This window comes from Nocardia sp. 2TAF39, assembly GCF_052114905.1.
GTDB lineage: Bacteria > Actinomycetota > Actinomycetes > Mycobacteriales > Mycobacteriaceae > Nocardia.
Genome location: NZ_JBFRFQ010000016.1, coordinates 57672 through 114541 on the forward strand (window position 1 = coordinate 57672; position 56870 = coordinate 114541).

Genomic DNA, 56870 nt, shown 5'->3' on the forward strand with positions numbered 1-56870 from the left:
GAGACGACGCTTGCCGTAGGATTTTGCCCAGCGCACAAATCAACCGATCGGTCTGCTGAGGAGTTGAGGACATGCTTGCTGGACGACTGTATCCGCGTGCCGACCAGCGGCACCGGTTCCGCATGGACGACATTCCCGTCCCGACGCCCGGCCCGGGCCAGGTTCTGATCAAAGTCGCGGCCGCGGGTGTCTGCCTCTCGGATGTCCACCTCATCGAAGGGGTGCTCGCCCCGATGTATCTGGAGAACGAATCCGTCACCCTCGGGCACGAGGTCGCCGGGACCGTGCACGCGCTGGGGCCCGACGTCTCGGGAGCCGTGCTGGGTGACCGAGTGCTGCTGCAGGCAGGCGAGATTCGCGATGGAAAGACCTACACCCGCGGTGTGGACTACGACGGCGGCTGGGCGGAGTACGCGCTCGCGTCCGTGGACACCGTGGTGCCGATTCCCGACGATCTGCCGTTCGAGCAAGCCTGTTTCATCCCCGACGCAGTCTCCACGCCATGGGCCGCCATCACCCGCACCGGCCGAGTCGCGCCCGCCGAATCGGCCGGCGTCTGGGGTGTGGGCGGCCTCGGCGCACACGGTGTTCAGCTGCTCCGGCTGATCGGCGCCGCACCTGTCGTCGCCGTCGATCCGCTCCCCGCTGCGCGGCAGCGTGCACTGGACTTCGGCGCAGACATCGCACTCGATCCGTCCGACGGCGAGCTGCCGAAGAAGCTCTACGTGGCCACCGACGGAAAGGGGCTCGACGTCGCCTTCGACTTCGCGGGGGCCGCACCCGTCCGCGAACAGGCAGTCCAATGCCTGGCCGACGAAGGGCGACTGGTGCTGGTCGGGCTTACCGACAAGCCGATCACCATCGCGAACGGCACCATCTTCAGCTTCCGTCAACAACAGCTGCGCGGGCACTACGGCTCCGAACCGGACCATGTACTCGAACTCGTGAAGCTGCGTCGAAACCATCGCATCGATTTCGCCAGATCCGTCAGTGCCGTCGTCCCACTGTCCGACGCCGAAAAGGCTGTGCACGAATTGGAAAACAAGGAAGGCAATCCGATCCGGATCGTCCTCATGCCGTAAGACTCGCTGGTCGCACCCTTCGGCCCCGCCGGTGGCCCCAACTCGCATCGGGGCCGCCGTGGCCGAACCAGCCAGTGCCCGAGTCTATCCTCAGACCCCGACCTCGAAGAGAAATACTGCCACATCCGTCCAACCGCGTCGCATCGGCGAACTCTCTCATCCATCGGTACATGTGCTCGTCCGTGGAACCGCTACCACCGAATCGAGGTTGTTCGGCATCGCACCGAGAAGGGCACCGTGCGGTGCCATGCGGCAGACCACACCTCAGGCAATCCCCTCGCCCGAGCGCATCTGCGAAAGCAGGTCTTTGAGGAATTGCAGGCTCCCCGGCGGTGACAACGCTTCCACGCTGAGCCGGTTCATGACCGACATGTACAGCTCGACGTCGCGCCGTTTGTCCAGGTAGAGCGAGCTGGCAAGTTGCTCGGTGTAGACGATGTCGAGCAGTTCGGTCTCTGGAAAGCGCAGGATGCTGAACGGCCCGCCCGCGGCGGAATGCCCTCCGGCCGAATACGGCAGCACCTGGATTCTGATGTTGGGACGCTCGGCCATCTCGACCAGGTGCTCGATCTGCTCCCGGAGCACCTGTATCCCGCCTACCGGTCTGCGTAGCGCGTTCTCGTCGATGACCGCCCACAGGGTCGGGGCGACGACCCGAAAGAGAATGTGCTGACGACGCACGCGAATGGCGACCCGCCGCTCCGTTTCGTCGGTGTTGCCGAGCTGGATCACCGCACGCGCGTAGTCGGCCGTCTGCAGCAGGCCAGGAACGAATTGCGCCTCGTAGGTGCGGATCGTAGTCGCGGCTTGTTCGAGGCCGATGTAGGTCTCGAACCAGGCGGGGAGCAGGTCGCTGTAGTGCTGCCACCAGCCCGGGTTGTTGGCCCGGCGGGCCGATTCCAGGTATGTTTCGCGTTCAGCGGGGTCGACAACACCGTAGAGGGTCAGCAGATCCCTCAGGTCACGCTCCTTGAACCCGGTCCGCCCCAACTCCAGACGACTGATCTTGGCGTGCGATCCGCGGATGGAATCGCCCGCCGCCTCCCTGCTGATCCCGCACCCTTCGCGCAGCTGCCGCAGCCGACTCCCGAGCGCGATCCGCAGCACCGTCGGACCACGTTCTGCCGCAGGAGATTCCGCATCTCCACTGCTGTCTTCGTCATTCGTCATAGATGCCTCCGGCCGAGAGGGGGTAGACCGCGGGGCGCACTGCCTCCACCATTACAGATCATCTGATGTCGGCTGCCGATCCTACTCGGCTCGAACAAAGCCGGACAACGATGCGAGCACCGGTTGAATCCACGCGGTGCGGAGGCATGGATTCACGAGAGCGACAACGCAACAAGTTCAAGGCAATCCCTGGCAGCCGGGCTGCCAGGTACGTAGAGTCGCCCACGACGGTGCCTGACCTGTTCCACGACCACGGAGCCCGGCATGACATCGAACGATCCGCAGATCACCGGCCGAGACGTCCGGGCGAAGCCGACGGAGCCGAGCGTCAGCGACGCGCAGTCGTGAGCTTCCACCACGGTTTCACTCGGCGGTACCGTACAGTATCCGTCGCTCGGCTGTGGTCGAAACGATCGTTCTCGATGAGATGAAATCATCACTGGCCGAACGCATCCGATGTTTATTGCCGTGATAATCGGTGGACTCTAGGCTGGTGAACCAGACCGCGGCAATGCATTAGAGAGGTCTCCATGTCCGATCCCACTCCCAAGACCGGTGTCCGTGCGCCGGTCGGCGTGGACACGACACGGGCGAGCATCGCCCGCGTCTACGACGCCACCCTCGGTGGCAAAGACAATTACGAGGTCGACCGCTACGTCCGCGACAAGGTCGCCGAGGTCGCACCACGCCAGAGCGACGTGGCCCGAATGAACCGCCGCTGGCTGCACCGCGTGGTCAGGTATCTTGCCGGGACCGTGGGCATCGACCAATTCCTCGATATCGGGGCGGGTCTGCCCACTGTGGGCAACACACATGAGATCGCCCAGCAGCAGAACCCCGAAGCGCGCGTGGTGTACGTCGACAACGATCCGGTCTGCAATATCCACGGCCGAGTGTTGCTGGAACGCAACGAATTCACCCACTTCGTGCCTGCCGATCTGACCGAGCCGAAAACCCTGCTTGCGCACTCTGAGGTCACCCCGCATCTCGACCTCACCCGCCCGTTGGCGCTGATCCTGTGCGGAATCCTGCACCACGTCGACGACGCGCTGGATCCTGCCGGAATCATGCGCCAGTACATCGACGCGCTCCCCGCCGGTTCGTACGTGGGGATCACGCATTTCCACGACCCCGCCGACGGTTCCGAGGCCCACGACATGGCCATCGAGCTGCAACGGCGTTTCACCGAAATGGGTTTGGGCTCCGGCTGGTACCGGACTCGCGAGGAGATCGCCTCGTACTTCGGTGATCTGGAGTTGGTCGAGCCCGGCCTGGTCGAACTCGACGACTGGTGGCCGATGGGCCCGGCGGTGCGCCCGCGGCTGACCGAAGAGCGGCTGCTACTGGGCGGACTGGGTTACAAATCCGGATCACTGGACACCGTCGTGACCTCCCTGCATCGGAGGGCGGCAAGGAAAAACTATCGACTTGGTTCCGCCAATGGCGGCTCGGCGGAAAGGTAATGCGGCAATGACCTACGACGACCTGAACGGACCAGACCTCCGAGACGACCGGTGGCGCTTTCTGGAAGTTCCGCTGGGGGAAGGCCAGGCCTGGAGCTACGCCGACCCCTCGGCCCGGACCGACATCGAAGACGGCACCGTGTCGATCCATATCGACGCCTTCACCCGGTCGCACTCGGACGTCCAGATCCTCGACAACCCGAAGCATCTGCTGGTGTCGGTCCAGGAATTCGACCTCGACGGCGGACCTCGGACCTTCGCGGTGGAGATGGCCGCCGAGAACATCGGCGCCACCGGCGAGGACTACCGGGACGGGTTCGCCGCCTTCAATGTCCTCGACATGGGCAGCGCCCAAGTGTTCGATCTGATCGCGACCAGCAAGCACGCCTATGCGATTCACGAACGGCTGTTCGTGCCCGGTGTCGTACCCAAGGAACAAGCGTTCACGCATATCGTGCACGCTCCGCTGGCGGGCATCGACATCAAACCCGCCGAATTCCACCATTACGCGGTCACCATCGACCGAGGTGCCGGTACCGTCGGCTGGTCCGTCGACGCCGCCCCCGTTTACACCGCACACGTACCGAACCTGCCGGAGACGGTTCAGATCGGATTCGGCATCATCACCCTACATCCGATTCGTGACGGGCAAAGCACCTCGGTGCGCGGACAGGGTCTGCATGGTCTGTGGCGAAAATTCACCGTGGACTGAGCACACTCGCTGACAGGGTCCGGGACGCCTGGACCCCGACAGGACGTCAGCCGCAGATACCGGTGGATCATCCACAGGTTCTGCAGGCCGTTCAGGTAACCGCGAAAGAAGTCGTCGAGCACCACCTGCTCGCATGTCTTGCGCCAATTTCCAGCGGCACCATGGACAACTGACCAGCCGCGGCCTTGCCACGGGGTGCCCGGACTTGTGATGCTCTGGCCGATGAGCACGATGACCTCGGCGGAGTCGGCGCCCAGCCGAGTACGACTGGGCGCCATGATGTTCGGGCGGGCGTACGTCCAGCGCGGAATTGCGTTGTACGAGCCCACCGCCGTCGAGTGGTACCAACCCCGATCGTCGGCACCCGGAGCAGATGTTCGACGCCACCAAGCATCATGATCCGTGACGCCGAACTATCTTGCACCGTGCGGCGGCGCCGATGCCGCCACCGTTCAGACCGTTTCCTTCCGCGGCCACTCACGGCGGCGAGCTGGGGCGTAATCCCCTGCCATAGCGTCACTCTCGGCCAGATCCCGCTCGAACTCGTCCAAACTGTCGTCCCGGCGGCGCGGATCCCACACCATGGCCGCGGCCGAACCGACCAACAACGTAACGACAATGGCCGCTACGACTGCGTACAGCACGTCTTCCACCCTCCTGAGAATCCGAATCGATGGCGCGGACCATGGCGGATACTCAACGCGCACAGCCTTTTTCACGCCGACCGCATAGTAGACCGCGATCCTCCGAATGGCATGCGCAGGACCCTTCACGCCCCGGGCGGCGGGAGAGATTCGCATCGAAAGCGCGAGCGTACGGATTCGCGGAAACGCCACCGCGAACCATCAGCGTCGCCTACGCTCATCCCTGTCCCGGTGGCCCCGGGACGTGCAACGCGGAGCCGGTACGCCCAAGCCGACCGCGATCGCTGGTGGTAGCGGTGAGGTTCGACCGTTCGATGAACCTCACCGTCACACCTATTCCTCGGCAAATCCAGCGGACATTCGCTCGGAATAACGCACATCCGGCATCCCCCGGGCTACCGTCTTCGGTCATGGACGACATCGAACTGCAGCCTCCGACCGTCGCCTCCGCGAAGCAGACCGGACTGGTCTTGGACATCGCCGCCCTCGACATCCACAACCCCCTCGCCGTGGCCGGCGAAACCACCTACCCCTACATCCGCTGCACCGACCACCGAGTTCTGCGCCTACCCCGGCCACTGCACCGCTGGGCGACCGACACCATCGCGCTCAATTACGCCCAGCACGCCAGTGGTGCGGTGCCGCTGTTCCCCGGACAAGTCGAATTCGGCATCCTGGACGGCACCATGTACGCCGAACTCCTCTGACCAGCGTCCCGCACGGCGAGGGCCCGACCGATACGGCCGGACCCTCGCCGTCGCCATTTGCGAACCCGGTACCGCCCTGGAGGGTGCGTGGGCAAACCACCCTGCCGATACCACACGGCTTCCGCATCGCAGGCGGTCGGGTGGTGAACCGCAGGTCGTCCACCACATGGATGATCGCGGCGGCAGGTGGGCGCAGCTCAGGGCCACGCTTGGTGCTGCGGGCTATCGACCACGCCGAACCCGCCGACATCACCGGCGAATTCGATGCCATCCTCGATTCGCGGCGCCGCGCTCGGCCGCCACCGGTCGCTGCTGCGACCCGGCCGCCGGACCATGACGCCCGCCACTGCGGGCGCCGGCGACGCCATGCGCAGCGTCATCCCGCCGGGCGGGATGCCGCTCAGGCACTCTCGCCCTCCGTGGCCGGGGCCGACATCGGCCCGGGTCATCTGTTGGGGCGATGACACACAGGGGTCCGACGGACCGAGCAGCAGCTGGAGCGTGGGCGGCTTCGACCGGGCTCGGTAGCGAACATGCTGAAGGCACGACACACTAGAGGCCGTGAATCGCATGTCATTCGGACGGCGCGCCTGCGCACTGGACGGCCCACCGTGACCGATCTCGCCCGCGGCGAGAACCGCCCTGCTCCCGGCGATCGGCTGACGGTCACCGTTATGTGTTCGGCCCCCGTCGACGTTTCGGCGTTACTGCTGAGCCCCGAAGGGCGAGTACGGTCCGACGCCGACTTCGTGTTCTTCAACCAGCCGGTGGCCCCCGGCGTCATCTATCGGCACGGCCGCGGTACCGGTGACGTAGTGGAGATCCAGACCTCTGCGTTGCGCGCCGACATCGACCGGGTGGTCGTCACCGCCAGCCTGGACGGCAGCGGGCCCGCCACCTTCGCGAGCGTCGGCTCGCTGCGCGCGACCATCGCGGCCGATGCGGGCCAGCTGGCCTTCCCGATGACCGGACTCAGCACCGAGACCGCCGTGGTCTGCGTGGAGATCTACCGCCGCGGCGGCAGCTGGAAGGTCCGCGCGGTCGGTCAGGGCTACGACAACGGCCTGGCCGGGATCGCGACGGCGTTCGGCGTGAACATCGACGACGAGCCCGCGCCTCCGACTCCGCCACCCGCCCCGGCTCCCCCGCCCATATACTCACCGACCAATCCGGTGGCACAGCCGTATCAGCCCGCGCCACCGACTATTTCACCGCCACCGGCCTATCCCTCGCCACCCGCCCCGATGCCGCCACCACCGATGCCCTCACCTCAGCAAGGAGCGCTGCCGATGCAGAGCGAACTGTTCGCCCCGAGCCATGCCGAAGTCACCGGCGCCGGCATTCAGAAGCAGGGCGGCAAGATGATCAAGGTCGCCGTCAACGGCGAGGTCATGGCGCGCGCCGGGTCGATGGTCGCCTACCAGGGCGACCTACAGTTCCAGGCGCTCGGCTCGGGCGGCATCGGACGAGCGATCCAGCAGCGGCTCACCGGCGAGGGTGTTCCGCTGATGAAGGTTTCCGGGCGCGGCGATCTGTTCGTCGCCAACGGCGCCGCCGACGTGCACACCATCGATCTCGACGGCACCGACGGCCTCACCATCAACGGCGCCAACGTGCTCGCATTCGATTCCACACTGACATACAACGTCCGCATGGTGCAGGGCGCCGCCGGGTTCGCCAGCAACGCGGGGCTGTTCAACTGTGTCTTCACCGGCCGGGGCCGCATCGCGATCACCACACACGGCACGCCGGTCGTGCTCAACGTCGACCAGCCGACCTACGCCGACCCGCAGGCGGCAGTGGCTTGGTCGTCGAGCCTGCAGACCGGGATCAAACGCAACGATTCGTTCGGCCTCGGCAGGCTCATGGGTCGCAGCACCGGCGAGGGCATGACGCTGTCGTTCTCCGGCCGCGGTTTCGTCATCGTGCAGCCCTCGGAGCTGCCGCCTGGCGGCTTCATCGGCGGCACCGGCGGCGGCCAGGAAGCGGGCCAGAGCGGCGGAGTCCTCGGCGGGCTGTTCGGATAGCGCGAGCGTTCGCGGTCACGCCTGCCGTGACACGAGCTCCACGACGGTGATGTCCGACGGTGCGCCCACACGCACCGGCGGACCCCACGCCCCGGCACCCCGGGTGACGTACAACTGGGTGTCGCCGTACCTCTCCAATCCGGCGACCGTGGGATTCACCAGTCCCGCAAGGTAATTGCCCGGCCAGATCTGGCCCCCGTGGGTATGGCCGGACAGCTGCAGATCGACACCGTGCGCTACCGCGTCGTCGATGAGCACAGGCTGGTGTGCCAGCAGGACGGCGGTTCGGGAGCGGTCCCGGTCGCCGAGTGCCTTGCCGAAGTCGGGGCCGTGCCCGGTACGTTCGCCCTGCAGGTCGTTCACGCCCGCCAGATCGAATCCGGGCAACTCCGTGCGGGCGTTCGCGAGCAGGTGCATCCCGAGCTCCTGAACGTGGTCGATCCACTGTTCGGCGCCGGAGAAGTATTCGTGGTTGCCGGTAACGAAGAACGCGCCGTGCCGCGCGTGTAGGTCGGCCAGCGGCTCGACGGCGGACCGCAGGTGCTCGACACTGCCGTCCACCAGGTCACCGACGACGGCGATGAGGTCCGGCTGAGTGCCGTTGACGGTGCGGACCACCCGCTCGGCGAAACCGCGGCCCAGGATCGGGCCGAGATGGACATCGCTGACCACGGCGATGCGGAACCCGTCCGCTCGCCGCGGCAGTTTCGCCAGCGGCACGGCGACGTGCTTGACACTCGGTCCGTTGAGAACGCCGTAGGTCCCCGAGCCGACTGTCGTCGCCGCGGCCGCCACGGCCACACCGCCCACGACGCGGGAGACGAAGACCCGGCGCGGCACCCGATCGACCGGCGCCTCAGGCTGCGACTGAACAGCGGTGTCCAGCAATGCATTCGGATCGGATGCGGAGTACACGGATTCGACGGCGACCGGTTCGGTCACCGATTTCTCGCCGAACCGCCGCAGCACGAGCCGCACGGGCTCGCCGACGAGCAGCGCGAATAGCAGGTAGACGAACAGCGCGCCCCACAGGTAGCCGGGCCAGGCGATGATCCGGACGAACGGCAATGGCGCCGAGGCCAATTCGGCCACCGCCGCGCCGACCAGCAGCACTGGGCCCGCCACCACGACGGCGGTGCCGAGGGGCCGCGCGCGGGACCCGGCGGTGGTCGTATCCCGCACGAGACGCCGCCATACATACCAGTGCAGCGCGCCGAACAACGCCACGAAGACGATGACCAACGCCAGGACGACGATCCCGACGAGAACAATCACACCGACCACGGCTGCACTTCCTGTGAACAATCCGGTTCCGCGGCACCAACTTACGCCACCGCATCGACAGTGCGTGCCGCGTCCGGTTCACGTCCGGGTCATGTCGTCCGCTCGACGACGCCGCGCACGAAGGCGGCCTGACCCGCGTGCTGCAGATCGTCGGAGATCACGCTGACCAGCCGCACGCCGAGCGTCACCGGCGGATCCCACCGGATGTCCACGATCCGTTCGAGGTCACTGTCGCCCAGTTTCCGGACGAAGCGCAGCGTCTGCGCGTGCACGGCGTCGTAGTAGCCGGTGAGCAGCTCGGCCGGGGCGCGAATCACGGCGACGTCGACGGGACGGTCACCGTATCCGGTCGCCCTCGCCTCGATCGGCAGGCCGAATCGGTCGTACCAGCCCCGCGCCGTCCACACCTGCTCGACGTCGGCGACTTCGGAGACGTGGTCGTCCTGCACCCGGGTCAGATGCCAGACGAGCCACGCGATCGAGTTGGCGCCCTGGTCGATCCGGTGGGCCAGCTCGTCTTCGCCGAGCCCGTCCACCGCTTCGTGCACCACCTCCCGAATCCGTTCGAAAGCATCGGTCAGCACATCGGCACTTGTCATCGTTGTCGGCTCCTACATCGATGTCTGGTGCCGTCGACCGTACCCACCCACACGCCGGCGCACCGGAACATTCAGCCGATGCGGGACTCGATTCCATTCGCTCCGACTCGGTTCGACGGTCAGAGGGTTGAATTCCCGTACGACCGCGCCACATTGAACGTCCCGTTAATTAACGGTACGATATAAATCGGCGAGGTTGGTTCTCTTGCCTCCTGAGGGAATTGATGTCGACCAGATCAGCCAGTTGATCACCGACTGGACAATATGTACCGAAGTGAGGAAGTACCGATGATCCAAGACGTCGACGCCGGACGCGCCCGGCGAGTGGTCGCCCGGGTGGCGCTGGCTTCCGCGATCGCGCTGACACCCATCGCCGTCACGGCGGCACCCGCGCTGGCGCAGGAACCCGCGGTCGCGGTCGCGCAGACGAATCAGGGCGAGGAGATCCACGGCGGGTGGGGCCACGGCGGCTGGGGCCACGGCGGCTGGGGTCGCGGGGGCTGGGGCGGTTACGGGGGCTGGGGCGGTTATGGCGGCTGGGGCAACCCCTTCGGCTACTGGGGCAGCCCGTTCGGCATCTGGCCGGGCTTCGGGTTTTTCCTGCCCGGCACCGGAAGCGCGTTCTGATCACGACGCCGCCCACCACAGTCGGCAGGTGATTTCCGGCTCCACGCCCGGAAATCACCTGCCGCCCAACAGATCAGTTTTCGGCAGCGCCGACGGACTCGCGTGCGGGCCGCATCGGTGAATCCGGCAGCGGGACCGGTCGCAACACTCCGCGTAGCACGACTCTGATCGGATGCATGCCCGGCCCAGAACGATCCTCGTCAGGGTCCGGCTCACTCCGCCGACCGAGGAGCGCCACTCCCGCACCTACCAGCACCGCCGCATAGGCGACGACGTAACCGTTCAGCAGAATCGGTGCGATCGGCCACCACGGCGGATACAGGAACAGTCCGACACTCACGTAGGTCTGGCTCCACTGATAGGTCCACGCACCGATCGAGACGTAGAGAGCAGCCGCGCCGATCCACCACCCTGGACGAGTCAGCGCCTTATGTATGACGTGGACCAGCAACGGGACGAACCACACCCAGTGATGCCCCCAGGAGAACGGCGAGATCGCACACGCGGTGAGGCCGGCGAGCACGATCGCGAGCAGCCGTTCGCCGCATGCGTGCAGCCGCGCCGTCACTACCAGACTGGTAGCGGCCACGGCCCCCGCCAGCGGCAGCCACAGCCACATCGGTGCGGGATGACCGGTCAGATGCGCGATGGCGCCCCGGAGGGATTGGTTGGCGGGGTGGGTGTCCAACGCGATGCGATCGGACTGGAGGAACGTCGAACTCCAGTACTGCCATGAGTCGGCAGGCAGGACCGCCCACGCGAGGCCGACCGACGCCACGAAGGTCGCCGACGCCGTAAGCGCCGCACGCCACTGTCGCAACGCAATGAAATGCGCGACGAAATACAGCGGAACAAGCTTGATACCCGCGGCGACGCCGACACCGAGACCGCGGAGCCCGCCGCGATCACCGCGCGCGCAGTCCCACAGCACCAGCAGCATGAGGACCAGGTTGATCTGCCCGTAGTACAGCGTGGTGCGGACCGGCTCCATGAACGCACAGGTGATCGCCAGCAGCACGCAGGCGAAGGTCGATCGCGCGTCTAGCCGGTATCCGAGAATTCGCCAGCTCAGCCGGATACAGCCGAACAAGACGACCAGGTTCACCGCCAGCCAGGTGTTGGTGACCCACCCCCACGGCAGCAGATCTATGGGGATGAAGGCGAGGGTGGAGAACGGCGTATAGGTGTAGAGCAACCCGTGCACGCTGGGTTCGGTGTAGAGCGGATGCCCGTGCAGGACCCGCCACGCCCCGTCGCGGTAGACGTGCACGTCGAGACCGCCGGCCAGAATGCCCGCCCTGTCGAGCCACGGATCGACCGTGGTGAAGACCAGAACCAGCGCGACAAGAGCGCTGCCCACCAGGACGAAAAGCGCTGGGCCCGTGCGCGGAACCTCCAGCGACCGCGAATTGCGCACCCAAGCCTCATCGTTGATCGAGCTGTGTCTTCGATATCACATCTGTTGCCGTGCAGCGGTTTTGCCGACGCTCAACCTACCCAACCACGTCAGGGCAAGCATGCCCCGAAGATTTGGGTCGTTTCGTCGGGTTTCGCCCGCTCCTCCCGTGGTTATTCCCGGCCGCTCGGATATCGAAACCCAGTGCGATCACGATGCACCGGGTGCCGACCGCCACGACAGGGCACATGACCGGTACCAGCATGTGCGACTAGCGCGTCATGGTCCGAATGCTGACGGCATGTCGTCCCGGATGGGGCCGAACGTCGGCCGGGAATCAGCAACGCGCTGGCGTTCTCGAATTGCGATGCCGCACAAGGAAAGGACACCGGGCAAATAGAACGTCGCGGCGCCAGGTCATCAGGACGGCGCACCGCAATACGGCCTTCCAGCTTCGACACAGCACCTTGCCGTCGAACTTTCCCTCGGTACACCGTCGATCCCATTTTCCAGTAGTTTCATTGGGATACGCACCGAATAGGTTGAGAAGCTGGACAAATCAGCACACCATCCGCTACCCCGTGAACTCATCGGATGAGTCCGCAGAAGTCCACATGGAATTCGCACATGGTCGGTGACCACGTTCGCTTCCATCGACGACGCACTGGAAATCGACGCGAAAATAATTCCATGTGGGAATAGCTGTGGTGCGGTGTCCAGGGTGGGGGCCAGATCTATCGCAGGTCCGCTGCTGGGCGGCGCTGGCCCTTCGCAGGCGGCATCGGACTGTTCGGACCGGTGGAGCGCCGCACGGACAACCCGATCCTTCCGCTGTGCGTGTTCACCCGCCGCGAGGAGTCTGGTTGCCGTGCTTGTCGGCGCCGTCCCGCTCGGATCGACCTTTTACGTCTGGATGTTCACGCAGGGCGTGCTCGGCACCGGTGCGCTGGTCGCGCCGGACCCACAGTGGCCGCGCTGACCCTCGGCCGGCTGCTGGACGCCTCCCAAGCCGGTGACACGGGCTCCGGACGATAGCGGGTTTACAGAAGCGGCGGGACCCGAGTACGACGCATGCTGAGCTCTTGACCGAATCGCGACTTGGAGGAAAACAGTGGCTCTGGCCGTTTGCGCGATCATCGGGGTGTTCTTTCTGGGGATGGGCAGCTATGCGCTGGCCGCGCCTGCCGCGCTGATCCGGCCGTTCGGCATCATGCTCACCGAACCGCGCGCACGCTACGAAGTACGCGCAGTCTATGGGGGCTTCGGCCTGGCGATGGCAGCCGTGCTCAGCGTGGCGGCGCTGGGCCCCGGATCGCTGCGCGCCGGGATCATGGTCGCTGTCGGCGCGGCGCTGGCAGGAATGGCACTGGGGCGGATACTGGCCGCGGCGCTCGATGAACGAACGGCCTTCTACCCCAATTGGTTCTACTGCGTTGTGGAGGCGATCGCGTCCACCGCGCTGTTTCTCACCGCGTAGCAGCGCGGGCGCCGAGCGCCCCGGCCGTAGGCTGGCGCAGTGGCTCGTCTGCTGGCGCCGAGAGAAGGCCGCCCACTTGAACCCTCTGGCTAGCTTTTCACGGAATCGGTTGCCGCGCTGGACTTTCCGAGCTTGTTCAGGGCCAAGTAACCGGCGGACACCAGCACCGCCCACACCACGCCGACCACGATCGCCGTGCGCCCGCTGTCGGTGAAGAACAGCAGCACGACCACCAGACCGAGGAAGGCCAACGCCAGCACGGTGGTGTAGGGCGCGGCGGGCAGCCGGTAGTCGCTCGCGGGGAGCTCACCGCGCGCGACCTTGACCCGATAGAGCAGGTGGCAGACCAGGATGACGCCCCAGACGAAGATGATGCCGATCGTCGACACCGAGGTGATGTAGGCGAACGCCTTGTCCGGGGAGATGATGTTGACGATCACGCCGATCACCATCGCAGCCGCCGACGCGGTGATCCCGGCGTAAGGCACCGCGTTCACGCTCAGCTTGTTCAGCAGGGCAGGCGCCTCGCCGTGCAGCGACAGGGTCCGCAGCATGCGGCCGGTCGAGTAGATCCCCGAGTTGCAGGACGACAACGCCGCGGTGAGCAGCACGAAGTTGATGATGCCCGCCGCGCCGGGAATGCCGATCTGCTCGAACACCTCCACGAAGGGACTCTTGCCCGCGTGGAAATTGCGCCAGCCGGACACCGACATGATCACCACGAGCGCGCCGATGTAGAACAGGCCGATGCGCATCGGCAGCGTATTGATCGCCTTGCGCAAGGTCTTACGTGGTTCCCGGGCCTCCCCGGCCGTGACGCCGACCAACTCGACACCGACATAGGCGAACAGCACGATCTGCAGCACCAGCAGCGACTGCCCGATGCCGTTGGGGAACACGCCGCCGTCGGCCCACAGGTTCGTGACGGTCGGGTCGGCGGCATGGCCGAAACCGAACAGCAGCACGCCGATGCCGAGCAGGATCATGCCGACGATCGCGGTGACCTTGATGGTGGAGAACCAGAACTCGCCCTCGCCGAACAGCCGCACCGAGATCAGGTTCGCCCCGAACATCACCGCGAGCACGACCAGCGCGGTGATCCATGGTTCGATGTCGAACCAGTACTGCACATATTTGCCCGCAACGGTGATCTCGGCCATGCAGGTGGCGACCCATACGGCCCAATACGACCAGCCGGTCACAAAGCCGGCGAAGCGGCCGAGGAATTCGTGCGCGTACTCGGCAAAGCTGCCCGAGACGGGGCGGTAGGTCAGCAGCTCTCCTAGCGCCCGCATGATCACGAAAATGGCGACGCCCGCGGCCAGATAGGCCAGGATCAGGCCGGGTCCGGCCTGCTCGATCGCGCCGCCCGCACCGTAGAACAGGCCGGTGCCGATCGCGCCACCGATGGCGATCATCTGGATGGTGCGCGGACTCAGCCCCCGCGCGTAGCCTTCCGAGTCACCGGCATCCGTTGGGCTCAGCGACCCCGTGTCCTCGAGTTGACGGTCGGAGGCTGTCATCGTGCGGTCCTTCCCCTCTTACAGCAGAGACGCCGGGATCGTCGTTCGGTGTGGTGACCACATGGCGTCGGATCAACGCCTGTTCGACATCGATCAGATCGCCACGCTACCGGCCCGCGCCGCCGAGTGCCCGCCGCACTGCCCGATGCTCCCGCCCGGACACCGGCCTCCGAAACCTTCCGGGCCAAGCGTCCACCATGCCATCATCGGTGTCGTCACTGATGGCGTCGGCGAGGATGGGCTACGGCGAATGATCGACAGACCGGCGCGAGCCATGCGAGTCGAGCTCCGCCCGTGACGGAACAGTCCACCCAGCGACCGCGACGACGCCACTACGCACTTCGCACGGCGATCGCCCTCGCTGCGGTTGTCGCCGTCTTGATCGGCGCGGCATTCGCGGCGACAACGGTGCTGCACATCCCGTCGCCGCCGACGCTGCTGCGGCTCATGGCGACTCCGCCTTCCACCCAGGGCGAACTGTTCACGAGCCGGACCGTGGCCGCCTCCCCTACCCCGCGCCCGCTGCCCGTCGGGACCGAGCAGCTGCCGGACACGGTTCCGTGGCGCGGTTCGCGGATTTCAGTCGCACAATTCCTCGACACCACGCACACCAACTCGTTCCTGGTTCTGCGCGGCGGCGCGCTGACCCACGAGTGGTACCGCGACGGCGTGGAGGCGACGACGCGCCAGCCCTCATGGTCGGTGGCGAAGTCGGTCGTGTCGCTGCTGACCGGCCGGGCCATCGACGCGGGGAAGCTGCACGAGGACGACCGGCTGGTGAATATCCTGCCCGAGCTGGCCACCGGGGGCGAATACGACACCGTCACCATCCGAGACCTGCTGGACATGACCTCGGGCGTCGACGTCTCGGAGAACTACAACAAGTACATGCCGCTCACCGGGACCGCCCGGATGTATCTCACCGAGGATCTGGCCGGCTTCGTCCACGCGCACCGCGGCCTGCGGTTCATCCCCGGGAGCGCGGGCGAGTATCGCAGCGTCGACACCCAGCTGCTCGGCATGGCGCTGGCGAAGGTCGAGGGGATACCGCTGGCCGAACTGTTGCAGCGCGACATCTGGGGTCCGATCGGCGCGCAGGACGACGCGCTGTGGAACCTCGACCGCGCGGGCGGACAGGAGAAGGCGTTCTGCTGCCTCAACGCCACCGCCCGCGACTTCGCCAAGATCGGCAGGCTGGTGCTGGACGGTGGACGGGCCGGCGACGCGCAGATCGTGCCGACGGCATGGCTCGAGCGCATCCGCATTCCGGCGCCGCATCAGGTCGGCAACTGGCGCTATGGGGCGCAGTGGTGGCACCCCACCGGCGGAAACGGCAAGGACATCTCGGCAGTCGGGGTGTATGGGCAGTACATCTACGTCGACCCGCCCAGCGGCACGGTCATCGTGAAACTCAGCGATCACGGGACCACCCAGGACGAGAAGGAGACCATCGACGTGTTCCGTGCGATCGCACGGCGCTGAGGCGTCGCGCGAAATACGCCGGGCTCGCCGAGCGTTGGGATTGGCGATCACACCTTGGAGGAGACCCATGACCGACGTCCCGCTGTCCGTACTGGATCTCGCGCCGGTGCAATCCGGCCGCACCGTCGGCGAGGGGCTCGACGTGACCACCGAGCTGGCGCGGCGTACCGAGGCGTTGGGGTATCACCGCTTCTGGGTTGCCGAACACCACAACATGCCGGGCATCGCCAGCTCGGCGCCGAGCGTGCTGCTCGCCCACCTGGCGGCCGCCACCTCGACCATCCGGGTGGGTTCCGGCGGAGTAATGCTGCCCAACCACGCGCCGCTGGTGGTCGCCGAACAGTTCGGCACCCTGCACGCGCTGCATCCCGGACGGGTCGACCTGGGCATCGGCCGGGCGCCCGGCACCGACCAGGCGACCGCCCGCGCCCTGCGCCGGACCGAGGACGGACTGTCGGCGGAGTCGTTCCCCCAGGAACTGGCGGCGTTACTCGGCTACTTCCGCGGCTCCGATTCCGGTGGCATCACCGCGACGCCGGGCCGCGGCGAGGAGCCGGAGGTCTGGCTGCTCGGCTCCAGCGGCTACAGCGCCCAGGTCGCCGCGGTGCTCGGCCTGCCGTTCGCCTTCGCCCACCACATCAGCCCGGCCAACACCGAGTCGGCGCTGGCGCTCTACCGCGCCTATTTCCGGCCGTCGGCACAGCTGGAGCGCCCGCACGCGATGGTCGCGGTGGCAGCGATCTGCGCCGACACCGACGAGCGCGCCGAAACCCTCGCCGTGCCCCGCGACCTCGCCTTCCTGAACCTGGTGACCGGCAGGCCGCAGGCGCTGGCGAGCCCCGAGCAGGCGGCCGCGTTCCAGCCTTCCGAGCACGAGCGCGCGTTCATCGAGCAGCGCAGAGCCGGACAATTGCTCGGCTCGCCGGAGACCGTGCGAGCTCAGCTCGATGACCTGCTGCGGCGCACCGAGGCCGACGAGCTGATGATCAACACGCTGGTCTACGACATCGACGACCGCGTCCGGTCGTTCGAATTGATCAAGGAGAAGGTCGCGGCCTGACCCGCCTCAGCGCAGTCGGAAGCCGTGGTTGGTCAGCGACTCGCGCAGCCGGTACCTCCCGTTCACGTTGGCCGCCGAGGCAAGCCTGGTCAGCGCGCGCTCGGTCCAGGAATGCGAGGAGGTCGGCGCGGACTGCGTCCCGGAGATCAGCAGCCGGAGCGTGGCGTCGGGCACCGGTTCGGCCAGATAGCGGAGCACCGAGCGATGCTCGTGCAGCACCTGCAAGACCGGGTTCCACTGGGCGGGTTCGACCGGTTCGGGGTCGCGGTAGCGCTGCTGCACGGCGCGCGTCGGGGTCGGCACGGTCTGCGTCATGGTCGTCATCCTCACCGCCGCCCGGCTCGCCGTCACCAGTTGTCGGCAACCTGAGTCGAAACGCAGGTAGCCTGAGTAAGGCAATCCTAATAATAAGAACTGTCGGAGGTTCCCTATGGCACGACCCCGCACCACCCTCACGGTGCAACGCACCGAATGGCTGACTCCGCACCTGATCCGCGTCCACCTCGGCGGCCCCGGTTTCGCAACGTTCCAGCCCGGCGAGTTCACAGACTCCTATGTGAAGTTCATCTTCCCGCATGACGGGGGCGAGGTGGTGCGCACCTACACCGTCCGCTCGGTGGACCAGGCCGCCGGAGAGATCGCCGCGGATTTCGTCTTCCACGGCGCGGAGGGGATCGCGGGACCGTGGGCGGCCTCGGTACAGCCGGGCGAAACGATCGACCTCTATGGCCCCGGTGGGGCCTACTCCCCACGCTCGGACGCCGACTGGCATCTGTTAGCCGGTGACGAGGCGGCGCTGCCCGCCCTCGCGACCGCGCTGGAGACGATGGACGCCGACGCGACCGGGCTCGCGTTCGTCGAGGTCGCGGGCCCTGACGACGAGCTGCCGCTGACGAAGCCGGACGGCGTCGAACTCACCTGGCTGCACCGTGGCAGCCGCCCGCCGGGCGAACTGCTCGCGGAGACCGTCCGCCAGGCGCCGTGGGCGCCGGGGCAGGTCCAGGTCTTCATCCACGGCGAGGCGCAGACCGTCATGCACGATCTGCGCCGCTACGTGCGCAGGGAACGCGGTGTGCCCGCCGAATGGGCCGCATCGATTTCCGGCTACTGGCGCGTCGGTCGCACCGAGGAGGGCTTCCGGCAGTGGAAGGCCGAACTCAACACGACGGAGTCCGCGGCGGCCGCCTCGGCCAACACCTGAGCCACGCGACGCGGGACAGCCGTGAAGGCCGTACACACACCGAAGGCGTTGCCGCCCAGCGTTATTCACCGGTCAATCGCGCCATCCGCTCGACGCCAAGATGGCGTCCCAGGTGAGCGAGGGCAGCTCGGGGTGGCGTTGGCGCAGGATCTCACCGGCCAGGCTCCCGGGTGGCGCCTTGCGCCGATCGGCCAGCGCCTGAGCTTCGATGACGTCGGCTAGGGCACGGCTGCCACCGAGTCGCGGATAGGCGGCGTGCACCAGATCGGCGTATCCGGGCGGCAGGTCGGTCGGTGTGCCTCCGACATCGATGCCGATACCGTCCACGGCGATCCAGGTTTCCGGCGGTCGGCGCCTGCGGTATACCGGAGAGTCGGTGGCACCCGACGTGTGGGCGGCGATCGCGTCCCAGATCGTGTCTACTCTCTCGTCTGTGACACCGTTGTCCTCGAGGAACCGTGCGGCGAAGTCAGCGCCGTCGAACTCGAATCTCTGGCCGCCGCCCGCGATATCGGCCAGGCCGATGTCGTGCAGTGCGCAGATGAGATACATGGTCTCCTCGTCGTAGTCGGCGCCGGGCCGCATGCCGTGTTGTTCGGCGACGGCTCGTCCGAAGAGGAAGCCGCGCACGCTGTGATGTCGCAGATGCGATGGGAGGTTCGCTTCGATCAACGCGGTTGCCTTGCCCGTCAATCCGGTAAGCGGAAGTGCGAGCGATAGCTGCCGCGCGGGTTTTTCCGACGCAGCACGGCGTGACAGCGACATAGTCGACTCCTGTGTTGTGGTTCATGCGACGTCAGCGCGCTGGCGTGCGGAATCGCCGGCGATAGTCGCTCGGCGTCGTGCCAAGCAATTCGACGAATGTGCGGCGCATCGTCTCCTCGGAGCCGAACCCGCTGTGGCGGGCGACGGCCGCCATCGGCTCGTCGCCGGATTCGAGCAGCGCCTGCGCGGCCGAGCCGCACCTGTTTGACGTACTGGCCCGGCGTCATGCCGATCTCCTGCCGAAACAGCCTGCTCAGGTGGCGCTCGCTGAGCGCGGCGCGGGCGGCCATCGCGGCAAGGCTGTGATCCGCGGACAGGTTCGCGACCACCGCGTCGACCACGCAGCGCAGCCCGTCGGTGCGCGGTGTCGCGATGCTCGTGCGCACGCTGAACTGCGACTGCCCGCCGGGCCGGTGCAGGAACACGACAAGGTGCTTGGCCAGCGTGCGGGCGAGCTCGGCGCCGTGCTCCTCCTGCACGAGCGCCAGCGCCATGTCGATGCCCGCGGTGACGCCCGCGGAGGTGATGATCGGCCCATCCCGCAGGTAGATGGCATCGGCGTCGACTCGAACGCGCGGAAACCGCTGTGCCAGTTCGGCACATGCCAGCCAGTGTGTGGTGGCACGCCGTCCGTCGAGCAGACCCGCTTCGGCAAGCACGAACGCGCCGGTGCACACCGACGCCACCCGGCGGGCCGCGCCGCCGACCGTCCGCACCGCGTCCACGAGCGCGGCCGAAACGCGGTCCTGTGGCGAATATCCCGGCACCACCAATGTTCCGACCGATCCACCCAGGCCGCCGAGCGTGCCGTCGACGCCGAGCGGCACCCCCACGTCGGTGCGCACCGGTGCACCGTCCGGCGAGGCGAATCGGATCCGGTGCCCGGCCCAGTGCAGCACCTGGACGGGTCCGGCGACGTCGAGCATCAGCACACCGTCCGATACCGCCACCACGACGTCATCGCTTGTCTCCATGAACCCAGTCTCGAGCCCACGTGGGATGTCGGCAAGGACGCATAACCCACAGATCCGGACAGGTCGAATGCCGGCTCGACCCTCGGGCGGCGGATCAGGGTGGGCATATCGGGCAGCGCGGAGTCGGCAAGCGTTCGACGGCGCGCCGATCGCGCCGCGGCCCGGGTACCGGCTCCGACCGCGGCGAGCCGCCTGAGGGCCGCAGTGGCCCTCAGCCGGCTCGCCGGATAGGGATAGCCGAGACGACGAGGCTACTGCTGCGGCGCGCGCAACGCGTCCTCCACGAACTTCATGGTGTAGGTCTCGGACAGGTCGATGCGATCGCGCACGGGTCGCACATTCTTCGAGTATTTCCCGAGAATGTCCAGAACATTTTGCGCGCCTTCGGGTTTCATCAACCCATCGCCGTTGAACATCCCGATCGAGTCCCGGATCGACTGGACGTAGAGGTCCTTGCCCGCGCTGGCGTACTGCGACGGCATCTTCGCCGCGATCTCCTCCGGCGTGTGCGCCTTGATCCACTGCAATGTCTGCACGAACGCCGCGGCGAGCTTGCGCACGATGTCCGGATGGGCATCGATCGTCGCGCAGCTCATGTACAGCGAGGACGCCGGATACAGCCCGCCGAGCGCCGCCCTGGTGCCCTCTTCGGTGCGCATGTCGACCAGGATTCGCGCCTCGCCGGAGTTCACCATCTGCGCGACGGTCGGGTCGGTGGTCATGCCCGCGTCGATGCCGTCGTGGTTCATGCCCGCGATGAAGGTCTGTCCCGCACCGACTTTCACGCGCGTGTAGTCGGCGGTGGACATGCCCTCCTGGCCGGTGAGCGCCTGGGTGAGGAAGTCGGTCGACGAACCGAGCGAGGTCACACCCAGCTTCCTGCCGCGCAGATCGGCCGGCGAGGTGATGGACGCCGCGTCCGCCGCCGACACCAATTCGACCTCGCCTGGTACGTCGGACAGCTGCACCACCGAGCGGATGCACTGGTCCTTGGCCTGCAGATCGATGGTGTGGTCGTAGAACCCGACCACACCCTGCACGTCGCCGGTGAGCAGCGCGGTTTCGGCGGTGGCGCCGGACTGCTCGCCGAGCAGCTTCACGTCGACGTCGTTGCGTTCGAAGAAGCCGAGCTGCTGGGTGAGCATGGCGGGCAGGTAGATCACCTTCTCCAACCCGCCGACCATGATGGTGATCTGCGGTCGGCCGTCGGACATCGGAATGCTGCGGGAGTCCCGGCATCCCGTGGTCAGCAGCAGTGCCGCGACCGCCACGACGACGAACGCCAGATGCTTGCGGTAGCTCATGGTCAGATCCCGTGGTTCGAGGTCGCCTGCGACGGACGCCACTTCAGCAGCCGGTTCTCCGCGATGCCGATCGCCCACTCGGCGATCAGCGCGATCACCGTGATGATGATCATGCCCGCATAGATCCCCGCCGAGTCGAAGGTGCCCTGGGCGTTGCTGATCAGCAGGCCGAGCCCTTTGCTGGCACCCGCGTATTCGCCAACGACCGCGCCGATCAGGGCGAAGCCGAAGGCGGTGTGCAGGCTGGACAGAATCCAAGTGGTAGCACTCGGCAACACAATGGACATCAACACCTGCCTGCGGCTCGCGCCGAGAATGCGGGCGTTGTTTATGACATTGCCGTCCACCTCGCGCGCCCCGGTGAACGCGTTGAAGAACACCGCGAAGAACACCAGAACCACGACGGTCGCGACCTTCGAGCTCAACCCGAGACCGAACCAGATGATGAACAGCGACGCGAGCACGATGCGCGGAACGGCATTGAGCGCCTTGATGAACGGTGCAAGCACGTCGGCCCAGTACCTGCTGCGGCCGAGCAGCACACCGAGCACGACGCCCGCCACCGTGCCGATCGCGAAGCCGAGCACCGCCTCCTGCACGGTGGTGTAGATCTGCAGCCAGATCGAGCCGAACTGGGTTCCCTCGGTGAACCATTCGACCAGACGTGCCCAGATCAGCGAGGGCTTGGAGTAGAAGAAGGGATCGATCCACACCGACGCGGTGAGCTCCCACGCCCCGAGCCACAGCGCCACGAGCACGGCGCGCAGGCCCCAGGTCCGAACGCGGGCACGCCGGGCACTGGTCCGCACCCTGGCGAGGATCTGCTCCTCGGTCTCGTTCTCCACCACTGGCGTGGCGGCGTTCTTATCCAGCACGTCATGCGACACGGGAGGCTCCCTTCGCTCGAGCCGCCTCGACCTGATCGCGCAGCGTTTCCCAGATTTCCTTGTAGATATCGCGGAACTCGGTGGTCATCCGCACGTCCTCGACGCTGCGCGGCCGCTCCAGCCCCACGGCGAAGTCGCCGCAGACGGTGGCCGGGCTCGCGGTCATGACAACCACCCGGTCGGCGAGCACGATCGCCTCCTCCAAGTCGTGGGTGACGAAGATGACGGCAGCACCGGTGCCCGCCCAGACCCGCAGGAGCTCGTCCTGCATGAGCTGGCGGGTCTGCACGTCCAGCGCGCTGAACGGCTCGTCCATCAGCAGGATTTCCGGCCCGTTGACCAGCGTCTGCGCCAACGCGACGCGCTTGCGCATGCCGCCGGACAGCTGGTGCGGGTAGTAGCCCTCGAACCCGGCCAAGCCCACCTTGCGCACCCACGCCGACGCCTTCGCCCGCGCCTCGGATTTCGATGCGCCACGCAGACGCGGGCCGAGCGCGACGTTGTCCAGCACGCTCTTCCACGGCAGCACCGCATCCTGCTGGAACATGTAGCCGATGCCGTCGGGGATGCCGCGCACGTCCTTGCCATGCACCAGCGTCTGTCCTGCCGAGGCCGGTTCCAGGCCGGACACCAGGGAGAGCGTGGTGGACTTGCCGCACCCGGTCGGGCCGACGACGGCGACGAATTCGCCGGGGCGTACCGCCAGGTTCAGGTTCCGCACGGCGGTGTGGATGCCGCCGGCGGTGCCGGGGAAGCGCTTCGTCGCGCTCCGCAGCTCGATGAGTGGTTCGGTCATTACTTCCTACTTCTGCGAGATCGAGATACGGCGAACGTACGTGTCTCGGGTCACACTCCGGAGCTTGTGCGCACAACCGCCACAAACACGGGATTCGCAGGTTTTGCGCATTCTGCTCACGCTGCGTTGAGTGGCCTGACGGGCTTCGTCCGCCCTCAGGCTGCGCCGGGTCGAGCGAAGGCGAGACAGCCGCCCAACAGGCGCAGCCGGACGGAGTCCGCCCTCAGACTGCGCCGGGTCGAGCGAAGGCGAGACAGCCGCCTATGCTGCGCCCATGGCCACTGAGCGCGTACGGGCCGTGCGGTTGCGAACCCAGGTTCTGCTTTTGCAGATCGTGGTCGTCGCGCTGACGCTCGGTGTCGCGTTCGCGGTGTTCGGCTATCTCACCGATCAGCGGCTGCGCGACGCCTACGGGCAGCGCGCGCTGGCCATCGCCCGCACCGTCGCGGCGGACCCGGTGGTGCGCGGTGAGGTGAGCAGGTACGCGCCTGGCGTGGTTACCGCCGACCCGGACCTGCGCAGAGAGCTCGCCGCGGGTCCGCTGGAGCGGATCGCGATCGACGCGACGCAGCGGAACGCGGCGCTGTTCGTGGTGATCACCGACGATGCGGGCATCCGCCTCGCTCATCCGGACCAGACCCGACTCACCGAGCACGTCAGCACCGACCCGTCCGAGGCCCTCGCGGGCCGGGAGGTGATAGACGAGGAACGAGGCACGCTCGGCGATTCTGTGCGGGCCAAAGTTCCTGTGCTGGAACCTGATTCGGAGCGTATCGTGGGCGCGGTGAGTGTCGGCATCGCTACCGACGCGGTGCACGAGCAGCTGCTGGACGATCTGCGCACCGCGGGCATGCTGGTCGGTGCCGCGCTACTGGTCGGCATTGCCGGTTCGATCCTGCTCGCCCGGCGCTGGCGCGGGCTGACGCTCGGGCTCGAGCCGGGCGAACTCGCCGAACTCGTGCGTGGCCAAGCCGCGGTGCTGCACGGCATCGGCCGCGGGGTGCTCGCCGTGGACTCGTCCTGGCGTACGACGTTCGTCAACGACGAGGCACGCAGGCTGCTCGGTATCGGACCGGACATCGGGCGACCGGTGGACGAGGTCGGCTTGACCCCTCGCGTCTTGGAAGTGTTTCGCGGACTGGACGAACAACCCGCCTCGGCGACGGTCGGTTCGCATATCGTCGTCGTCTCCGCGCGGCGGGTCAGCCGCGACGGGCGCGATCTCGGCGCGGTGCTCACCGTGCGCGACCGCACCGACGTCGAGTCGCTGACCAGGCAACTCGACGCCGTCCAGTCGATGAGCACGGTGCTGCGCGCGCAGCGGCACGAGTTCTCCAACAAGATGCATCTGATCAGCGGCCTGCTGCACAGCGGACGCGTCGAGGAGGCGTCGAGATCGATCGACGAGCTGATCGGCGCGGGACCACTGGGCGCCGCGACACCGGGTATCGACGCCATTCACGACGCCTACCTTCAGGCGTTCCTGGCCGCCAAGGCCGCGCACGCCAGGGAGAGCGGCGTCGAACTCGTGCTCGGTCCGAACACCTGGGTGGAGGGCAGCCTCGCCGATCCGGTGGACGTGACGACGGTCCTGGGCAACCTACTCGACAACGCGATAGAGGCGGTCCGCGCCTCCGGCCGCCCGGTTCCGCAGGTGGAAGTCGAATTGGTACAGGAGGATTCGACATTGCACATCACCGTCGCGGACAGCGGTGACGGTGTCTTGCCCGAGCTGGTCGATTCGCTTTTCACCGAGGGGACCTCGACCAGGGAGGACCACGGCGTCCCCGGTGGACGCGGGGTCGGCCTGGCCCTGATCCGCCAGATCGCGCGTGCCCACGGCGGCGATGTGCGTCTGTCCAGCGCTGGTGGCGGCGAACCACCGCTCACCGGCGCCGAATTCATCGCGCGCATGCCCGGAGTGCTCGTCGACAGCGAGGTGCCATGGCCGCAGCAGATCTGAATGTTCTCGTCGTCGACGATGACTTCCGGGTGGCGAATCTGCATGCCGGAATCGTCGACTCCATCGCGGGTTTCACCATCGCGGGCACCGCCAACAGCCTCGCCACCGCGCGGGAACTCGTCGCGACAGAGCCGGTCGATCTCGCGCTGGTCGACGTCTACCTCCCCGACGGTTCCGGCATCGACTTCGTTCGCGAGATCTTGTGCGACGCCATGATTCTCACCGCGTCCACCGAAAGCGACACCGTGCGGGCGGCCATCGCGGCGGGCGCACTGGCCTACCTCGTGAAGCCGTTCCCACATACCGAGCTGGCCGCCCGGCTGGCCGCGTACGCCCGCTACCGCCGCATCCTTGCCATACCGCAGGTCGACAACGCCCGGGTGTCCGCCGCGCTCCATGCCCTGCGGCCCGCGGCCGCCGCCAGCACCCCGGCCGCGGTCGGCTCACCCACCAAAGACCTTGTCCTGCAATCTATTGTCGATGCGGGCGTACCGTTGTCCGCGGGCGAGGTGGCCACCGCGATCGGCATCTCGCGCGCCACCGCGCAGCGCTATCTGGCCACCCTCGTCACCAGCGGCGCCGTGCGCATGGGCCTGCGCTACGGCAGCACCGGACGCCCCGAACAGGAATACTCCGCGGCGCCCCGGCGGTGAGTCACCGTTCACGAGCGATCGGCGACCCGACGGGAACCGCCGCACCCGCGGTTCGTACGGGGTGCGCGCCGCGCTGATCAGGCCGCTGAGCAGCCGATACCAGCCCACGATGGTGACCGGTTCGACGATCTGGTCGCTCCGATAGCGCACGGTCCGATAGCGCACGGCGAGTTCCGGCCACAGGTCATCGGGAAGGCCCCCTTCGGTCAGCCGACAGGTTCGATCGCGCTCCGAGCAGTCGGCGGTCTGTGCCGTCGAACCGGCGTTGCGGGGGACGAAGACGCAGGCCATTTCCCCCTGGTGGGCGGCGAGCCCGCACGCGGTAGCGTCAGGGTATGCGCAGTCTAGAGGTCGCCGTTGTCGGGTATGGCTTGGCCGGGTCGGTCTTCCATGCTCCGTTCATCGCCGCCGAGCCCCGGATGCGGGTGGCCGCGGTGGTTACGTCGTCGGCGGAGCGCGCGGAACAGGCGCGGCGCGAACACCCGGATGTGCGCGTGGTGCCGCACGCCGACGATCTGTTCACCGAACCAGCGGGGCTCGATCTCGTCGTGGTTGCCACGCCCAACCGCTCGCACGCGCCGCTGGCCGCGCAGGCGCTCGACGCGGGACTGCCGGTGGTGGTCGACAAGCCGTTCGCGGTCTCGGTGGCCGACGCCGAGGCCCTGGTCGCGCAGGCCGAGCGGTCCGGCCTAGCGCTGTCGGTCTTCCAGAATCGGCGCTGGGATGGTGACTTCCAGACCGTGCGCGAGCTCATCGAGACCGGAAAGCTCGGCCGGGTACGACGTTTCGAGTCGCGGTTCGAACGCTGGCGGCCGGTGTCGAAGGGCGGCTGGCGGGAGACCGGCTCCGACGAAGACGGCGCGGGCATCCTCCTCGACCTCGGCAGTCATCTGGTCGACCAGGCCGTGACGCTGTTCGGCCCGGTGCACTCGGTGTACTGCGAGCTGGACCGGCGGCGCGAGGGCATGCACAGCGACGACGATGCCTTCGTCGCGCTCACCCATACTTCCGGCGTCCGCTCGCACCTGTGGATGAGTGCCGTGGCGCCCCAACTCGGCCCGCGTTTCCGGGTGCTCGGCTCCGAGTCCGGGTACGTCAGCTATGGACTCGACCCGCAGGAGGAGGCGCTGCGGTCCGGCCGCCGCCCCGGCGACGGCGCGCCATGGGGCACAGTCGAGCCTGAGCACTGGGGGCTGCTGGGCGCCGAACCGGACACCGTGCCGACACCGACCGCCCCGGGCGACTACCTCGCGTTCTACTCCGCGATGGCCGCAGCGCTTCTCGACGGCGCGCCCGTTCCGGTCGACCCGCGCGACGCCGTCACCACGCTGCGTCTGCTGACCAAGGCGCGGGAATCGGCGGACATGGGCGTGACCGTGACCGTCTGATCTGGCCACCTCCACTGCGACTCGATAACGTCGACACCTGGTGTCGACCGCATCGCGTCGACCACTCGGCGGAGAGGAGATCCGAATGGGTTCAACGATTTTCGCGGTACTTCTACCGCTCGCCCTCGCCTTGGTGATGTTCGGGCTCGGATTGATCCTGACACTGGACGATTTCGCGCGGGTGCTGCGGTTTCCGAAGGCCGCGGTGATCGCGCTGGTGTGTCAGATGGTCGTGTTGCCTGCGATCTGCCTCGGCTTGATCTACCTGTTCGGCCTGGACGGCGCGCTGGCCGTCGGCATGATGCTGCTCGCCGCGTCGCCGGGCGGACCATCGGCCAACCTGTTCAGCCACATCGCCGGCGGCAACGTGGCGCTGAACATCACACTCACCGCGATCAATTCGGTGCTCGCGGTGTTCAGCATGCCGCTGGTCGTCGCCCTGTCCTACACGTTGTTCCTGGACGGCGAGGGATCACTCGGGCTGCGACCGGACAAGTTCGCCCAGGTCTTCGCCATCGTGCTGGTGCCGGTCGCGATCGGGATGTGGGTGCACCGGCGGTTCACGTCGTGGTCGGAGCGGATGCGCGGCACCGTGAAGATCCTGTCCATCGTGGTGCTCGCACTGGTGGTCGCCGCCGCGGTGGGCAAGAACTTCGACACGCTCACCGAGAACATCGGCACGCTGGCCTCGATCTGTCTGCTGTTCGCGGTCGGGAGTCTGACCATCGGCTACTTCGTACCCCGGTTGCTCGAGGTGGACGCCGACCAGGCGATCGCCGCGGCGATGGAGATCGGCGTCCACAACGGGGCGATCGCGATCGCCGTCGCCGCATCGGTGCTCGGCAACGACACCATGGCGGTGCCGGGCGCGGTGTACGGCGTGCTGATGAACATCCCCGCGGCCATCGCGGCATATCTGCTGGCCAGGCGGGCGCGCAGGGGCCTGTCCACACCGGTGCCGAGCGTGGCGGGTTAGCGGCGACCACGGACGATTCGGACACGAACCGGCCCGATGAGTAGCCTTTCGGATGTTCGACGCCATTCGAAGGGAGCCAGCTGCGCGATGCAACCGCTCGGTGCGGACGATCCGACGCGGATCGGGGACTACCGGCTGCTCGGCGTGCTCGGCGCAGGCGGCATGGGCCGGGTGTACCTGGGACGGAACGCGGGCGGGCGTACGGTCGCGGTCAAGGTCATCCGTCCGGACATGATCGACGCCGAATTCCGCGAGCGCTTCCGGCGCGAGGTCACCGCGGCGCGCCGGGTCGGCGGGCGGTTCACCGCGCCGGTGCTCGACGCCGACATGAACGCCGATCCGCCGTGGCTCGCTACGGGTTACGTGGCCGGGTTCTCGCTGGCCGACGCGGTCGACAAATGCGGGCCGTTCACCGAGAACTCGATACTCGTGCTGGCGCACGGGCTGGTCGAGGCACTGATGGCGGTGCATGGGGCAGGCGTCGTGCACCGCGACCTCAAACCGTCGAATGTTCTCCTCGCCCTCGATGGTCCCAAGGTGATCGATTTCGGCATCGCCCGCGCTGTCGATGACAGCGCGCTCACCACCACCGGAAAGGTCATCGGCTCACCGGGATTCATGTGTCCGGAGCAGGTGACCGGCGATCCGGTGGGCCCGCCGGCAGATATCTTCGCGCTTGGCGGGGTGTTGGTGTTCGCGGCTACCGGCCACGGGCCGTTCGGCGTCGGCGAGACCGTCCAGCTGCTCTGGCGGGTGGTGTACGAGGAGCCACAGCTCGACGACGTACCGGAACGGCTGCGGCCGCTGGTGGCAGCCTGCCTGACCAAAGATGTCGCGGCACGCCCGACCTTGGACCGGCTGCTCGCCGAGCTGACCGCACTAGGCATTCCCGATCGCGGTGGCTGGCTTCCGGCCCCCGCGCTGGAGGAGGTCAGCAGGCGCGCGGTAGAGCTGCTCGACCTGGACTCCGGCCCGGTCGACCGGTTGGAGTCCCCGACACCCGGGCCGCCGGCCCCCGCACGAACCGCCGATACCGTGGTCCGCTCGACGCCACCAACGCACCAGCAGTATCCGCAGGGTGGCGACGCCGGACGGTCGGCGCCGACGCAGGGATGGCAGCCCGGGCCGCCGCCCGGGTTCGCTCACCAGCACGGCGGACAGCAGACTTATCAGCCCCCGCGACAAGTTTCGGTTCCATTCGGATCGTCTGCCGTACCGGCGTCCACACCACGCCGCCCCGCCCGCGTCGTGTTGATCGCGGGGGCGCTCGTAGTCGGCATCGCGGTCGCGGCTGCCGCGTTCGTGGTCGGTGCCCAGCTGCGGAACAAGGACTCGAACGGCTCCAACGCGGCGACCGATGGCCGCTCCCCGTCGGCCGTAACGGATGCTACGGGCACACGGACGGTCAGCGGCTCTCCCTCCTCGAAGGTGCCGAAAGCGTTTGTCGGCGAATGGAAAGGGGTTGCCAGCGACAGATTTGCGTCGTTCGACATCGTGCTGAGCATCCGGGACGGCAAAGTCGGCGACGAAGTCGCGTCGTCGTCGAACACCGGCAAGGTGTCCGGTAACCGCTGCGAACGCGCCGAAACCCTGACCAGTGCCACCAAGACCGAGATCGCCTTGGCCGCACGGCTTTCCGGCGGCGCCGCCGACTGCTTGGACAACGGGTCCGCCTCGACCGTCAAGCTGCTGCCGGACGGTTCGGTGTCCTACAGCACCTCCGGCCCCATCGGCAACATCGAAGGCGTGCTGCGCAAGGGCTAAGCCCGAGGCCCCCACCCCGACGTATCTCGCGCAGGCGGGTACCACCCGCGGCGCTCCGGCGCGAATAAGAACTCGAGCCGGGGCCGCATGGACGCTGGATGCCGGGCTGGTCTCCCCTCATCGAACGTGCCGCCGCTGCACATGGGCATCGACAGCTCGATTTATCGAGCTCAGGCGGATTACTCGGACCGATTCGTGCCGACGACGCTGTCTTGGCTGGTAGTCGCCGCCCGGAAGGCACACTGTGCGCGCGGTCATCCGATGGCGGTTAAGGTGCGGCGGTGGATAGAGCCGAATTTGTCGAGCGCGGTGTCTCCATCGCCGATCGTCTGACGACTACCCAAGCACAGCCGCCGTGGTGGCTGGTCGCCGCCGCCGCGGTGGCCGCGGTCGTGCTGGTGGGATACACCCCGATCTGGCGGTTGACCCGCAATATCGTCACCATCGCGCACGAAGGTGGTCACGCCCTGGTCGCGCTGCTGACCGGACGTAGGCTCAACAGCATCAGATTGCATTCGGACACTTCGGGTCTGACGGTGTCGAGTGGAAAACCGTACGGCCTCGGGATGATCCTTACCACGATGGCGGGCTACCCGGCACCGCCACTGCTCGGTTTGGGGTTCGCGGCGCTACTCGGCGCGAGCCGGATCACGCTGATGCTCTGGACGGCGATAGCGCTGCTCGCCGCGCTGCTGATCAAGATCAGGAACATCTACGGCGGCATTACCGTACTCGGTCTCGGAGCGGTCGTCTTCGTCGTGTCGTGGTTCGGAACCGACACGCTGCAAGCCGGTTTCGCGTATCTGGGCGCCTGGTTCCTGCTGTTCGCCGGGGCGCGACCAGTGGTCGAACTCCAGCGCGGGCGCTCCCGGCAGCAGCGATCGCGGCACCATGACGTCGACTCCGACGCCGACCAGCTCGCCCGGCTCACCCATCTGCCCGGCCTGCTGTGGGTGGTGGTGTTCGTTGCGATCGCGGTGGGCGCCCTGCTGCTCGGGGCGGGGCTACTCGTCTCCGACATCGCCGAACTCTGCCTTCCGCAGTTGTCCTCTGGCGCCTGCTCCGCGCGCTGACCGTCGCCGCTACCGGCGCACCGCTGCCGAGCGGACCTCACTTCGCACGCCGCGCGCGATGCGAAGTCCCGGTAAGTCGGCTGTGCTCCGCGGACCTCGATCCACGCCGTCGGGGTCGGATGCGCCCCATGGTGTCGCCATCCGTGCGATGGCGGCACATCGGCAAGCCCAGCTGGTCGTCCGGCAGAGCGCCATCGGCGACGAGTGGCACGTCACTGTGGCAAATACCCCGGGATACGCTTCGTGGTGTGCTGCTCGTCCACCCGCCCGATGCTAGGCGTGCGAGCTTGTGGTGGCTGTCAGGTTGCCTCGGCCAGCGTCACTAGGGTGTTCGTAACCAGGTCGTCAGGTGTGCGGGTTGCGTCGATCGTGATGCCGTTCTCGTCGGCGGCCAGCGGCTCGAGCGCCGCCAGCTGCGAATCGAGCAGGCTCGGCGGCATGAAGTGTCCGCGGCGCCCGGTCAGGCGGCGCGCGAGTTCAGTTTGCGGCGCGGCCAGATGCACGAAAAACGCGTCGGGAACCGCCGCGCGCAGCCTGTCTCGGTAGCTGCGTTTGAGTGCCGAGCAGCTGACCACGCCGCCTCGCTCGGTGTGGTCAGCCATCCAGACGGCCACCGCGTCCAGCCAGGGCGCCCGGTCCGCGTCGTCCAGCGGTGTCCCGGCTGCCATCTTCGCGACATTCGCGGCCGGGTGGAAGTCGTCTCCTTCGGCGTACTCGACGCCGAGCACGGCGGCCAGCCGGGTGCCTACCGTCGACTTCCCGGAACCCGACACTCCCATCACCACGATCACCGGTGCGCCTTCCCGTGTCGGCATGCGAACTCCTCCGCTGGTCTGTCGAACCGGACCGATCCAGTGATCGGCCTGGCATATCGGACACCGACACTATCGGCGAAGATCCAGACAACCGACGCGGCTCACGAGTGTGACGCACGGCGGCCGACTCGGGTTGCTCGGGTGGTCCAGGCCGCGGCGATTGTCGAAGTCGCAACGATCAGCGTTCGGTCGCCGTGACGAAGCATTTAGTGCGGTTCTCCCACGCGGGGCAGCCATGGGCTGGACGATAGATACGTGGCAGTCAGGTGGGGGGCCGCGTTCTTTTCTGTTGTGTTCAGCGATCCGCATCCACCAATCAGGAGGAAAAGATCCATGATGACTACTCGGAATTGTCAGCGCTCTGCCCGCACTGCGGCTGTTTTCGTCACGATGGGTGCCGCCCTGGTGCTGGCCGCCGCACCCGCTCTCGCCGACAACGCTATCGACATCGGTGGTGCCGCACCGAGCAACGTCGACGTCAACTACAGCTGCGATGCCTCCGCCGGGGTAACAAGCCTTCGGGCGATGGCGGGGGAACCCACGGCGGAACATCCTGCAGCCGTCGGCACCCAGAACGACCTCACCTGTGACGGCGCCCAACACGTCGCCACCGTTCCCTTGGCAGGAGCCACCGGCCAGGCGCCATTGCAGTCGGGCCAGGTTACGCAGGTGCGAGTTGCCCTGGTCGGTCAGAACGATGTCGTCGTATCCGGGCAGTCGAAGGTGCTCACCCTCGGGTGACCCCTCTCGTCAACTCGAAGGGCACGCACGGCACCGGCTAGCAGGACGTCCTGGCACCCGGTGGATGGCGTCGATGGCGCCATCCACCGGGCTGGTGCCCTGTGCCGATGACGATGCTCCTGACGCGCACTGATCGCGGGCCGTCTCCGCTGCGCGCCGCCGAAACGGCCTGCGCTGCAATCTATTACGCGACGAACCGCTTGTGCGCGCGGCTCGCCGCCAACGAACAGCCCTTGACCTGACCTCCTACCGGCTGAACGTCACGGACAATCCGGCCGAACTCCGCACGGTTCCGACGAACGGGCTACTCACCACCGGCACCTGACTTTCCGGCCGGTGAACCCGCCTCGGCACGACCGATCGGGCATAGGGTTGGGCACATGACGCCGCTGCAGCGCTATATCGCGGAAGAGATCGCCACCGACCACGCCGACGGCATCCTTCCCCGGCGGGAAGCGTTGCGCCGGTTGGCTCTGCTCGGCTTCGGAGCCACCGCCGCGGGCGCGCTGCTCGCCGCCTGTTCGGGCGGAGACAGCGGAATCACCGATTCAGCGACCCCTTCGGCGCCGCCCACATCCCCGTCGGCACCGCCGGGCTCGGCCACCGCGGTCCCCACGACGGCCATCACGTTCGGCGGACCCGACGGGAAGCAGCGGCAAGCCGCGTGGGCGGCGGCACCGCAGCCGCGCGGCGGGGTGCTGGTCATCCACGAGAACAAGGGCCTCACCGACCACATCCGCTCGGTGACCGGGCGATTCGCGGGTGCCGGATATTCCGCGCTCGCGGTCGACCTGCTTTCCGCACAGGGCGGCACCGCCGCGTTCACCGATCCGGCCGCGGCGACCGCCGAACTGAGCCGCATTCCGCAGGAACAATTCATGGCCGACCTGCGGGCCGGGCTCGATGAACTGCAGCGACGGGTCGAGGGAAAGAAACTCGGCACGACCGGTTTCTGCTTCGGCGGCGGCCTGGCGTGGTTGCTACTGGCCTCCGGGCCGTCGCCGCTCGCCGCGGCAACGCCCTTCTACGGACCGTTCCCGGACAACGGTGATCTGTCCGTGTCCGAGGCCGCCGTGCTCGCCGTCTACGCGGGGGCCGACACCCGCGTAGACGCCTCCCGCCCGGCCGCCGAGGCGGCGCTGGTTCGTGCGGGCAACCCGCACGAGATCTTCATCGCCCCGGACGCCGACCACGCGTTCTTCAACGACACCGGCCCGCGCTACAACGCCACGGCCGCCACCGAAGCCTGGCGCCGCGTACTGGACTGGTACGGCACCTACCTCGGCTGACCCGTTTCCGCCCACTGTGCAGGGGCGGCACAAGCGTCGCACCGCGGCGGGGCTGCGCGGTCCGTAATCCCGCGAACGGGCGAAGGTACGGCAATTGAACTGGATCCACGAAATGTAGCCGCGTTCGCGCGAACAGAACCCCGCCCGGACCGGAAGCCGAGGCAGATCGCAGTCGGCGGCGGCCGTGGCCGACGACAAGGGACGATTCGACGTCCACAGACCATCGAAGGTGGACAAGCATGAGACAGGTGACCGCCCGCAGCCCGCGCGCGGCGATCGCCGTTCTGGTGGTCGCATGCGGGATCGCGGCATGCGCCGACGACACCACACCCGCACCGCCCCATCTTCCCGGCTCGGCGGGCGTCGGCACCACGGCGCCGAGTACACCAGCGGGTCGACCGGATCTCGACGCCGCCGAGGAGGTGGCCAGCGACATCGACGTCCCGTGGGGGCTGGCGTTTCTGCCCGAGGGCGGCGCGCTGGTGGCCGAACGCGACACTGGACGGATCCTGCGGCTGGCACCCGGCCGGGCACCGGAGCAGGCATACCAGCTGCCCGGCGTCGCCGCACGCGGCGAGGGCGGGCTGCTCGGGCTCGCCGTCCCACCGGATTATGCCGAAAATCGTTATGTCTACGCCTATTTCACCGTCGACACGGACATCCGGATCGTGCGATTCCGGCTCGACGGGCCGCCGGAGGTGCTCGTCACCGGTATCGCGAAAGCAGGCAACCACGATGGCGGGCGAATCGCGTTCGGGCCGGACGGCATGCTCTACGCCGGAACCGGTGACGCCGGGCAGAGCGCCCGGTCGCAGGACCCGGCGAGCCTCAACGGCAAGATCCTGCGCATGACCCCCGAAGGCCGTGCCGCCCCGGGCAACCCGAACACCGGTTCGCCCGTATACAGTCTCGGCCACCGCAATGTGCAGGGGCTCGCGTGGGATCGCGCTGGCCGGTTGTTCGCGTCCGAGTTCGGCCAGGATCGGTTCGACGAGATCAACCTCATCGAACCGGGACGCAACTACGGCTGGCCCGCCGTCGAGGGCGCGGGCGGCGCCGAGCGCGGCTACACCGATCCGCTCGTCACCTGGACCACCGCGGAAGCCTCCCCCTCGGGCATCGCGATCGCCGGAGACACCCTGTACGTCGCCGCACTGCGCGGCCGGCGGCTCTGGACGGTGCCACTCCAGGGCGGTGGCCTCGGCGAGCCACGGGCCGAATTGCGCGATCGCTATGGTCGATTGCGCACCGTGGCCGTGGCACCGGACGGTGCGCTGTGGCTGACCACCTCCAACACCGACGGCCGCGGCGAAGTCGGCCGCGGCGACGACCGCGTGCTCCGGTTCCCGGCCCACTGAGCCGGACCCATGTCGTTGCTGTCCGCGGCAACCGCGCGATCGGCCTCGATGGCCGATCTGGTCAGCCGACGGTCGGCTGCGGCGGCACTCGCCTGCCGAGACGCCACACAGCCAGAGTCAGCGGCACTCCCGGGCGGTAGGCCAGATGGGCGACGGACGGGGCGTCCAGCACCTGCAGATCCGCGCGGGCGCCGATCCGGACCGAGCCGACATCGTCCCTGCGCAGCGCCGCCGCCCCGCCCGCGGTCGCGGCGTACACCGCCTCCGCCACCGACAGACCCATCTGCAGCACGGCTGTCGCCACGCAGAAGGCCATCGAGGTGGTGTACGAGCTGCCGGGATTGGCGTTGGTGGCCAAGGCGACTCTGGCGCCCGCGTCGAGCAGGGTGCGAGCGGGCGCAAGGGGCTGCCGGGTGGACAGGTCGCAGGCGGGCAGGAGGGTGGCGACGGTGTTCGACGCGGCCAACGCCTCGATGTCGTCGGTGGTGAGATAGCTGCAATGGTCCACACTCGCCGCGCCATGACGCACCGCCAGGCGAACGCCGGGGCCGTGGCCCAGCTGATTGCCGTGCACACGTAAGCCGAGTCCGCGCGCTGCGGCGGCGCGGAGCACCCGTTCGGCCTGGTCCTCGTCGAAAGCGCCTGTCTCGCAGAACACATCGGCCCAGCGCACATAAGGCACCACCGCATCGAGCATCGGACCGCACACCAGGTCCATGTACGACTCCGGGTCCGTGCCGGTCGGCACCAGATGCGCGCCGAGATAGGTCACCTCATCGGCGGCCGCCGCGGCGATGCGGGCGGAGCGCAGTTCGTCCTCGACACGGAGGCCGTAGCCGGTCTTGGTTTCCAGGCAGGTGGTGCCCTGGCGCCTTGCCTCGGCGAGATGGCGGGCGAGGTTGGCGATCAGATCGTCGTCGGTGGCCTTGCGGGTCGCCGCGACAGTGGTGGCGATGCCACCGGCCCGGTAGGGGCGCCCGGCCATCCTGGCTTCGAATTCGGCGGTCCGGTCTCCGGCGAAGACCAGGTGGGTGTGGCTGTCCACCCAGCCGGGCAGCGCGGCGCGGCCGCCGACATCCACCTTCTCGTCCGCGTCGGGGGCCGTGGCGGCGGACCCGACCCAGCCGAAACGCTGCCCCTCGAGCACGACCGCGGCGTTGCGCACCGGGCCGTCCTCGGTATTGGTCGTGAGCTCGCTAATGCCGGTGATCAGGGTCGCCATAGTGCCTCGATTTCCTCGCGCAGCAGACTTTCCGGGCGAGGCAACCGCAGGTGGTGGTAGTCGGATACGACGGGACGTCCGGCCACCAGCACCTCACGCACGTCGCTGGCGGTGGCGGCGAAGAGCGCGGCGGCCGGGGCGGTTCCCGCGGTGCGAATCGAGTCGAGGTCGACGGTGACCAGGTCGGCGGCGGCGCCCGGTGCGATCCGGCCGCACTCGGGCCAGCCGATTGCGGCGTGATCCGTTGCTGCGCAATATAACTGCGCGGTGGTGAACCGGCCGCGAGTGTGGCTCACCAGCCGCTCGTGAAGCTCGAGCGCCCGCCACTCCTCGAACGCGTCCACTATGGCGTGGCTGTCGCTGCCCAGGCACAGTCCCACGCCCGCGTCGAACAGCGCGCGGGCGGGGCCGATGCCGTCACCGAGGTCGCGCTCGGTGGTCGGGCAGAAGCACACGCGCGCACCGGCTTCGGCGAGCATGCCGATGTCCGCGGCGGAGACGTGGGTGGCGTGCACTGCGACCGCACGCGCACCGAGCACGCCGGTCTCGGCCAGCAGCTCTGTCGGGGTTCGACCGTAAAAGGCCAGACAGTAGCGGTTTTCGGCAGGCTGTTCGGACAGGTGCACGTGGACCGGGCGCCCGGCCGCGCGCTGCGCGACCACACCGAGTGCGGCACGCGGCACGGTGCGCACCGAATGCGCGGCTACGCCGGTCCGCACAAGGCCCGGTTCCGGCGTGAATGCGGCGGCCCGCTCGGCCCAGGCGCCCACGTCGCCGTCACCGAACCGGAGCTGATGCTCACCGAGCGGCATCCCGAATTCGCCGGCGAGATAACATGTGTCGAGCAGGGTGAGCCGGATGCCGGCATCGTCGGCCGCTGCGGCGAGCGCCGCGCCCATCGCGTTCGGGTCCTTATAGCGCCTGCCGCCGGGCGCATGGTGCAGGTAATGGAATTCACCGACGCTGGTATATCCGGCCAGCACCATCTCCGCGTACACCGCGCGGGCGAGCCGGTAGCAGGAGTCGGGATCGAGCGATGCGGAGATGGCATACATCCGGTTCCGCCAGGTCCAGAAGGAGCCGCGCTCGTGCTGCGTGCGACCGCGCAGAGCACGATGGAAGGCATGCGAATGCGCGTTGGCGAAGCCGGGAATCGTCAATCCGCGCAAGAATTTTCCGTGCCGCACTGTAGCACTGGCCACCGAACGGATCGTCGGTCCGTCGACCTCGATAGTGACATCCGCGGCGAGCCCGTCCGGGAGCCAGGCGTATTGGGCCCAGTACACGTTCATCGTGCCGCCCTTGGACAGGGCATCCACACCGCTCGCGTCCTTGCCGGTCACGCGTTCTCCCGCATCGGAATTCGTACACCGCGCTGTGCGGCGATGTCGCTCGCACGCACGTAGCCGGCGTCCACGTGGCGGACTACTCCGGTGCCCGGATCGTTGGTCAGGACCCGCTCGAGCTTCTGCGCCGCCAGCGGCGTCCCGTCGGCCACACATACCTGTCCCGCGTGCAGCGAGCGACCGATGCCGACTCCGCCGCCGTGGTGAATGGACACCCAGCTCGCGCCGGAAGCCGTGTTGAGCAGCGCGTTCAACAGGGGCCAGTCGGCAATCGGGTCGGAGCCGTCGGCCATCGACTCGGTCTCGCGGTAGGGCGACGCGACGCTCCCGGAGTCCAGGTGGTCGCGCCCGATCACGACCGGCGCCCGGAGTTCACCCGAGGCCACCATCTCGTTGAAGCGCAGTCCGGCCAGGTGCCGCTCGCCGTAACCGAGCCAGCAGATTCGCGCGGGCAGCCCTTGGAAGGCCACGCGCGCGGCGGCCATCTCGATCCAGCGGCGCAGCGAATCGTTCTCCGGGAATAGTTCCAGAACGGCACGGTCGGTGGCCGCGATGTCGGCCGGGTCTCCGGACAACGCGACCCAGCGGAACGGTCCCTTGCCCGCGCAGAACAGCGGACGGATGTACGCGGGGACGAACCCCGGATAGTCGAACGCCCGGGCGCACCCGCCGAGCGCGGCCTCGCCACGCAGCGAGTTGCCGTAGTCGAACACCTCTGCGCCCGCGTCGAAGAAGCCGAGCATAGCGCCGACGTGGTCGGCCATGGATTCCCGTGCGCGGTCGGTGAATTCGTCGGGCTTGTTCGCCGCGTAGTCCGACCAGTCTCGCACCGCGACACCACGCGGGAGATAGGACAGCGGGTCGTGCGCCGAGGTCTGGTCGGTGACGATGTCCGGGTCGAACCCACGGCGAAGTAGCTGCGGCACAATGTCGGCCGCATTGCCGATCAGACCGACAGACAGCGCTTTTCGCTGGCCGCGAGCCGCGGAAACCCTGGCCACCGCATCGTCGACGTCGGTGGCGATCTCGTCCAGGTAGCGGTCCCGCAGGCGTCGTCCCGCGCGTGCCGGGTCGCATTCGACGACCAGCGCCACACCGCCGTTCATGGTGACTGCCAGCGGTTGCGCGCCGCCCATGCCGCCGAGTCCCGCGGTCAGGGTCAGCGTTCCCGAGAGGCTCCCGCCGAAGCGCTTGTCGGCGATTGCGGCGAAGGTCTCGTAGGTGCCCTGCAGGATGCCCTGGGTGCCGATGTAGATCCATGAGCCCGCCGTCATCTGACCGTACATGGTCAGCCCGAGCGCCTCGAGTCTGCGGAACTCCGGCCAGTTCGCCCAGTCCCCGACGAGGTTCGAGTTGGCGATCAGTACGCGCGGCGCCCATTCGTGCGTGCGGAACACGCCGACCGGCTTGCCCGACTGCACCAGCAGCGTTTCGTCGCCCGCCAGAGTGGCGAGACAGCGCGTGATCGCGTCGAAACTGGCCCAATCCCGCGCGGCCTTCCCGGTTCCGCCGTACACGACCAGGTCCTGCGGACGCTCCGCGACCTCGGGATCGAGATTGTTGTGCAACATCCGCAGCGCGGCCTCGGTCTGCCAGTTTCTGGCCGTGAGTCCCGTGCCCCGAGCCGCCCGCACCACCCTGGGTGCCGACCGCGGCGGGGACCCTCCCGGCGAGCTGTCGCGTGCGAAGGTCTCGCTCGGCGGTATCCGGGGCGGCGTGGTCATGGCGGGCCTCCACATCAGGTGAGGTTGGGCGCGACGGTTCGGGTGAAAGCGCCGGTGCGCAACAGGGATTCGGCTGCGGCGATTTCGGGAGCGAGATGGCGGTCGGGGCCGAGGCCGTCGACTCGGGTGCGCAGCAGAGCCACGGCCGCGGCGGTGGCAGCAGCCGGACGCAGCGGAGCACGGAAGTCGATGGCCCGCGCAGCGGTGAGGTATTCGATCGCGAGCACAGTGGTCAGCCCATCGATCGCCGTGCGTAGCTTGCGGGCCGCCGACCACCCCATCGAAACGTGGTCCTCCTGCATCGCACTGCTCGGGATCGAGTCCACGGACGCGGGCACGGCGAGGCGTTTGAGCTCGGAAACCATGGCGGCCTGGGTGTACTGGGCGATCATGTGGCCCGAGTCGACGCCGGGGTCGGCGGCGAGGAAGGCCGGAAGGCCGTGCGAGCGCGCGACATCCAGCATGCGGTCGGTACGGCGCTCGGCCATGCTCGCCACGTCGGCGACCGGGATCGCGAGGAAGTCGAGCACATAGGCCAGGGGCGCGCCGTGGAAGTTGCCGTTGGACTCCAGCCGTCCGTCGCCGAACACCACCGGATTGTCGATGGCCGAGGCCAGCTCACGATCGGCGACCGTTTCGGCGTGGGCCACCGTGTCGCGCGCGGCGCCGTGCACCTGTGGGGCGCAGCGCAGCGAATAGGCGTCCTGCACCCGGTGACAGTCGGGGCCGCGATGGCTCGCGACGATCTCCGATCCGGCCAGGGCGGCACGCATCCGCGCCGCCGAGTGAGCCTGGCCGGGATGTGGGCGCAGCGCCTGCAGGTCCGCCGCGAAGACGCGATCGGTGCCGAGCAGGGCCTCGACGCTCATCGCGGCGGTGATGTCCGCGACGTCCAGCAGAATGCGCAGGTCGGCCAGGGCGAGCACCAGCATGCCGAGCATGCCGTCGGTGCCGTTGGTCAGCGCCAGGCCTTCCTTCTCAGCCAGCGTGACCGGCTCGATTCCATTGGTGCGCAACGCATTCCCAGCGTGCGATAGCACGCCGTTGTCGTCGGCCACGGTGCCCTCGCCCATGAGCGTCAACGCCACCGCGGCCAGCGGCGCGAGATCGCCGGAGCATCCGAGCGAGCCGTACTCGTGCACCACCGGCGTGAGGCCCGCGTTGATCATGGCGGCCAGCGTCTGCGCCGTCGCGGGCCGCGCACCGGTGTGGCCGGTCGCGAGCGTGCGCAGGCGCAGCACCATCAGCGCGCGCACCACCTCGCGCTCCACGGCCGCGCCCGCCCCCGCCGCGTGCGAGCGGATCAGCGACCGCTGCAACGCGGTGCGCCGCTCCGGCGGGATGTAGCGAATCGCCAACGCACCGAATCCGGTGGAGACCCCATAGGTCGGGACGTCGGCCGCCGCGAGCGCATCGACATGGTCGCGCGCGGCGGCCAGCCGCCGCAGCGCCGCCCCGCTCAGCCTGAGCTTTGCACCATGCCGCGCGACCGCGACGACCCCATCCCGGGTGAGCGGACCGTCGAGGTCGACGATAGGTAGCTGCGCAGTGTCCGGCATGAGTCCATTCCACCGCCGCGACAGTCGGTGCAGAATGAGGCTGAGGCCGATTTCGTCTGAGATCCCAGACATACAGAGGAGAGAGGTGTGGGAAAGAGCAGCGACGTCCCGGCGTTGCGCCGCGGGCTCGCCGTGCTGCAACTACTCGCCGGCCGAGCCGGGCCGATTTCCGCCACGGCCATCGCCCGCGAAGTCGGCCTCCCGCGCTCCACCACCTATCACCTGCTGGCCGAGTTGGAAACGGCCCGGTTCGTCACCCGACTGCCCACCGAGCGCCGCTACGGCCTCGGCATCGCCGCCTTCGAACTCGGTTCCGCCTATCTGCGCCATGATCCGTTGGAGCGCCTTGCCCACCCACTGCTGCGCAGTCTGGTGGAACGCGTCGGCCACACCGCTCACCTCGGCGTCCTGCACGGCAACGAGTTGCTCTATCTGATCAAAGAGCAGCCTGCGCGTCCGGAAACTTTGGTCACCGGCGTCGGCGTCGGACTGCCCGCGCACCTCACCGCCTCCGGCCGCGCGATCCTCGCCCATTTGCCTGCCGCCCAGGTCCGCGCTCTGTTCCCGTCCGCGGCGGCGTTCGTCCACCGGACCGACCGTGGTCCGATCACCCTCGCCGCATTGCGCACGACGCTCGCCACCGACCGCCGTCGCGGCTGGGCCTGCGAAGACGGCCATGTCACCCCCGGCTTCGCGTCCGTCGCCTATCCCGTTTTCGACCACAATCACCGCCCGATCGCCGCGATCAGTGTCACCTTCCGCCACCACTGCGCATCCACGAGTTGCTCCGCCGACTGGATCTCGCTCGCCACCCAGGTCCGGGCCACCGCGATCACCCTCACCCACCGCATCGGCGGGTTGCCGGACGCGAACTGACGCCAACGGTGCGCGCTCTGTGACCAGCGCCACAGACAAAGTGGATTGTGCACAATATAGTTGTCCACTACTTTTAATACATGGCCGATCACCTCACCCTCGACGAGCAACTCTGCTTCCCGCTCTACGCGGCGTCCCGGGCGATGACCGCGGTCTACCGCCCGAAGCTGGAACGGCTCGGGCTCACCTACCCGCAGTACCTGGTGATGCTGGCCCTGTGGGAACGCGATGGACGCAGTGTCGGCGACGTCTGCCATGCACTCGCCCTGGATTCCGGCACGCTCTCCCCGCTGCTCAAGCGGCTGGAGACGGCGGGACTGGTCGAGCGGCATCGGTCGGCGGCCGACGAACGTCGCGTGGATATCCGGCTCACCGAACGCGGGCGCGCGCTGCGGGCCGAGGCGGGCAACATCCCGGCCGAGATGGCCGAGATCGTCGGCCTGTCCCCGGACGAGTTCCTCGCGCTGCGCGAAACCTTGCGACGACTGACGCATTCGCTGATGTCCCAGCTGAACGAAAGAGAGTAGACATGCAGATCCTGTACACCGCCGAGGCCCTTGCGACCGGCGACGGCCGCAACGGACACGCCCGCACCACCGACGGCAAGGTCGACGTGGACCTGTCTGCGCCGAAGGAGCTGGGCGGCAACGGCGAAGGCACCAACCCCGAGCAGCTGTTCGCGGCAGGCTACGCGGCCTGCTTCCATTCGGCGCTGCGCCTGGTCGGCCAGCAGGCCAAGGCGAATATCGATGACTCCGCGGTCGGGGCCAAGGTCGGCATCGGCACCGACGGTGCGGGCGGATTCGGGCTCACGGTCACCCTCGAGGTCTCACTCCCCCATCTGTCCAGGCAGGACGCGCAGACACTCGCAGACAAGGCACACCAGGTGTGCCCGTATTCGAACGCGACCCGTGGAAACATCGACGTCGAAGTCCTCGTCGCCGAGGACTGATCGGGAAGGCTATTGATCGGGAAGGGAGCGAACATGCGTGCCGTAGTCATCGAACGATTCGGCGAACCGAAGGACGTGCTCACCACCACCGAGCGGCCGGTGCCCGAACCGGGTCCCGGCGAGGTCCGACTCCAGTTGATCCTCGCGCCGATCCACAACCACGACCTGGCCATCGTGCGCGGCGTGTACGGCTACCGGCCGCCGCTGCCCGCGATTCCGGGCACCGAGGCCGTCGGGCGCGTCGACGCGGTGGGACCGGACGTCACTCGTCTCACCGTCGGACAACGCGTCACGGTGTCCGGGGCACAGAACGTGTGGGCGGAGTACTTCGTCGTTCCGGCCGGGCAGGTGGTTCCGGTGCCGGACGCGGTGTCCGACGAAACCGCGGCCCAGCTGCTCGCCATGCCGCTGAGCGCGCTGATGCTGGTGGAAGACCTTGCACTGCAGCCGGGCGAATGGCTGGCGATCAACGCCGCCAACGGCGCGGTCGGCAGACTGGTCAACGTCTTCGGCCGGCAACGCGGTCTGCACGTGCTCAACTTGGTGCGCGGCCCCGCTTCGGTCGCGGCACTGCGTGAGCTCGGCTACGAACCGGTGCTCGACACCGAAAGCGACGGCTGGCGCGCGCAGGTCGAGACCGTTACCTCGGGCGCGCCCATCGCGCGTGCCGTCGACCAGGTAGGCGGTCGCGCCGCCGCCGACGAGCTGGCGCTACTCGCGCCGAACGGGCACCTGATCTCCTTCGGCGCTCTGTCGGGCAAGCCGCTGTCGCTTGACGCCGGCAGCCTCATCTTCAAACAGGCTGTGGTCAAAGGCTTCTGGGGCGCCAAGCGGATCGAGGAGATCGGCGCCCAGCATCGAGGGCGGCTGATCGGCGAGCTGATCGACGTCGCGGCCCGTGGCGAGCTGCGGTTGAACATCGAGACCGCCTACCCGTTGGAGTCCGCGGCCGACGCCGCGGTCGCCACCGAAACGCCGGGGCGCAGCGCCAAGATCGCGCTCTCGACTCAGCGGCTCTGATCGACGTCGAGCACGACCATCGCGGCGTTGTGCCCGGGGATGCCGCTGACCCCGCCGCCGCGGATCGCCCCGGCACCGCAGAGGAATACGTTGCGATGGCCGGTCGACACACCCCACCGGGCGGCGGGGTCAGCCGGATCGGCCTCCTCCGGTAGGTAGGGGAAGGCCAGATCTCGGTGGAAGATGTGACCGCCGGGCAGGCCGACCTCACGCTCCAGCTCGAGCGGGGTCTTCGCCTCCAGACACGGCGCGCCGTGCTCGTCCATCGCCAAACAGTCGGCGATCGGTTCGGCCAGCACCGAATCCAGTTGCACAAGTGCAGCTTTCACCACCTCCGCTTTCGCACCCTCCGGGTCGGCGGCGAACAGCTTTGCCGGTGTGTGCAGACCGAACAGCGTGAGGGTGTGCGCGCCTTGCGCGGTCAGGTCCGGCGACAGGATCGACGGGTCGGTCAATGTGTGACAGTAGATCTCCGCGGGCGGCGCAGACGGTATGCGGCCGGTGGCCGCCTCGCCGTACGCCTGGTCGAGTTGCGCGTACGACTCGCCGATATGAAAGGTTCCCGCGAACGCCTCGCGCGGATCGGTTTCGGTGTCACGCAGTCGTGGCAACCGACGCAGCAGCATGTTCATCTTGAGCTGCGCGCCTTGTGGTTTCGGCGGTAGCGGCGTGCCGAGCAATCCCGCGAGCGTGTACGGTGCAGCGTTCACGAGCACGTGACGCGCGCCAACCGCCCCGGCCTGGTAGCCGACTTCGGCTGTGCTGCCATCGGTTTCGAGGCCAGTTACCTCGCATTCGGTGACGATCTCGGCGCCCGCCGAGCGCGCCGCCTCGGCCAGCGCGTCGGTGAGCGCGCCCATACCCCCGACAGGCACGTCCCAGTCGCCGGTGCCGCCGCCGATCACGTGGTAGAGAAAGCAGCGGTTCTGCCGCAGCGACGGATCGTGCGCATGGGTGAACGTACCGATCAGCGCGTCGGTCAGCACCACGCCGCGCACGAGATCGTCGCGGAACGCCGACTCGATCGCCTCCCCCAGCGGGCGCTCGAACAGCGCCTCCCACATCGCAGCGTCGTCGACGGCAGTCCGCAGCGCGGCCTTGGACGGCAGCGGCTGTGTCAACGTCGGGAATATGCGTTGCGCCAGCCGCCCGGTGGCGCCGTAGAAGCGCTGCCACGCAAGGAAATCCCGATCCGACCCGGTGAGCCGCGTGAAGCTCGCCCTGGTCCGCTCCGGCGACCCGGAAACAAGCAGGCCGCTGTCGCCGACCGGCGTATACGACGAGATCTGCCTGCGGCGTGTCGTGAAGCGCAGCCCCAGCTCGTCCACGATCTGTCGCGGCAGCAGGCTCACCAGATACGAGTACCGCGACAGCCGCGCGTCGACGCCTGCGAACACCCGCTCCGACACCGCGGCGCCACCCGTGTGCGGTAGGCGCTCGAGCAGTAGCACCGACTTTCCGGCCCGCGCCAGGTACGCGGCGGCCACCAGCCCGTTATGGCCGCCGCCGACAGTCACGACATCGTAGAACGACCGTGTCGGCTTCATCCGTCCTCGATAGCACGGATCGCCCTCGGCTGACAGCGACTCGGCCGACAACGGCCAAGACAACCGACTTACTACCAGCGACCGGTACTCAGCTGCGCTGCCACGGAGGCGACCAGCGCCCGGACCGGTTCGGGCAGCGCCCGCAAGGCGAGCGCGCAGGCCGCCGCAGCGGCAGCCGGTGCGGCGAACACGGCCCGCCAGTGGATCAGTTCGGCGGCGAACCCGGCCAGTCCGGTCGCCAGCGCGGTGCCGACGGCGGTGGCGGCCATGACATCCGACAGCGCGCGCTGCCGGTACCCGGAATCCACGGTGTCGCCGACGTAGGTCAGCGACGTCGGCAGGACCGCACCGAAACAGGCGCCCGCGATCACCCGTACCGCTACCAGCACGGCCAGATTCGGGGCGAGCACGGAGGCGATGCCCGCGATCGCCGCTCCCAGCAGCGTCGCCCGCATCGCCGTCAGCCGTCCGAACCGATCCGACAGCAGCCCCCACACCGGCTGCGACAACCCGTAGGCGAGAAAGTAGCCGCCTGCCAGCGCAGCCACCCAGGCCAACGGCGAGTGCAGCGCGGCCGCGATCAGAACCAGCATCGGGCTGATCGCGAACCGATCGAAACTGCTCACGAACACCGCCGCCAACAATCGCGTCGACGGTCGAGTCGTCCTCCGCAACGCGTCGACCTTCGCAGCGCTCACCCTCGTTCTCCCGTCCACGCGGTTGCCTCGTACTGGCTCCCCGCGATTCTCGGCGTCCGCGGGTTGTCGAGTCCAAGATGGTCGATCTGCGGTTGATGCGTTACGTCATCGCCATCGCCGAAGAAGGCAGCTTCCAGAAAGCCGCCGAACGACTGCACATCGCCCAACCGCCGCTGAGCCGCCAGATCCGCGCCCTCGAAATCCGGCTCGGCGTCCCCCTGTTCGACCGGCGACCGACGCGGCCGACCGAAGCAGGCCGCGTCTTCCTCGACAGCGCGCGAGCGATCCTCGCCGACACCGACCGGCTCGTCGAACGCACCATCGAAGCCCACCACGGCCGGACCGGTACCGTCCGCATCGGCTACGTCCTCTCCGCTGCCTACGAGACCCTGCCAAGATTGATCACAGCAGTCAGCACCCAGCATCCCGGCATCCGCGTCGAAGCACACGAAGGATGGTCACGCGACCTCGACACCGACCTGCAGAGCGGGGCCTGGATCCGGTGCTGTCGCACGTGCTGCCCGACCGGCCCGACTACTCCCGGCAGCCACTGCGGCGGGAACCGTTCGTCGCCGTCGTGAACACCCATCACCGCCTCGCCGAGCGGATCGCGGTGGCGCTGCGGGAGTTAGCCGGACAGACCTTCTGCTTCTACTCCCGCGACCTCGCCGCGGCCCACTACGACAAACTCACCGCCCTGCTCGAACTGACCGGAAAAACATTCCCCCGCAAGGAAGAACCGGCTCGGCCTGCGTCATCTCAGTCTCGATCACACTAGTTTCACCCTCGTGCCCCGGTCGATGGCCGACAGGCTCGGACCCGACAACGTCGCCGTCGTCCTCACCGACGAACTCCCCACACTCGACATCGACATCGTCTGGCGCACCGACCACCTCCCACCCGCCGCCGCGACTGTCCTGACCACAGCCGCCACGCTCACCCGAACGAACCACTGGTCGCCGGAGTCACCCGAGCAGAGCACAAACTGAGCGGTCACGGGCCTGCTGTCATTCGCCGGGGCAGTGCTCGGTGCAATCGCTATCACCTGCGGTTTCCCGCCGCCAAAGTCCTGGCGCGAGTTACCGACCGCGACGAACGGCGCCCGTGTCCGGGCACAGACCACCTTGTCGTCGAGTTCGCGTAGTTCGACGCAGGTCGACTCCGTGCACGGCGGGCACGGCGACCAAACAGATCCGGTCAGGCAGGCGGGCCCGACGGGCGGGAGTGCGGGCGCCGCTGGAGCGCGAGCTGGATCTCGAGCAACAGGCGGTCTGCGTGGTCGCCGAGATCCATGCCGAGGATGTCCTCGACGCGGCGGATGCGGTAGCGCAGCGTGTTCGGATGCACTTGCAGGGCGGCCGCGGCGTTACGCACGTCGCCGTGTTCCCGCAGATACGTCTCCACGCTGTCGCGCAGGCTCGCGGAATGTTTGCGGTCGTAGTCGAACAGGGCGCGCAGCCGGGGATCGTGCAATTCGGCACGCGAGCCGACGAGATCGAGCACCTCGCCGAGCAGCACGGCGGTGCGGGATTCGGACAGCGTGGTCACCCGGCTCTTCAGGTAGGTGGCGACGGTGCTGTCCAGGACACGATCGACCTCGGCCCGCGCCGCACCCACCGCGCCGAGATCGGCGACGGGACAGGCGATCGCCGCCCGCAACACCAGCGACCGCTTCGCCTCGAGCTGTTCGACCAGTTGCCGCGTCCACGCCGTCACCGCGTGCGCGGACCGGTAGCCAGGCAATAACACGTAGACGCGGTCGCCGAGCACGGTGGTCACCGAGTCGCCCCGAAAGGAGCTGGCGCGCAAGCGCAGGATGCTGCCGAGCGCGGCGGGCTCGGTGGCAGTGGCCTGCTCGGTTCCGGTGAACGCGAACGCCACCACCGCGGCTGGACCGGTCTGCGGCAGGTTGAGCGCGGTCGCCACCGCGTCTACATCGACCGCGGTCCCTCCCGCGCCGAACAACCGCTGGATCAGCAGCGCCTCGGTGGACGGTGCGTCGAGACTGCGGGAGATCAGACGGCCCGCGATGGCCGAGGCGCCACGCAGGACCTCCGCGGCGTCCGACTTCAACGGCTGATCACCCTGCTGCAGCCAGATCGCACCGAGTACCCGGGGCGCTCGCGCGGTCGCGTCCGCGGGATGGCGGATACCGACCACCAGCCTGCGCTTGATGTTCAGTTCCTCATGCGCGGGCACGTCGATGACCTCGTCCGTGTTGCGCAAGCGATCGAACACACCCCACTTCCGCAGCACGGTCAGGTAGTCGCGTGGGCCTTCCCGGCCCAGGATGGACAGGACCCGCAACTGGTCGGCGGTCTGGTCCGACGCCGAGTACGCCAGCACGTGGGAGTGCGAGTCCTCGATGGACACCATCCCGCCCGCGTTGTGGGCGACCATCTGCGCCAGGCCGAACAGATCCATGTCCGCGGCGGCGAACTCGCTCTCCCCGGCCACGTTCCCGTCCTTCGGCCAACTCGACAACGCACTCATCCCATCTTTGTCCGACTGGCTCATTCTCCGGGCAGTTTTCCGGTGTTGACTTCGGCTTACCGCAAAATCACCTACCCAGCAGGAGGAACCATGGACGCCATCGTGTCCACACCCCAGCCGGTCAACGAGCCGGTCGGCACATTCGCCCCGGGCAGTGCGGAACGCGAACGGTTGCAGGCGAAGCTCACCGAGCTCAGCGCGTCGCCGACCGGGGTCCATCATGTCATCGGCGGCGAACACCGGCGCGGATCCGGCGAGCAGATCCGCGTGGTGCAGCCGCACCGGCACGCCGCCGTACTCGGCACGCTCACCACCGCCGAGCCGCGCGACGTGGCGGATGCCATCACGGCCGCCACCGCCGCGGCGCCGGGCTGGCAGGCACTTCCGTTCGAGGACCGTGCCGCGGTCTTCCTCCGCGCCGCGGACCTGCTGGCCGGACCGTGGCGCGAAACCATCGCCGCCGCGACGATGTTGGGCCAGTCCAAGACGGCCTACCAGGCCGAGATCGACACCCCGTGCGAGCTGGTCGACTTCTGGCGCTTCAACGTCCACTTCGCTCGCCGAATCCTGCAGGACCAGCCGATTTCGACACCTGGCGTGTGGAACAAGGTGGAGTACCGGCCGCTCGAGGGTTTCGTCTACGCGATCACCCCGTTCAACTTCTCCGCGATCGCGGGCAATCTCCCCACCGCGCCCGCGCTGATGGGCAACACCGTCGTATGGAAGCCCGCCGTGACCCAATCGGTCGCGGCGTACTGGACGATGAAGCTGCTGGAGGCGGCGGGGCTGCCGCCCGGTGTGATCAACATGGTGCACGGCGCCGGTCCCTCGGTGTCCGACGTGGCACTCACCGATCGCCGCCTCGCCGGTATCCACTTCACCGGATCGACCGCGACATTTCAGCATCTGTGGCGCACGGTAGCGGCGAGTATCGCCGACTACGACAGCTATCCGCGCCTGGTCGGCGAGACCGGCGGCAAGGACTTCGTCGTGGCGCACAGCTCCGCCGATCCCGACGTGCTGACCACGGCACTGATCCGCGGCGCCTTCGACTACCAGGGCCAGAAGTGCTCAGCCGCCTCCCGCACGTTCATCCCGAGGTCGATGTGGGCAAGGATGGGCCGCGAGTTCGTCGACAAGGTCGCCGCCCTCAGCTATGGCGACGTCACCGACTTCACCCACTTCGGCGGTGCGCTCATCGACAAGCGCGCCTTCGACAAGAACGCCGACGCCCTGGCACGCGCCAAGGCGACTCCGAGCCTGACGATCGCTGCGGGCGGCCACGCCGACGACAGCGTCGGCTACTTCGTCGAGCCCACCATCCTGCTCGGTGACGACCCTGCCGACGAGGCATTCCGCACCGAGTACTTCGGCCCGATCCTAGCCGTGCACGTCTACGACGACTCCGTCCCCGGATCGTTCGAGTCCACACTCGACCTGATCGACAAGGGCTCGCGCTACGGCCTGACCGGCGCGATCATCGCCGACGACCGCACGGCCATCGCCACCGCCACCGACCGGCTGCGGTTCGCGGCCGGCAACTTCTACGTCAACGACAAACCCACCGGCGCGGTCGTCGGGCAACAGCCCTTCGGCGGGTCGCGCGCTTCCGGCACCAACGACAAGGCGGGGTCGGCACAGAACCTGCTGCGCTGGACCTCCGCTCGCACGATCAAGGAAACGTTCGTCCCCGCGACCGACCACCACTACCCGCACCAGGAGCTCTGATGGCATTCTCCGGACTGCTCCGTCCCGCCGTGCTGGCGGCCGCACGCTCCCCACGCATGGAGCGCACGATCAGCCGCATGCCGACCACCAAGAAGCTGGTGGACCGCTTCGTCGCGGGCGAGACCGAGGATCAGGCGGTGGCCGCGACCGCCGCGCTCCTCGGATCCGACCGCTGCGTGACCATCGACTATCTCGGCGAGGACACCACCGACCTCGACCAAGCCCGCGTCACCGTCGCGCACTATCTGCGGCTCTTGTCCGCGTTGGCCGAACTGCCCGCCGCGGCGGCAGGGACCGCGCGACCGCTGGAGGTGTCCCTCAAACTGTCCGCGCTGGGCCAGGCACTCCCCCACGACGGGCACGCCATAGCTCGTGAGCACGCCCATCAGATCTGCACCGCCGCGACAGTCGCGGGGGTTTGGGTCACCATCGACGCGGAGGACCACACCACCACCGACTCGACGCTGTCGATCGTGCGCGAGCTGCGCACGGATTTCCCATGGTTGGGCACGGTGTTGCAGGCCTACTTGAAACGCACCGAGGACGACTGCCGGGAATTCGCCGGCCCCGGCTCGCGAATCCGGTTGTGCAAGGGCGCCTATCGCGAACCCGCCGCGGTGGCCTATCAGGGCCGTTCCGCAATCGACGACTCGTATCTACGCTGTCTGCGCATCCTGATGGACGGCGACGGCTATCCGATGGTCGCCACGCACGACCCGGCGCTCATCGATGCTGCGCTGCGCTGCGTCCGCGAAACCGGGCGCACGCATGACGCTTTCGAGTTCCAGATGCTGCACGGCATCCGCGACGCCGAACAGCGGCGCCTGGTCGGTGCGGGACACATGCTGCGCGTCTACGTCCCCTACGGCGACCAGTGGTACGGCTACTTCATGCGGAGGTTGGCCGAGCGTCCGGCCAATGTCGCGTTCTTCCTGCGCTCCTTCGGTCGCGACCGCTGAGCCGGGCGCATCCGAGCCGCGCCGTCCGGGTGGACAAGGCCGCTGAAATTTATTTGTCCGACTAACCGATCACAGCGCGGCTGTGATCGTATTTAGCTAGTCACAGCTCGAAATGTGATCTGCGTTACGGCACCGCCGGGTACCGCAGAGGACGAAAGGATACACATGTCCATCGCGGAGTTGCGCACCCAAATGTTGCGCCGCAAACCCCTCGGCGAGGTCGAGGACGAATCCGGCCCTGCCGATGAGCAGCTGTCCCGATCGCTCGGCCTGTGGCAGCTCACCGCGATCGGCGTCGGCGGGATCATCGGCGCGGGCATCTTCACGCTGGCCGGTTCGGTCGCGCACTCCGTGACCGGCCCCTCCGTGCTCATCTCGTTCCTCATCGCGGGCGTCGCCAGCGCCGCGGCGGCACTGTGTTACGCCGAGTTCGCCGGGATGGTCCCCAAGGCCGGGTCCGCGTACACCTACGGTTACGTGTCGCTCGGCGAGATCGCGGGCTGGTTCATCGGCTGGGATCTGCTGCTGGAGTACATCGCGGTCGCCGCGGTGGTCGCCATCGGCGTGTCCGGGTACTTCCGGTTCCTGCTCGGCCAGGTCGACATCACCCTGCCGGACTGGATGATGGGCGCCTCCGGCACGGGCGACGGCCACGTGGTCGACGTGTTCGCCATGCTGTTCTGTCTCGGCACGGCGTGGTTGCTGTCGCGGGGCATCAGGAGCGTCGGCCGGTTCGAGACCGTCGCGGTCGGCATCAAGGTCGCCTTGGTCGTGCTCATCATCGTGTTGGGCGTCTTCCACATCGACAGCTCCAACTACACGCCGTACTTCCCGTTCGGCGCCGGCGCGGTGTGGACCGGCGCGGCCACGGTCTTCTTCGCCGTTTTCGGCTACGACGCGATGAGCACCGCCGCCGAGGAATCCACCGACGGCAAGAAGCACCTGCCCAAGGCGATCATCTACTCGCTTGCCATCGCCATGGTGCTGTACGTGCTGGCCACCCTGGTGCTGACCGGCATGCAGAAGTACACCGAGATCAGCCCGACCAGCGGTTTCTCCACCGCGTTCGAGTCGGTCGGGCAGCCCGGCGTCGCGAACATCATCGCGATCGGCGCCATCGTCGGCATCGTCACCGTGGTGCTCACCTTCATGCTCGGCGTCACCCGCGTCTGGTTCGCCATGAGCCGCGACGGGCTGCTGCCGGAATGGTTCGCCAAGACCCATCCGGTCCGGAAGGTGCCCACCCGGGTGACCTGGATCGTCGGTATCGGAGCGGCGCTGATGGCCGGGTTGCTCGACATCACGGTCGTCGCCGAGCTGACCAACATCGGCATTTTGATGGCCTTCATCGTCGTGTCCGTCGCGGTGATGGTCCTGCGACGCACCCGGCCCGACGAGCCGCGCGAGTTCCGGCTGCCGTTCATGCCGGTCGTCCCGCTGGTCGGCATCGGGTTCTCGGTGTACCTGATCTGGTCGCTGCCGTGGCAGACCTGGGCGCGCTTCGTGGTCTGGCTGGTCGTCGGCCTGATCGTCTACTTCACCTACTCGCGCACCCACTCCAAGCTGGCAGGCACCGACTCCGCCGGGACGGCAAGCATGCCGAACCTCGAGCTGCCCTGACGACGCCACTACCGGATCGGTTGCGGATCGAAGCAATTTGCTTGCGGTTTGAACCACATGACCGATCGAAGAGTATCCATTGCACAACGGTCGCTCGACTACATACGGTCGAGGTGTGAGCATCGGCAGTGCGACGCCTCGGCCACGGCGGCCCGGAACGGGCCGAGAGGAGCGATAGCGCATGGATCTCCAGGAAGTCGTCGCATCGGGCGTACTCGAACAGCGTGAGCTGTTGGAGCAGGGGGTCGTCTCGGCACAGCAGCTCGTCGAGGCGACTCTCGACGGGATCGACGCCGCCGCGGAGCTCGGCGCGTTCACCCGAGTGCTCCGGGATGAAGCCAGGGCCGACGCGATCGAGCGTGACCGGGAGCGTGCGGCGGGCGGCGCGGTGGGTCCGCTACACGGAATCCCGATCGCGATCAAGGACGAGTTCGACGTGGCCGGCGTGGTGACCACGTACGGCACCAGGGCGAACTCGACCCCTGCCGCAGCGGATGCCGAGGTGGTCCGCAGGCTGCGCGCGGCGGGGGCGGTGATCGTCGGCAAGACCGCGATGCCGGAATTCGGGCAGTGGCCGTTCACCGAGTCCAGCACCTTCGGTGTGACCCGCAATCCGTGGGATACGACGCGCTCCACCGGCGGGTCCAGTGGCGGTTCCGCCGCGGCGGTGGCGGCCGGGCTCGTTCCCGCGGCGCTCGGCGGCGACGGCGGCGGCTCGATCCGCATCCCGGCCGCGTGCTGCGGGTTGTTCGGACTGAAACCGCAACGTGGGCGGGTGCCGAACGCGCCGAACGAGCACCTGTGGTGGGCGTTGGGTGTCGCGGGGCCGCTGACTCGCGGCGTGCTCGATGCCGCGATCGTCTACGACGTCATCCGCGGCAACGCGCCGAGCGACCGATTCCAGGCTTCCGAACCGGTGATGTCGTTCGAGGCGGCGGCCCGCAAGGCGGCGCAACCGCTGCGGATCGGCTACAGCATGAAAACGCCCATGCCGCCGCTGGTGAAAACGGATCCGCTGCAGGCCCGCGCGGTTCGCGACACCGCGAAGCTCCTTGCGGAACTGGGGCATACGGTGGTCGAGATCGACCCTGACTACCCGAATTCGACGGGCGCCTTCTTCCCCCAGTTCTTCGGCGGCGTACGAGCCGAGATAGCCGAAGTGGACCATCCGGAACGGCTCGAACGCCGGACCAAGCAAACGGTCGCGCTCGGCGCATGGGCTCGGCGGCCCGTCGTCGAATGGGCGATCCGGCAAGGAGAATCCTCGGCGCGCAAGGTCGATCGGATCTTCACCGAGTGCGATCTGCTGCTCACCCCGACCATCGCGATCCGCCCACCCAGACTCGGCGTCCTCGACGGAGCGAACACAGTGGGCGCCCAGCTCGCCTCCCTCCCGATGGTCGCTTACACCGCCCTGTGGAACGTCACCGGCAATCCTGCGGCCGCCCTGCCCGCGGGCGTCGGCGACGATGGGCTTCCCCTGTCGGTTCAACTGGTCGGGCCCGCGAACGGCGAGACGACAATCCTCACGGTGGCGGCGCAGGTGGAGCAGGCGCGTCCGCATCCGCGTCCGGGCAGCGCGACCCGCTTCCCGAGACACGAGCAACCCGGCCGCCGTTCATAGCCGAAGAATCTTCATCGAGACCGGCTGCATGGCGAACCAGATTCGGTACCGTCGGGTCATGCGCAAGACCGACTCAACACGCGGCCCGGTCGCGCCCGGCCACCCGCCGTCGGGCGCTCCGATCGACGACATCGACCGGATCCTGCTCGACCAGCTCGCGCGGGACGGGCGCATGACGAACAACGCGCTCGCCGCGGCCGCCGGCATCGCACCCTCCACCTGCCTCGGGCGGGTGCGAGCGCTGGTGGAGCGCGGCGTCATTCGCGGATTCCACGCCGACATCGACCCGGCTGCGCTCGGCCGCAACCTGCAAGCCATGGTCGCGGTGCGCCTGCACGCGAGCGCGCGCAGGCAGCTCGCCGAGTTCGGGCAGCGCATGTCGGCGCTCGATGAGGTGCTCAACGTGTATTTCATCGCGGGCGCCGACGACTACCTCATTCATGTCGCCACCGCCAACACCGACGAGCTGCGGGTATTCGTCCTGAATCACCTCAGCGCCCATCCGGCAGTCGCCTCGACCGAAACGATCCTTATCTTCGAGCACATGCGCCCGCGTTCGGGATCTACATAACGGACGCATCGCTGGCGAACCGTTACGCGGCCAGGCTTTCCGTCACGTAACCGTGCGCCTGCGCCACCGACTCCGACAACAGCGCTCCGCGATGGGTGCTCAGCCCTGCGGCGAGACCCGGATCGGCCGCCACCGCATCGCGCCAACCGCGTTCGGCGAGCGAGACCACGTACGGCAGCGTGGCATTGGTGAGCGCAACGGTCGAGGTGTTGGGGACCGCACCGGGCATATTGGCGACGCAGTAGAACACCGACTCGTGGACCCGGTAGGTCGGTTCCGCGTGCGTGGTCGGCCGTGAGTCCGCGAAGCACCCGCCCTGGTCGATCGCGATATCGACCAGCACGGAGCCCGGCTTCATCTGCCCGACGAGGTCGTGGGACACCAGGGTCGGCGCCTTGGCACCCGGCACCAGCACCGCGCCGATCACCAGGTCCGCCTCGCGAACCGCGGTATCCACCTCGAGCTTGTTCGACATGATGGTCCGCACCTGGCCGCGGTACTGCACGTCGATCTCGCGTAGGCGCGCGATGTTCAGATCCAGCACGGTGACATCGGCGCGCATGCCGTGCGCGACGGCGATCGCGTTCCCGCCCGCGACGCCCGCGCCGAGCACGGCGACCTTGGCGGGCCTGGTGCCGGGCACGCCGCCCATCAGCACGCCGCGCCCGCCGCCGCTGCGCATCAGGTGGTAGGCGCCGGCTTGTGCGGCCAACCGGCCCGCGACCTCGCTCATCGGCGCGAGCAGCGGCAGGGAGCCGTCGCGTCCGGTCACGGTTTCGTAGGCGATCGCGGTGCTGCCGGAGCTCAGCAATGCGTCGGTGCACTCCTTGGACGCGGCCAGGTGCAGGTAGGTGAACAGCACCTGGTTCTCGCGCAGCCGCCCGTACTCTTCGGCCACCGGCTCCTTCACCTTGAGCACCAGATCAGCGGTTCCCCAGACTTCGTCGGCGGTGTCCAGTACCCGCGCACCCGCGACGGTGTACGCCTCGTCCTCGAAGGCCGAGCCGCGCCCGGCGCCCGTCTCCAGGTACACCTCGTGCCCGCGCGACACGAGCTCGTGCACGCCGGCCGGCGTGCACGCCACGCGGTACTCGTGATTCTTGACCTCGGCGGGGATTCCGATTTTCACCTGCACTCCTGATCGTCGATGGACGGCTGCCGATGATCCGTACGAAAGGAATCACCGCTCGTCAGAAGTATGAATATTCTGCACCATCTCGACTAGTCTGATGAAAATAATTCTATTGGTGAGCGCCTTAGAATTCAAATTCACGGTCTACGCCCATTTTCGGCCCAATTGTCCGCAACATCTTCGGCATCCGCCGCGCAAGCGAGCTGACGACGGACGATCAGTAGCAACCCGCTCCCGTCCGGAACAGCGGCGCACCGCGCCGCGATCGGGTCGACATCGCCGAGATCATCGCGCGGTTCGCGGACCTGATCGAAACCGCCGACCTGGGCACCTGGCACCTGGCACCTGGCACCTGGCACCTGGCACCTGGCACCTGGCACCTGACACCTGGCACCTGGCACCTGGCACCGAATGCTCAGCGCGCCCGCCATCCAGACCATCGCGCGACATCGATGCTGATCACAGGCCCTGGCGGTGGCTGGGCGGTGTAGTCCGGATAGCGTGCGGCCAATCGCCGTTTCGCCGTCTCCGCCTCGGCCGGGTCCGCGATGCGGGCGGCGCCGTCGGCACGTGCCCACCACAGTTGATTCCAGTCGTCG

55 protein-coding genes and 1 pseudogene (1 of these 56 only partly in view) are annotated in these 56870 nt (G+C 68.0%); 32 read left to right on the forward strand and 24 right to left on the reverse strand.

Annotated features, from left to right (window positions below):
• Nucleotides 1-71: 71 nt before the first annotated feature.
• Nucleotides 72-1082, forward strand: a complete 1011-nt coding sequence (locus tag AB4Z47_RS13030) for a zinc-binding dehydrogenase (RefSeq protein WP_441950641.1) — start codon at nucleotides 72-74, stop codon at nucleotides 1080-1082.
• A 264-nt stretch (nucleotides 1083-1346) separates the two neighbouring features.
• Here AB4Z47_RS13030 and AB4Z47_RS13035 read toward each other — a convergent pair whose 3' ends face one another.
• On the reverse strand, nucleotides 1347-2252 hold the full coding sequence (locus AB4Z47_RS13035) for a helix-turn-helix domain-containing protein (RefSeq protein WP_441950642.1): 906 nt from the start codon (nucleotides 2250-2252) through the stop codon (nucleotides 1347-1349).
• 530 nt (nucleotides 2253-2782) lie between these two features.
• Here AB4Z47_RS13035 and AB4Z47_RS13040 point away from each other — a divergent pair.
• The gene (locus tag AB4Z47_RS13040; protein ID WP_441950644.1) at nucleotides 2783-3715 is read left to right on the forward strand and encodes an SAM-dependent methyltransferase; all 933 of its coding nucleotides are present in this window, start codon (nucleotides 2783-2785) and stop codon (nucleotides 3713-3715) included.
• A 7-nt stretch (nucleotides 3716-3722) separates the two neighbouring features.
• On the forward strand, nucleotides 3723-4427 hold the full coding sequence (locus AB4Z47_RS13045; RefSeq protein ID WP_441950645.1) for a DUF6081 family protein: 705 nt from the start codon (nucleotides 3723-3725) through the stop codon (nucleotides 4425-4427).
• 452 nt (nucleotides 4428-4879) lie between these two features.
• On the opposite strand, the gene AB4Z47_RS13050 is transcribed toward AB4Z47_RS13045, so the two are convergent.
• On the reverse strand, nucleotides 4880-5071 hold the full coding sequence (locus AB4Z47_RS13050) for a hypothetical protein (RefSeq protein WP_441950647.1): 192 nt from the start codon (nucleotides 5069-5071) through the stop codon (nucleotides 4880-4882).
• A 410-nt stretch (nucleotides 5072-5481) separates the two neighbouring features.
• Between AB4Z47_RS13050 and AB4Z47_RS13055 the strand changes: the two genes are divergently transcribed.
• Nucleotides 5482-5778, forward strand: coding sequence for a hypothetical protein (locus AB4Z47_RS13055; RefSeq protein WP_441950648.1), 297 nt, complete (start codon nucleotides 5482-5484; stop codon nucleotides 5776-5778).
• Nucleotides 5779-5975: 197 nt separating this feature from the next.
• Here the strand turns inward: AB4Z47_RS13055 and AB4Z47_RS13060 are convergent, their stop codons facing one another.
• Nucleotides 5976-6227: a hypothetical protein gene (locus tag AB4Z47_RS13060; protein WP_441950650.1), complete on the reverse strand. Its 252-nt coding sequence runs from the start codon at nucleotides 6225-6227 to the stop codon at nucleotides 5976-5978.
• Between the two features lie 162 nt (nucleotides 6228-6389).
• Between AB4Z47_RS13060 and AB4Z47_RS13065 the strand changes: the two genes are divergently transcribed.
• Entirely contained in the window at nucleotides 6390-7805 is a 1416-nt protein-coding gene (locus AB4Z47_RS13065) for an AIM24 family protein (RefSeq protein WP_441950651.1), read from the forward strand.
• Nucleotides 7806-7820: 15 nt separating this feature from the next.
• Here AB4Z47_RS13065 and AB4Z47_RS13070 read toward each other — a convergent pair whose 3' ends face one another.
• Together AB4Z47_RS13070 and AB4Z47_RS13075 are read right to left on the reverse strand one after the other, a co-directional pair.
• Entirely contained in the window at nucleotides 7821-9089 is a 1269-nt protein-coding gene (locus tag AB4Z47_RS13070) for a metallophosphoesterase (protein WP_441950653.1), read from the reverse strand.
• Nucleotides 9090-9178: 89 nt separating this feature from the next.
• The gene (locus AB4Z47_RS13075) at nucleotides 9179-9688 is read right to left on the reverse strand and encodes a mycothiol transferase (protein WP_441950654.1); all 510 of its coding nucleotides are present in this window, start codon (nucleotides 9686-9688) and stop codon (nucleotides 9179-9181) included.
• Between the two features lie 288 nt (nucleotides 9689-9976).
• Between AB4Z47_RS13075 and AB4Z47_RS13080 the strand changes: the two genes are divergently transcribed.
• Complete coding sequence (locus AB4Z47_RS13080) at nucleotides 9977-10315, forward strand: hypothetical protein (RefSeq protein ID WP_441950656.1); 339 nt, start codon at nucleotides 9977-9979, stop codon at nucleotides 10313-10315.
• Between the two features lie 73 nt (nucleotides 10316-10388).
• Here the strand turns inward: AB4Z47_RS13080 and AB4Z47_RS13085 are convergent, their stop codons facing one another.
• Nucleotides 10389-11732 carry a glycosyltransferase 87 family protein gene (locus AB4Z47_RS13085; protein WP_441950657.1) on the reverse strand — a complete coding sequence of 448 codons (1344 nt, stop codon included), beginning with the start codon at nucleotides 11730-11732 and terminating at the stop codon, nucleotides 10389-10391.
• A gap of 1090 nt (nucleotides 11733-12822) precedes the next feature.
• Here AB4Z47_RS13085 and AB4Z47_RS13090 point away from each other — a divergent pair.
• Nucleotides 12823-13188, forward strand: a complete 366-nt coding sequence (locus tag AB4Z47_RS13090; RefSeq protein ID WP_441950659.1) for a DUF4345 family protein — start codon at nucleotides 12823-12825, stop codon at nucleotides 13186-13188.
• 89 nt (nucleotides 13189-13277) lie between these two features.
• Here AB4Z47_RS13090 and AB4Z47_RS13095 read toward each other — a convergent pair whose 3' ends face one another.
• Nucleotides 13278-14711: an amino acid permease gene (locus AB4Z47_RS13095; protein ID WP_441950660.1), complete on the reverse strand. Its 1434-nt coding sequence runs from the start codon at nucleotides 14709-14711 to the stop codon at nucleotides 13278-13280.
• Between the two features lie 294 nt (nucleotides 14712-15005).
• On the opposite strand from AB4Z47_RS13095, the gene AB4Z47_RS13100 reads away from it, so the two are divergent.
• Nucleotides 15006-16193, forward strand: a complete 1188-nt coding sequence (locus tag AB4Z47_RS13100) for a serine hydrolase domain-containing protein (RefSeq protein ID WP_441950661.1) — start codon at nucleotides 15006-15008, stop codon at nucleotides 16191-16193.
• Between the two features lie 67 nt (nucleotides 16194-16260).
• The gene (locus AB4Z47_RS13105; RefSeq protein WP_441950663.1) at nucleotides 16261-17253 is read left to right on the forward strand and encodes an LLM class flavin-dependent oxidoreductase; all 993 of its coding nucleotides are present in this window, start codon (nucleotides 16261-16263) and stop codon (nucleotides 17251-17253) included.
• Between the two features lie 6 nt (nucleotides 17254-17259).
• Here the strand turns inward: AB4Z47_RS13105 and AB4Z47_RS13110 are convergent, their stop codons facing one another.
• Nucleotides 17260-17568: a hypothetical protein gene (locus AB4Z47_RS13110; RefSeq protein WP_441950664.1), complete on the reverse strand. Its 309-nt coding sequence runs from the start codon at nucleotides 17566-17568 to the stop codon at nucleotides 17260-17262.
• A gap of 115 nt (nucleotides 17569-17683) precedes the next feature.
• On the opposite strand from AB4Z47_RS13110, the gene AB4Z47_RS13115 reads away from it, so the two are divergent.
• Complete coding sequence (locus AB4Z47_RS13115; protein ID WP_441950665.1) at nucleotides 17684-18454, forward strand: siderophore-interacting protein; 771 nt, start codon at nucleotides 17684-17686, stop codon at nucleotides 18452-18454.
• Nucleotides 18455-18526: 72 nt separating this feature from the next.
• On the opposite strand, the gene AB4Z47_RS13120 is transcribed toward AB4Z47_RS13115, so the two are convergent.
• From AB4Z47_RS13120 to AB4Z47_RS13140, 5 genes and pseudogenes are all read right to left on the reverse strand, one after another.
• Entirely contained in the window at nucleotides 18527-19147 is a 621-nt protein-coding gene (locus AB4Z47_RS13120) for an HD domain-containing protein (RefSeq protein WP_441950737.1), read from the reverse strand.
• Nucleotides 19148-19250: 103 nt separating this feature from the next.
• Nucleotides 19251-20193: pseudogene (locus tag AB4Z47_RS13125) on the reverse strand (GlxA family transcriptional regulator).
• Between the two features lie 251 nt (nucleotides 20194-20444).
• Entirely contained in the window at nucleotides 20445-21497 is a 1053-nt protein-coding gene (locus AB4Z47_RS13130) for an ABC transporter substrate-binding protein (protein ID WP_441950667.1), read from the reverse strand.
• Nucleotides 21498-21499: 2 nt separating this feature from the next.
• Nucleotides 21500-22384, reverse strand: coding sequence for an ABC transporter permease (locus AB4Z47_RS13135; protein ID WP_441950669.1), 885 nt, complete (start codon nucleotides 22382-22384; stop codon nucleotides 21500-21502).
• Nucleotides 22374-23180: an ABC transporter ATP-binding protein gene (locus AB4Z47_RS13140; protein ID WP_441950670.1), complete on the reverse strand. Its 807-nt coding sequence runs from the start codon at nucleotides 23178-23180 to the stop codon at nucleotides 22374-22376. Before AB4Z47_RS13140 ends, AB4Z47_RS13135 begins: the two co-directional genes overlap by 11 nt.
• Nucleotides 23181-23454: 274 nt before the next feature.
• Here AB4Z47_RS13140 and AB4Z47_RS13145 point away from each other — a divergent pair, with 274 nt between their 5' ends.
• The 6 genes from AB4Z47_RS13145 to AB4Z47_RS13170 all read left to right on the forward strand — a co-directional run bounded on the left by AB4Z47_RS13145 (nucleotide 23455) and on the right by AB4Z47_RS13170 (nucleotide 30997).
• Nucleotides 23455-25143 carry an ATP-binding protein gene (locus tag AB4Z47_RS13145; RefSeq protein WP_441950671.1) on the forward strand — a complete coding sequence of 563 codons (1689 nt, stop codon included), beginning with the start codon at nucleotides 23455-23457 and terminating at the stop codon, nucleotides 25141-25143.
• Complete coding sequence (locus AB4Z47_RS13150; protein WP_441950672.1) at nucleotides 25125-25796, forward strand: response regulator transcription factor; 672 nt, start codon at nucleotides 25125-25127, stop codon at nucleotides 25794-25796. The genes AB4Z47_RS13145 and AB4Z47_RS13150 overlap by 19 nt, the downstream gene beginning before the upstream one ends.
• 335 nt (nucleotides 25797-26131) lie before the next feature.
• Complete coding sequence (locus AB4Z47_RS13155) at nucleotides 26132-27184, forward strand: Gfo/Idh/MocA family protein (protein ID WP_441950674.1); 1053 nt, start codon at nucleotides 26132-26134, stop codon at nucleotides 27182-27184.
• Between the two features lie 85 nt (nucleotides 27185-27269).
• A complete protein-coding gene (locus tag AB4Z47_RS13160; RefSeq protein ID WP_441950676.1) occupies nucleotides 27270-28160 on the forward strand; it encodes a bile acid:sodium symporter family protein in 891 nt (296 codons plus the stop codon).
• An 87-nt stretch (nucleotides 28161-28247) separates the two neighbouring features.
• Nucleotides 28248-29924, forward strand: coding sequence for a serine/threonine-protein kinase (locus tag AB4Z47_RS13165; protein WP_441950678.1), 1677 nt, complete (start codon nucleotides 28248-28250; stop codon nucleotides 29922-29924).
• A 281-nt stretch (nucleotides 29925-30205) separates the two neighbouring features.
• Nucleotides 30206-30997, forward strand: coding sequence for a M50 family metallopeptidase (locus AB4Z47_RS13170; RefSeq protein WP_441950679.1), 792 nt, complete (start codon nucleotides 30206-30208; stop codon nucleotides 30995-30997).
• A 299-nt stretch (nucleotides 30998-31296) separates the two neighbouring features.
• Here the strand turns inward: AB4Z47_RS13170 and AB4Z47_RS13175 are convergent, their stop codons facing one another.
• Nucleotides 31297-31812, reverse strand: coding sequence for a gluconokinase (locus AB4Z47_RS13175; protein WP_441950680.1), 516 nt, complete (start codon nucleotides 31810-31812; stop codon nucleotides 31297-31299).
• Nucleotides 31813-32148: 336 nt separating this feature from the next.
• Here AB4Z47_RS13175 and AB4Z47_RS13180 point away from each other — a divergent pair, with 336 nt between their 5' ends.
• The 4 genes from AB4Z47_RS13180 (at nucleotide 32149) to AB4Z47_RS13195 (ending at nucleotide 35200) form a co-directional block, all read left to right on the forward strand.
• The gene (locus AB4Z47_RS13180; RefSeq protein ID WP_441950682.1) at nucleotides 32149-32553 is read left to right on the forward strand and encodes a hypothetical protein; all 405 of its coding nucleotides are present in this window, start codon (nucleotides 32149-32151) and stop codon (nucleotides 32551-32553) included.
• Nucleotides 32554-32660: 107 nt separating this feature from the next.
• A complete protein-coding gene (locus AB4Z47_RS13185; protein WP_441950684.1) occupies nucleotides 32661-32795 on the forward strand; it encodes a hypothetical protein in 135 nt (44 codons plus the stop codon).
• A gap of 138 nt (nucleotides 32796-32933) precedes the next feature.
• The gene (locus AB4Z47_RS13190) at nucleotides 32934-33842 is read left to right on the forward strand and encodes a dienelactone hydrolase family protein (protein WP_441950686.1); all 909 of its coding nucleotides are present in this window, start codon (nucleotides 32934-32936) and stop codon (nucleotides 33840-33842) included.
• 239 nt (nucleotides 33843-34081) lie between these two features.
• Nucleotides 34082-35200, forward strand: coding sequence for a PQQ-dependent sugar dehydrogenase (locus AB4Z47_RS13195; protein WP_441950688.1), 1119 nt, complete (start codon nucleotides 34082-34084; stop codon nucleotides 35198-35200).
• A gap of 61 nt (nucleotides 35201-35261) precedes the next feature.
• Here the strand turns inward: AB4Z47_RS13195 and hutI are convergent, their stop codons facing one another.
• From hutI to hutH, 4 genes are all read right to left on the reverse strand, one after another.
• The gene (gene hutI / locus AB4Z47_RS13200) at nucleotides 35262-36422 is read right to left on the reverse strand and encodes an imidazolonepropionase (protein ID WP_441950689.1); all 1161 of its coding nucleotides are present in this window, start codon (nucleotides 36420-36422) and stop codon (nucleotides 35262-35264) included.
• Nucleotides 36410-37765: a formimidoylglutamate deiminase gene (locus AB4Z47_RS13205; RefSeq protein ID WP_441950691.1), complete on the reverse strand. Its 1356-nt coding sequence runs from the start codon at nucleotides 37763-37765 to the stop codon at nucleotides 36410-36412. Before AB4Z47_RS13205 ends, hutI begins: the two co-directional genes overlap by 13 nt.
• Complete coding sequence (hutU, locus tag AB4Z47_RS13210) at nucleotides 37762-39402, reverse strand: urocanate hydratase (protein WP_441950739.1); 1641 nt, start codon at nucleotides 39400-39402, stop codon at nucleotides 37762-37764. Before hutU ends, AB4Z47_RS13205 begins: the two co-directional genes overlap by 4 nt.
• Before the next feature lie 104 nt (nucleotides 39403-39506).
• Complete coding sequence (gene hutH, locus AB4Z47_RS13215; RefSeq protein ID WP_441950692.1) at nucleotides 39507-41051, reverse strand: histidine ammonia-lyase; 1545 nt, start codon at nucleotides 41049-41051, stop codon at nucleotides 39507-39509.
• 87 nt (nucleotides 41052-41138) lie between these two features.
• Here hutH and AB4Z47_RS13220 point away from each other — a divergent pair, with 87 nt between their 5' ends.
• From AB4Z47_RS13220 to AB4Z47_RS13235, 4 genes are all read left to right on the forward strand, one after another.
• Nucleotides 41139-41927 (forward strand): IclR family transcriptional regulator, encoded by a 789-nt coding sequence (locus AB4Z47_RS13220; RefSeq protein ID WP_441950694.1) that lies wholly within the window; start codon nucleotides 41139-41141, stop codon nucleotides 41925-41927.
• An 80-nt stretch (nucleotides 41928-42007) separates the two neighbouring features.
• Nucleotides 42008-42454 (forward strand): MarR family winged helix-turn-helix transcriptional regulator, encoded by a 447-nt coding sequence (locus AB4Z47_RS13225; RefSeq protein WP_441950695.1) that lies wholly within the window; start codon nucleotides 42008-42010, stop codon nucleotides 42452-42454.
• A gap of 2 nt (nucleotides 42455-42456) precedes the next feature.
• Entirely contained in the window at nucleotides 42457-42879 is a 423-nt protein-coding gene (locus AB4Z47_RS13230; protein ID WP_441950697.1) for an organic hydroperoxide resistance protein, read from the forward strand.
• Nucleotides 42880-42912: 33 nt separating this feature from the next.
• A complete protein-coding gene (locus AB4Z47_RS13235; protein ID WP_441950699.1) occupies nucleotides 42913-43899 on the forward strand; it encodes a zinc-binding dehydrogenase in 987 nt (328 codons plus the stop codon).
• Here AB4Z47_RS13235 and AB4Z47_RS13240 read toward each other — a convergent pair.
• Together AB4Z47_RS13240 and AB4Z47_RS13245 are read right to left on the reverse strand one after the other, a co-directional pair.
• On the reverse strand, nucleotides 43887-45446 hold the full coding sequence (locus tag AB4Z47_RS13240; protein ID WP_441950701.1) for a phytoene desaturase family protein: 1560 nt from the start codon (nucleotides 45444-45446) through the stop codon (nucleotides 43887-43889). The two genes, AB4Z47_RS13235 and AB4Z47_RS13240, sit on opposite strands and share 13 nt — an antisense overlap.
• A 71-nt stretch (nucleotides 45447-45517) precedes the next feature.
• On the reverse strand, nucleotides 45518-46144 hold the full coding sequence (locus AB4Z47_RS13245; RefSeq protein WP_441950703.1) for an MFS transporter: 627 nt from the start codon (nucleotides 46142-46144) through the stop codon (nucleotides 45518-45520).
• Nucleotides 46145-46221: 77 nt separating this feature from the next.
• Here AB4Z47_RS13245 and AB4Z47_RS13250 point away from each other — a divergent pair, with 77 nt between their 5' ends.
• The 3 genes from AB4Z47_RS13250 to AB4Z47_RS13260 are packed head-to-tail and all read left to right on the forward strand — an operon-like array spanning nucleotide 46222 to nucleotide 47133.
• Nucleotides 46222-46725 carry a LysR family transcriptional regulator gene (locus AB4Z47_RS13250; RefSeq protein WP_441950704.1) on the forward strand — a complete coding sequence of 168 codons (504 nt, stop codon included), beginning with the start codon at nucleotides 46222-46224 and terminating at the stop codon, nucleotides 46723-46725.
• Entirely contained in the window at nucleotides 46659-46922 is a 264-nt protein-coding gene (locus AB4Z47_RS13255; RefSeq protein WP_441950706.1) for a LysR substrate-binding domain-containing protein, read from the forward strand. Before AB4Z47_RS13250 ends, AB4Z47_RS13255 begins: the two co-directional genes overlap by 67 nt.
• Before the next feature lie 10 nt (nucleotides 46923-46932).
• On the forward strand, nucleotides 46933-47133 hold the full coding sequence (locus tag AB4Z47_RS13260; RefSeq protein ID WP_441950708.1) for a hypothetical protein: 201 nt from the start codon (nucleotides 46933-46935) through the stop codon (nucleotides 47131-47133).
• Nucleotides 47134-47341: 208 nt separating this feature from the next.
• On the opposite strand, the gene AB4Z47_RS13265 is transcribed toward AB4Z47_RS13260, so the two are convergent.
• Nucleotides 47342-48637, reverse strand: a complete 1296-nt coding sequence (locus tag AB4Z47_RS13265) for a PucR family transcriptional regulator (protein WP_441950710.1) — start codon at nucleotides 48635-48637, stop codon at nucleotides 47342-47344.
• Between the two features lie 90 nt (nucleotides 48638-48727).
• Between AB4Z47_RS13265 and pruA the strand changes: the two genes are divergently transcribed.
• From pruA to AB4Z47_RS13290, 5 genes are all read left to right on the forward strand, one after another.
• On the forward strand, nucleotides 48728-50365 hold the full coding sequence (gene pruA, locus AB4Z47_RS13270; RefSeq protein ID WP_441950712.1) for an L-glutamate gamma-semialdehyde dehydrogenase: 1638 nt from the start codon (nucleotides 48728-48730) through the stop codon (nucleotides 50363-50365).
• On the forward strand, nucleotides 50365-51324 hold the full coding sequence (locus tag AB4Z47_RS13275) for a proline dehydrogenase family protein (protein WP_441950714.1): 960 nt from the start codon (nucleotides 50365-50367) through the stop codon (nucleotides 51322-51324). The genes pruA and AB4Z47_RS13275 overlap by 1 nt, the downstream gene beginning before the upstream one ends.
• A gap of 165 nt (nucleotides 51325-51489) precedes the next feature.
• The gene (locus AB4Z47_RS13280) at nucleotides 51490-52944 is read left to right on the forward strand and encodes an amino acid permease (RefSeq protein ID WP_441950716.1); all 1455 of its coding nucleotides are present in this window, start codon (nucleotides 51490-51492) and stop codon (nucleotides 52942-52944) included.
• Between the two features lie 181 nt (nucleotides 52945-53125).
• Entirely contained in the window at nucleotides 53126-54568 is a 1443-nt protein-coding gene (locus AB4Z47_RS13285; RefSeq protein WP_441950718.1) for an amidase, read from the forward strand.
• A gap of 58 nt (nucleotides 54569-54626) precedes the next feature.
• Nucleotides 54627-55139, forward strand: coding sequence for an Lrp/AsnC family transcriptional regulator (locus AB4Z47_RS13290; RefSeq protein ID WP_441950719.1), 513 nt, complete (start codon nucleotides 54627-54629; stop codon nucleotides 55137-55139).
• A 22-nt stretch (nucleotides 55140-55161) separates the two neighbouring features.
• On the opposite strand, the gene ald is transcribed toward AB4Z47_RS13290, so the two are convergent.
• From ald to AB4Z47_RS13305, 3 genes are all read right to left on the reverse strand, one after another.
• A complete protein-coding gene (gene ald, locus AB4Z47_RS13295) occupies nucleotides 55162-56268 on the reverse strand; it encodes an alanine dehydrogenase (protein ID WP_441950720.1) in 1107 nt (368 codons plus the stop codon).
• A gap of 140 nt (nucleotides 56269-56408) precedes the next feature.
• Complete coding sequence (locus AB4Z47_RS13300; protein ID WP_441950722.1) at nucleotides 56409-56609, reverse strand: hypothetical protein; 201 nt, start codon at nucleotides 56607-56609, stop codon at nucleotides 56409-56411.
• 77 nt (nucleotides 56610-56686) lie between these two features.
• On the reverse strand, nucleotides 56687-56870 hold the 3' portion of the coding sequence (locus AB4Z47_RS13305) for a TIGR03668 family PPOX class F420-dependent oxidoreductase (RefSeq protein WP_441950741.1). It continues 224 nt past the right edge of the window; only the last 184 of its 408 coding nucleotides appear in the window; the start codon falls outside the window, past its right edge; its stop codon occupies nucleotides 56687-56689.

Bases quoted from the DNA above. Each gene is read 5' to 3' on its own strand.
- AB4Z47_RS13030 (WP_441950641.1), top strand. From the start codon at position 72: ATGCTTGCTGGACGACTGTATCCGCGTGCCGACCAGCGGCACCGGTTC.
- AB4Z47_RS13035 (WP_441950642.1), bottom strand. From the start codon at position 2,252: ATGACGAATGACGAAGACAGCAGTGGAGATGCGGAATCTCCTGCGGCA.
- AB4Z47_RS13040 (WP_441950644.1), top strand. From the start codon at position 2,783: ATGTCCGATCCCACTCCCAAGACCGGTGTCCGTGCGCCGGTCGGCGTG.
- AB4Z47_RS13045 (WP_441950645.1), top strand. From the start codon at position 3,723: ATGACCTACGACGACCTGAACGGACCAGACCTCCGAGACGACCGGTGG.
- AB4Z47_RS13055 (WP_441950648.1), top strand. From the start codon at position 5,482: ATGGACGACATCGAACTGCAGCCTCCGACCGTCGCCTCCGCGAAGCAG.
- AB4Z47_RS13060 (WP_441950650.1), bottom strand. From the start codon at position 6,227: ATGACCCGGGCCGATGTCGGCCCCGGCCACGGAGGGCGAGAGTGCCTG.
- AB4Z47_RS13075 (WP_441950654.1), bottom strand. From the start codon at position 9,688: ATGACAAGTGCCGATGTGCTGACCGATGCTTTCGAACGGATTCGGGAG.
- AB4Z47_RS13080 (WP_441950656.1), top strand. From the start codon at position 9,977: ATGATCCAAGACGTCGACGCCGGACGCGCCCGGCGAGTGGTCGCCCGG.
- AB4Z47_RS13095 (WP_441950660.1), bottom strand. From the start codon at position 14,711: ATGACAGCCTCCGACCGTCAACTCGAGGACACGGGGTCGCTGAGCCCA.
- AB4Z47_RS13105 (WP_441950663.1), top strand. From the start codon at position 16,261: ATGACCGACGTCCCGCTGTCCGTACTGGATCTCGCGCCGGTGCAATCC.
- AB4Z47_RS13110 (WP_441950664.1), bottom strand. From the start codon at position 17,568: ATGACGCAGACCGTGCCGACCCCGACGCGCGCCGTGCAGCAGCGCTAC.
- AB4Z47_RS13115 (WP_441950665.1), top strand. From the start codon at position 17,684: ATGGCACGACCCCGCACCACCCTCACGGTGCAACGCACCGAATGGCTG.
- AB4Z47_RS13130 (WP_441950667.1), bottom strand. From the start codon at position 21,497: ATGAGCTACCGCAAGCATCTGGCGTTCGTCGTCGTGGCGGTCGCGGCA.
- AB4Z47_RS13140 (WP_441950670.1), bottom strand. From the start codon at position 23,180: ATGACCGAACCACTCATCGAGCTGCGGAGCGCGACGAAGCGCTTCCCC.
- AB4Z47_RS13145 (WP_441950671.1), top strand. From the start codon at position 23,455: ATGGCCACTGAGCGCGTACGGGCCGTGCGGTTGCGAACCCAGGTTCTG.
- AB4Z47_RS13150 (WP_441950672.1), top strand. From the start codon at position 25,125: ATGGCCGCAGCAGATCTGAATGTTCTCGTCGTCGACGATGACTTCCGG.
- AB4Z47_RS13155 (WP_441950674.1), top strand. From the start codon at position 26,132: ATGCGCAGTCTAGAGGTCGCCGTTGTCGGGTATGGCTTGGCCGGGTCG.
- AB4Z47_RS13160 (WP_441950676.1), top strand. From the start codon at position 27,270: ATGGGTTCAACGATTTTCGCGGTACTTCTACCGCTCGCCCTCGCCTTG.
- AB4Z47_RS13165 (WP_441950678.1), top strand. From the start codon at position 28,248: ATGCAACCGCTCGGTGCGGACGATCCGACGCGGATCGGGGACTACCGG.
- AB4Z47_RS13175 (WP_441950680.1), bottom strand. From the start codon at position 31,812: ATGCCGACACGGGAAGGCGCACCGGTGATCGTGGTGATGGGAGTGTCG.
- AB4Z47_RS13180 (WP_441950682.1), top strand. From the start codon at position 32,149: ATGACTACTCGGAATTGTCAGCGCTCTGCCCGCACTGCGGCTGTTTTC.
- AB4Z47_RS13185 (WP_441950684.1), top strand. From the start codon at position 32,661: ATGACGATGCTCCTGACGCGCACTGATCGCGGGCCGTCTCCGCTGCGC.
- AB4Z47_RS13190 (WP_441950686.1), top strand. From the start codon at position 32,934: ATGACGCCGCTGCAGCGCTATATCGCGGAAGAGATCGCCACCGACCAC.
- AB4Z47_RS13195 (WP_441950688.1), top strand. From the start codon at position 34,082: ATGAGACAGGTGACCGCCCGCAGCCCGCGCGCGGCGATCGCCGTTCTG.
- hutI (WP_441950689.1), bottom strand. From the start codon at position 36,422: ATGGCGACCCTGATCACCGGCATTAGCGAGCTCACGACCAATACCGAG.
- hutH (WP_441950692.1), bottom strand. From the start codon at position 41,051: ATGCCGGACACTGCGCAGCTACCTATCGTCGACCTCGACGGTCCGCTC.
- AB4Z47_RS13225 (WP_441950695.1), top strand. From the start codon at position 42,008: ATGGCCGATCACCTCACCCTCGACGAGCAACTCTGCTTCCCGCTCTAC.
- AB4Z47_RS13230 (WP_441950697.1), top strand. From the start codon at position 42,457: ATGCAGATCCTGTACACCGCCGAGGCCCTTGCGACCGGCGACGGCCGC.
- AB4Z47_RS13235 (WP_441950699.1), top strand. From the start codon at position 42,913: ATGCGTGCCGTAGTCATCGAACGATTCGGCGAACCGAAGGACGTGCTC.
- AB4Z47_RS13240 (WP_441950701.1), bottom strand. From the start codon at position 45,446: ATGAAGCCGACACGGTCGTTCTACGATGTCGTGACTGTCGGCGGCGGC.
- AB4Z47_RS13250 (WP_441950704.1), top strand. From the start codon at position 46,222: ATGGTCGATCTGCGGTTGATGCGTTACGTCATCGCCATCGCCGAAGAA.
- AB4Z47_RS13265 (WP_441950710.1), bottom strand. From the start codon at position 48,637: ATGAGTGCGTTGTCGAGTTGGCCGAAGGACGGGAACGTGGCCGGGGAG.
- pruA (WP_441950712.1), top strand. From the start codon at position 48,728: ATGGACGCCATCGTGTCCACACCCCAGCCGGTCAACGAGCCGGTCGGC.
- AB4Z47_RS13275 (WP_441950714.1), top strand. From the start codon at position 50,365: ATGGCATTCTCCGGACTGCTCCGTCCCGCCGTGCTGGCGGCCGCACGC.
- AB4Z47_RS13280 (WP_441950716.1), top strand. From the start codon at position 51,490: ATGTCCATCGCGGAGTTGCGCACCCAAATGTTGCGCCGCAAACCCCTC.
- AB4Z47_RS13285 (WP_441950718.1), top strand. From the start codon at position 53,126: ATGGATCTCCAGGAAGTCGTCGCATCGGGCGTACTCGAACAGCGTGAG.
- AB4Z47_RS13290 (WP_441950719.1), top strand. From the start codon at position 54,627: ATGCGCAAGACCGACTCAACACGCGGCCCGGTCGCGCCCGGCCACCCG.